Source organism: Nonomuraea guangzhouensis, assembly GCF_019396345.1.
Lineage (GTDB): Bacteria > Actinomycetota > Actinomycetes > Streptosporangiales > Streptosporangiaceae > Nonomuraea > Nonomuraea guangzhouensis.
This window is the reverse complement of sequence record NZ_JAHKRM010000014.1, coordinates 113,787-171,457: the sequence shown is the minus strand read 5'-3', so window position 1 is coordinate 171,457 and position 57,671 is coordinate 113,787. Positions and strand designations below refer to the sequence as shown.

The 57,671-nt window shown below is 69.1% G+C and carries 45 protein-coding genes and 1 pseudogene (2 of these 46 cut by a window edge); 24 read left to right on the top strand and 22 right to left on the bottom strand.

What is annotated here, in order from left to right:
- Positions 1 to 1,016, top strand: the 3' portion of a protein-coding gene (locus tag KME78_RS28565) for an alginate lyase family protein (protein ID WP_219532459.1). It extends 220 nt beyond the left edge of the window; 1,016 of the gene's 1,236 nt are visible here — the last part of the coding sequence; the start codon falls outside the window, past its left edge; its stop codon occupies positions 1,014 to 1,016.
- 273 nt (positions 1,017 to 1,289) lie between these two features.
- On the opposite strand, the gene KME78_RS28560 is transcribed toward KME78_RS28565, so the two are convergent.
- Entirely contained in the window at positions 1,290 to 1,967 is a 678-nt protein-coding gene (locus tag KME78_RS28560; RefSeq protein WP_219532458.1) for a hypothetical protein, read from the bottom strand.
- A 375-nt stretch (positions 1,968 to 2,342) separates the two neighbouring features.
- On the opposite strand from KME78_RS28560, the gene KME78_RS28555 reads away from it, so the two are divergent.
- Positions 2,343 to 2,702 (top strand): hypothetical protein, encoded by a 360-nt coding sequence (locus tag KME78_RS28555; RefSeq protein WP_219532457.1) that lies wholly within the window; start codon positions 2,343 to 2,345, stop codon positions 2,700 to 2,702.
- A complete protein-coding gene (locus KME78_RS28550; RefSeq protein ID WP_219532456.1) occupies positions 2,699 to 5,482 on the top strand; it encodes a tetratricopeptide repeat protein in 2,784 nt (927 codons plus the stop codon). The genes KME78_RS28555 and KME78_RS28550 overlap by 4 nt, the downstream gene beginning before the upstream one ends.
- Before the next feature lie 181 nt (positions 5,483 to 5,663).
- Here the strand turns inward: KME78_RS28550 and KME78_RS28545 are convergent, their stop codons facing one another.
- A complete protein-coding gene (locus KME78_RS28545) occupies positions 5,664 to 7,637 on the bottom strand; it encodes a right-handed parallel beta-helix repeat-containing protein (RefSeq protein WP_219532455.1) in 1,974 nt (657 codons plus the stop codon).
- A 251-nt stretch (positions 7,638 to 7,888) separates the two neighbouring features.
- Here KME78_RS28545 and KME78_RS28540 point away from each other — a divergent pair, with 251 nt between their 5' ends.
- The 5 genes from KME78_RS28540 (at position 7,889) to KME78_RS28520 (ending at position 14,992) form a co-directional block, all read left to right on the top strand.
- The gene (locus KME78_RS28540; RefSeq protein WP_219532454.1) at positions 7,889 to 9,994 is read left to right on the top strand and encodes a WD40 repeat domain-containing protein; all 2,106 of its coding nucleotides are present in this window, start codon (positions 7,889 to 7,891) and stop codon (positions 9,992 to 9,994) included.
- A gap of 114 nt (positions 9,995 to 10,108) precedes the next feature.
- Positions 10,109 to 11,428, top strand: coding sequence for a glycosyl hydrolase family 28-related protein (locus KME78_RS28535; protein WP_219532453.1), 1,320 nt, complete (start codon positions 10,109 to 10,111; stop codon positions 11,426 to 11,428).
- A 781-nt stretch (positions 11,429 to 12,209) separates the two neighbouring features.
- Positions 12,210 to 13,055, top strand: coding sequence for a peptidoglycan-binding domain-containing protein (locus KME78_RS28530; protein WP_219532452.1), 846 nt, complete (start codon positions 12,210 to 12,212; stop codon positions 13,053 to 13,055).
- A 66-nt stretch (positions 13,056 to 13,121) separates the two neighbouring features.
- Complete coding sequence (locus KME78_RS28525) at positions 13,122 to 14,015, top strand: peptidase inhibitor family I36 protein (RefSeq protein ID WP_219532451.1); 894 nt, start codon at positions 13,122 to 13,124, stop codon at positions 14,013 to 14,015.
- Between the two features lie 35 nt (positions 14,016 to 14,050).
- Entirely contained in the window at positions 14,051 to 14,992 is a 942-nt protein-coding gene (locus KME78_RS28520; protein WP_219532450.1) for a SpoIID/LytB domain-containing protein, read from the top strand.
- A 54-nt stretch (positions 14,993 to 15,046) separates the two neighbouring features.
- Here the strand turns inward: KME78_RS28520 and KME78_RS28515 are convergent, their stop codons facing one another.
- Positions 15,047 to 16,027, bottom strand: a complete 981-nt coding sequence (locus tag KME78_RS28515; RefSeq protein ID WP_219532449.1) for an NBR1-Ig-like domain-containing protein — start codon at positions 16,025 to 16,027, stop codon at positions 15,047 to 15,049.
- A gap of 491 nt (positions 16,028 to 16,518) precedes the next feature.
- On the opposite strand from KME78_RS28515, the gene KME78_RS68090 reads away from it, so the two are divergent.
- Both KME78_RS68090 and KME78_RS68085 read left to right on the top strand, forming a co-directional pair.
- Positions 16,519 to 16,725, top strand: coding sequence for a hypothetical protein (locus KME78_RS68090; protein WP_372454959.1), 207 nt, complete (start codon positions 16,519 to 16,521; stop codon positions 16,723 to 16,725).
- Positions 16,726 to 16,822: 97 nt separating this feature from the next.
- Positions 16,823 to 17,116, top strand: a pseudogene (locus KME78_RS68085) (LysR substrate-binding domain-containing protein); the annotation flags it as partial.
- Positions 17,117 to 17,350: 234 nt separating this feature from the next.
- On the opposite strand, the gene KME78_RS28505 reads toward KME78_RS68085, so the two are convergent.
- The 9 genes from KME78_RS28505 to KME78_RS64710 all read right to left on the bottom strand — a co-directional run bounded on the left by KME78_RS28505 (position 17,351) and on the right by KME78_RS64710 (position 27,199).
- Positions 17,351 to 18,112 (bottom strand): ABC transporter permease, encoded by a 762-nt coding sequence (locus tag KME78_RS28505; protein ID WP_219532447.1) that lies wholly within the window; start codon positions 18,110 to 18,112, stop codon positions 17,351 to 17,353.
- Positions 18,109 to 18,897, bottom strand: coding sequence for an ABC transporter ATP-binding protein (locus tag KME78_RS28500; RefSeq protein WP_219532446.1), 789 nt, complete (start codon positions 18,895 to 18,897; stop codon positions 18,109 to 18,111). Before KME78_RS28500 ends, KME78_RS28505 begins: the two co-directional genes overlap by 4 nt.
- Positions 18,897 to 19,310 carry a DUF1048 domain-containing protein gene (locus KME78_RS28495; RefSeq protein ID WP_219532445.1) on the bottom strand — a complete coding sequence of 138 codons (414 nt, stop codon included), beginning with the start codon at positions 19,308 to 19,310 and terminating at the stop codon, positions 18,897 to 18,899. Before KME78_RS28495 ends, KME78_RS28500 begins: the two co-directional genes overlap by 1 nt.
- Before the next feature lie 97 nt (positions 19,311 to 19,407).
- Positions 19,408 to 19,812 (bottom strand): hypothetical protein, encoded by a 405-nt coding sequence (locus tag KME78_RS28490; RefSeq protein WP_219529300.1) that lies wholly within the window; start codon positions 19,810 to 19,812, stop codon positions 19,408 to 19,410.
- 132 nt (positions 19,813 to 19,944) lie between these two features.
- Positions 19,945 to 22,488, bottom strand: coding sequence for a DUF4118 domain-containing protein (locus KME78_RS28485; RefSeq protein ID WP_219532444.1), 2,544 nt, complete (start codon positions 22,486 to 22,488; stop codon positions 19,945 to 19,947).
- Between the two features lies 1 nt (position 22,489).
- Positions 22,490 to 23,332 (bottom strand): potassium-transporting ATPase subunit C, encoded by an 843-nt coding sequence (locus KME78_RS28480; protein ID WP_219532443.1) that lies wholly within the window; start codon positions 23,330 to 23,332, stop codon positions 22,490 to 22,492.
- Entirely contained in the window at positions 23,333 to 25,447 is a 2,115-nt protein-coding gene (gene kdpB / locus KME78_RS28475; RefSeq protein WP_219532442.1) for a potassium-transporting ATPase subunit KdpB, read from the bottom strand.
- A 1-nt stretch (position 25,448) separates the two neighbouring features.
- Positions 25,449 to 27,110, bottom strand: a complete 1,662-nt coding sequence (gene kdpA, locus KME78_RS28470; RefSeq protein WP_219532441.1) for a potassium-transporting ATPase subunit KdpA — start codon at positions 27,108 to 27,110, stop codon at positions 25,449 to 25,451.
- Positions 27,110 to 27,199 carry a potassium-transporting ATPase subunit F gene (locus KME78_RS64710; protein ID WP_219532440.1) on the bottom strand — a complete coding sequence of 30 codons (90 nt, stop codon included), beginning with the start codon at positions 27,197 to 27,199 and terminating at the stop codon, positions 27,110 to 27,112. The genes kdpA and KME78_RS64710 overlap by 1 nt, the downstream gene beginning before the upstream one ends.
- Before the next feature lie 605 nt (positions 27,200 to 27,804).
- Between KME78_RS64710 and KME78_RS28460 the strand changes: the two genes are divergently transcribed.
- On the top strand, positions 27,805 to 28,647 hold the full coding sequence (locus KME78_RS28460) for an acyl-CoA thioester hydrolase/BAAT C-terminal domain-containing protein (protein ID WP_219532439.1): 843 nt from the start codon (positions 27,805 to 27,807) through the stop codon (positions 28,645 to 28,647).
- A 13-nt stretch (positions 28,648 to 28,660) separates the two neighbouring features.
- Here the strand turns inward: KME78_RS28460 and KME78_RS28455 are convergent, their stop codons facing one another.
- The gene (locus tag KME78_RS28455; protein WP_219532438.1) at positions 28,661 to 28,978 is read right to left on the bottom strand and encodes a winged helix-turn-helix transcriptional regulator; all 318 of its coding nucleotides are present in this window, start codon (positions 28,976 to 28,978) and stop codon (positions 28,661 to 28,663) included.
- Between the two features lie 120 nt (positions 28,979 to 29,098).
- Between KME78_RS28455 and KME78_RS28450 the strand changes: the two genes are divergently transcribed.
- Complete coding sequence (locus tag KME78_RS28450; RefSeq protein WP_219532437.1) at positions 29,099 to 29,923, top strand: MBL fold metallo-hydrolase; 825 nt, start codon at positions 29,099 to 29,101, stop codon at positions 29,921 to 29,923.
- A gap of 5 nt (positions 29,924 to 29,928) precedes the next feature.
- Here KME78_RS28450 and KME78_RS28445 read toward each other — a convergent pair whose 3' ends face one another.
- Positions 29,929 to 31,320, bottom strand: coding sequence for a sensor histidine kinase (locus KME78_RS28445; protein ID WP_219532436.1), 1,392 nt, complete (start codon positions 31,318 to 31,320; stop codon positions 29,929 to 29,931).
- Positions 31,317 to 32,048: a response regulator transcription factor gene (locus tag KME78_RS28440; RefSeq protein ID WP_219532435.1), complete on the bottom strand. Its 732-nt coding sequence runs from the start codon at positions 32,046 to 32,048 to the stop codon at positions 31,317 to 31,319. The genes KME78_RS28445 and KME78_RS28440 overlap by 4 nt, the downstream gene beginning before the upstream one ends.
- 137 nt (positions 32,049 to 32,185) lie before the next feature.
- Here KME78_RS28440 and KME78_RS28435 point away from each other — a divergent pair, with 137 nt between their 5' ends.
- The 3 genes from KME78_RS28435 (at position 32,186) to KME78_RS28425 (ending at position 36,507) form a co-directional block, all read left to right on the top strand.
- The gene (locus KME78_RS28435; protein WP_219532434.1) at positions 32,186 to 33,625 is read left to right on the top strand and encodes an alpha/beta hydrolase; all 1,440 of its coding nucleotides are present in this window, start codon (positions 32,186 to 32,188) and stop codon (positions 33,623 to 33,625) included.
- Positions 33,612 to 35,177, top strand: a complete 1,566-nt coding sequence (locus KME78_RS28430) for a hypothetical protein (protein WP_219532433.1) — start codon at positions 33,612 to 33,614, stop codon at positions 35,175 to 35,177. The genes KME78_RS28435 and KME78_RS28430 overlap by 14 nt, the downstream gene beginning before the upstream one ends.
- 106 nt (positions 35,178 to 35,283) lie before the next feature.
- On the top strand, positions 35,284 to 36,507 hold the full coding sequence (locus KME78_RS28425; protein ID WP_219532432.1) for a sensor histidine kinase: 1,224 nt from the start codon (positions 35,284 to 35,286) through the stop codon (positions 36,505 to 36,507).
- A 15-nt stretch (positions 36,508 to 36,522) separates the two neighbouring features.
- On the opposite strand, the gene KME78_RS28420 is transcribed toward KME78_RS28425, so the two are convergent.
- Together KME78_RS28420 and KME78_RS28415 are read right to left on the bottom strand one after the other, a co-directional pair.
- Positions 36,523 to 37,476 carry an aldo/keto reductase gene (locus tag KME78_RS28420; RefSeq protein ID WP_219532431.1) on the bottom strand — a complete coding sequence of 318 codons (954 nt, stop codon included), beginning with the start codon at positions 37,474 to 37,476 and terminating at the stop codon, positions 36,523 to 36,525.
- A 19-nt stretch (positions 37,477 to 37,495) separates the two neighbouring features.
- Positions 37,496 to 38,692 (bottom strand): cytochrome P450, encoded by a 1,197-nt coding sequence (locus tag KME78_RS28415; protein ID WP_219532430.1) that lies wholly within the window; start codon positions 38,690 to 38,692, stop codon positions 37,496 to 37,498.
- A gap of 243 nt (positions 38,693 to 38,935) precedes the next feature.
- On the opposite strand from KME78_RS28415, the gene KME78_RS28410 reads away from it, so the two are divergent.
- The 5 genes from KME78_RS28410 to KME78_RS28390 are packed head-to-tail and all read left to right on the top strand — an operon-like array spanning position 38,936 to position 47,216.
- A complete protein-coding gene (locus KME78_RS28410; RefSeq protein ID WP_219532429.1) occupies positions 38,936 to 40,486 on the top strand; it encodes an FAD-dependent monooxygenase in 1,551 nt (516 codons plus the stop codon).
- Positions 40,479 to 41,312 (top strand): phytanoyl-CoA dioxygenase family protein, encoded by an 834-nt coding sequence (locus tag KME78_RS28405; RefSeq protein ID WP_219532428.1) that lies wholly within the window; start codon positions 40,479 to 40,481, stop codon positions 41,310 to 41,312. Before KME78_RS28410 ends, KME78_RS28405 begins: the two co-directional genes overlap by 8 nt.
- A 9-nt stretch (positions 41,313 to 41,321) precedes the next feature.
- Entirely contained in the window at positions 41,322 to 42,371 is a 1,050-nt protein-coding gene (locus KME78_RS28400; RefSeq protein ID WP_219532427.1) for a ketoacyl-ACP synthase III family protein, read from the top strand.
- Positions 42,372 to 42,402: 31 nt separating this feature from the next.
- Positions 42,403 to 43,461 carry a ketoacyl-ACP synthase III family protein gene (locus tag KME78_RS28395; RefSeq protein WP_219532426.1) on the top strand — a complete coding sequence of 353 codons (1,059 nt, stop codon included), beginning with the start codon at positions 42,403 to 42,405 and terminating at the stop codon, positions 43,459 to 43,461.
- On the top strand, positions 43,461 to 47,216 hold the full coding sequence (locus tag KME78_RS28390) for a type I polyketide synthase (protein WP_246652001.1): 3,756 nt from the start codon (positions 43,461 to 43,463) through the stop codon (positions 47,214 to 47,216). Before KME78_RS28395 ends, KME78_RS28390 begins: the two co-directional genes overlap by 1 nt.
- A gap of 97 nt (positions 47,217 to 47,313) precedes the next feature.
- Here KME78_RS28390 and KME78_RS28385 read toward each other — a convergent pair whose 3' ends face one another.
- Both KME78_RS28385 and KME78_RS28380 read right to left on the bottom strand, forming a co-directional pair.
- Positions 47,314 to 49,110, bottom strand: a complete 1,797-nt coding sequence (locus KME78_RS28385; RefSeq protein ID WP_219532424.1) for a glycoside hydrolase family 2 protein — start codon at positions 49,108 to 49,110, stop codon at positions 47,314 to 47,316.
- 101 nt (positions 49,111 to 49,211) lie between these two features.
- Positions 49,212 to 50,249: a LacI family DNA-binding transcriptional regulator gene (locus KME78_RS28380; protein WP_219532423.1), complete on the bottom strand. Its 1,038-nt coding sequence runs from the start codon at positions 50,247 to 50,249 to the stop codon at positions 49,212 to 49,214.
- 129 nt (positions 50,250 to 50,378) lie between these two features.
- On the opposite strand from KME78_RS28380, the gene KME78_RS28375 reads away from it, so the two are divergent.
- Both KME78_RS28375 and KME78_RS28370 read left to right on the top strand, forming a co-directional pair.
- Positions 50,379 to 50,570, top strand: coding sequence for a hypothetical protein (locus tag KME78_RS28375; protein WP_219532422.1), 192 nt, complete (start codon positions 50,379 to 50,381; stop codon positions 50,568 to 50,570).
- A 14-nt stretch (positions 50,571 to 50,584) separates the two neighbouring features.
- Positions 50,585 to 52,027 carry a sulfatase-like hydrolase/transferase gene (locus KME78_RS28370; protein ID WP_308127168.1) on the top strand — a complete coding sequence of 481 codons (1,443 nt, stop codon included), beginning with the start codon at positions 50,585 to 50,587 and terminating at the stop codon, positions 52,025 to 52,027.
- 46 nt (positions 52,028 to 52,073) lie between these two features.
- Here KME78_RS28370 and KME78_RS28365 read toward each other — a convergent pair whose 3' ends face one another.
- Entirely contained in the window at positions 52,074 to 53,228 is a 1,155-nt protein-coding gene (locus tag KME78_RS28365; RefSeq protein WP_219532420.1) for a sensor histidine kinase, read from the bottom strand.
- A gap of 247 nt (positions 53,229 to 53,475) precedes the next feature.
- On the opposite strand from KME78_RS28365, the gene KME78_RS28360 reads away from it, so the two are divergent.
- Both KME78_RS28360 and KME78_RS28355 read left to right on the top strand, forming a co-directional pair.
- On the top strand, positions 53,476 to 54,336 hold the full coding sequence (locus KME78_RS28360) for a hypothetical protein (protein ID WP_219532419.1): 861 nt from the start codon (positions 53,476 to 53,478) through the stop codon (positions 54,334 to 54,336).
- 264 nt (positions 54,337 to 54,600) lie between these two features.
- Positions 54,601 to 54,990 (top strand): hypothetical protein, encoded by a 390-nt coding sequence (locus tag KME78_RS28355; RefSeq protein WP_219532418.1) that lies wholly within the window; start codon positions 54,601 to 54,603, stop codon positions 54,988 to 54,990.
- Here the strand turns inward: KME78_RS28355 and KME78_RS28350 are convergent.
- Positions 54,980 to 57,100 (bottom strand): beta-galactosidase, encoded by a 2,121-nt coding sequence (locus KME78_RS28350; RefSeq protein WP_219532417.1) that lies wholly within the window; start codon positions 57,098 to 57,100, stop codon positions 54,980 to 54,982. The genes KME78_RS28355 and KME78_RS28350 overlap by 11 nt on opposite strands.
- A 46-nt stretch (positions 57,101 to 57,146) precedes the next feature.
- Positions 57,147 to 57,671, bottom strand: partial view of a LacI family DNA-binding transcriptional regulator gene (locus KME78_RS28345; RefSeq protein ID WP_246652000.1) — the 3' portion only. Its footprint extends 474 nt past the window's final position; only the last 525 of its 999 coding nucleotides appear in the window; the start codon falls outside the window, past its right edge — the gene reads right to left on this strand; its stop codon occupies positions 57,147 to 57,149.

Below are 57,671 nucleotides of genomic sequence, written 5' to 3'. Positions count from 1 at the left end.
ACACGCACGCCCTGCGGTGGTACCTCACCAAGGACTCCCGCTACGCGCAGAAGGCGATCCAGATCATGGACGCCTGGTCGGCCGTGATCACCAAGCACACCGGGAGCAACGCGCCGCTGCAGACCGGCTGGGCGGGCGCTAACTTCTCCCGCGCCGCCGAGCTCATCAAGCACACCTACACCGGATGGACCCAGGCCGGCCGGTTCGCCGGCAAGCTGCGCACCGTGTACCTCCCGCCCCTGATCGCCGGAAGGCCCAACAACAACGGCAACTGGGAACTGATCATGACAGATGCCGCTATCGGCATCGCCGTGCATCTGGACGACCGGGCCTCCTTCGACCGGGCCGTCACGACCTGGCGCGGCAGGCTGCCCGCCTACATCTACCTCGAGACAGACGGCTCGCTGCCCAAGGCGCCGCCGGGTAGCACGTACAACACCAAAGCAGAGATCATCGACTACTGGCACGGGCAGACCAAGTTCGTGGACGGGCTGACCCAGGAGACCTGCCGCGACTTCTGGCACACCGGATGGGGCCTCGCGGCCATCTCCCACGTCGCGGAGACGGCCCACCACCAGGGCGTGGACCTCTACGCCACGGCAAAGCACCGGCTGCGACGCGCTATGGACCTGCACGCCCGTCTGCAACTGGGCGGGACGGTGCCGTCCTGGCTGTGCGGCGGAAAGGTCACCCGCGACCTCGGGGAGCACTTCGAAGTCGGCTTCAACGCGCTGCACAACCGTCTTGGATACGACGACATTCCCTACGCCAAGCAATGGGTCGAGAAGAGCCGCCCCGCCGGGGTGTCACACTTCCTGGGCTGGGAGACCCTCACCCACGCGCAGAACCCGCGCTACGCCGGGATGGGTGGGTCGGCCACACCGGACTTCGACGCCGACGGCGTGGGCGACCTCTTCTCAGCCGCCAAAGGAACGCTGACCATCTGGAACGGCAAAGGCGGCAACAAGTTCGGCCCGACCACCGCGATCGGCCCCGGCTGGTCACCATACTTCTGAGGGCCTCCGGCACAGCGAGGTCCCACACCACCCTACGGCGGCGCGCCGCGCCGCCGTACCCGACGAACACCGACCACCGGCCCTGTGGGTGCCGAGAACTCGGCCGCCCTATGCGACCTGCGCGTATTCGTGGACCAGCCCGCGGCCTGGCCCAGGGAGCGATGTGGACGAGGAGCGCGAGGTGGCGTCTTGAGGATGCGGATGCCCGCGGCCGTGAAGACTGCAACTCCCTCGGCTACAGCTCGTCGGGATCTTCCGGTACTCGAATGGCTTCTAGACGGTGGTACTCATCCTCTCCGTTGCGTCGCCGGGATTCTCGGTGCGGGTTGCGGTAGCAAGGGCCAGGAGCACGCCCCACGCGGCGACCAATATCGCGACCAATGAGTTCCACCAGTTCGGTGTCAGCCAGGGGAAAGAGCCGACGATGAATGCGACTGCGGCAAAGATGCCGACAGCTCGCCCGATCAGTCCGGCGCGTGTTGACCAGCTGAGCGCGACCGCAGCAACGGCGAACCCTAGGAACGCCAGATGCAGGGCGCCGAACGTCGAGCTGACGACCAGTGCTAGAACCTCGGCTGACAGTTGAATCTCGAACACCGGGTAGACCAGACGCCCCACCGCGAGCAGTAGGACGACGAGGGCGACGAGGGCGGCCGTGAGAGCGGTCACTCCCACGTTGATCCGCGCCGACGGTTCGGCCTTGCGCGTGCCGAAGAGGCCGCGGGCACCGGCTCCCCAGCAGATGACCGCGAAGAACAGCAGCTCGTCGCTCCACGACAGTAGCGAGTGACCGCGCTCGACCCACGCCGTCATTGCAACCGCCTCGGAAGGCGCGCTAGGGAGCAGCGACAACAGCAGAAGGGCGACGCCGGTGAGGAGCGCCCCAACGATCATCAGCCAGCGGTGCACCCGTGAGTCAATCGCTTGGCGCGACGTCGCGTCTTGTACCATCGGATCACCTACCGTACCCGTCATCCGTTTACCGTGCCCTCCGCCCCTCTGCCTCCCGCAAACGGGTCGCGTCCTCGGAGCGGTGTGAATTCCTCGACGAGGTAGGTGCCGTGAGCGGATCTTAGGCGGCCTCGGTCACAGATGCCAAGGCCGCGCCGGCCTCGGGCGGCACAGCGTCACGGGGCGAGGGTTGAACGGGGCCGCCTCGTCCTCGTAGCCGGGGGTCGGTCCGGCGCAGCTGCGCGCGGGAGAATCGGGATCCCTTCGGCCCGCGATGCTGTCAGCGTCATGATCGGAGGACCTCGCGGCCGGTAACGTCGGTGGTCGCCGAGCAGATGTCCAGGCAGGCGAGTGTTCCGCGATGGAAGGGATTCTGTGGCCACTGACGACCTGCGTGACGCCCTTTCCCAGATCGAAGAGGCCATGGGAATCGGTCGCCCCATCGGGGGCGCCAAGCTCCCGGACGCGATCCGTTTCTTCCGCGTGCTGACGTTCCTGCGTGACACCCTGTGTCCGCGGCTCAACAACCTGGCCAAGGCCGCGGACGGCAAGAGTGGTGACCTCGTTGTCGTTCTCGCCGACCTCATCGTGGCGGCCGTGGGCAAGGTGCCCGTCCCCGCCGCGACTGTCGCCAGGGCCATCGTCGGGATCGGGGCTGACCGGTTCTGCGCGAACCCGACCGCCCTCGTGGAAGCCGAAGTACTCCCTTCAGACAGTGGCGCTCCCCCGGGGTGACCGGCCTGGACGGCTGGGCTCCGTTCATCGCCGCGATCACGGAGCACCAGAAGCGGTCCGAGCGCGACGGCGCGTTCCTCCGTGCCCATGCGGAGGTCGAACAGAAATTCATCGATCTTGAAGCATTCCATCGAGCGCTGTACGCGGACGAGGTCACCGCGGAGGAGCTGGCCGCGCTCTGTGGGAGGACGGCGGCGGAGATGGAGCAACTGCGCCGGGACCTGGCCCGCGGCCCGATCCGCTTCACCCCCGCAGAGCCCCCGTCCTGCGCCATCCATCTGTCCGGGTCTTTCACGCGCGTGAGCAAGCTCATGGGTCTGGACCGGGCGCACGAGTTCCTGTTCGCCACGGACTACCGCTACCGACCGCACGCCTCGGTGCAGCAGTGGGCCGAGAACCGGTACCTGGTGCTGATGGGCCGCTACGTGGTGGAGGACATGTGGACGCTGTCGCTCATCCTCGCCCAGCTCGTCGTCCTGACGGGCAGAGCGTTTCCCGACCTGGAGGAGCCGTGGGCACACCCGGACTTCCCACAGGCCCTGCTCGACACGGCCCAGGAGAACCCTTACCTCCACCAGCAGATCGCGTACGGCATGTGCGCCGCGGTCGAAGGCGAGCGGTTCAGGACGGCCGTCGGGGTTGCCGACGACGCGATGCTGACCCCGGTGATGTTCGAGATCGCCCGGGGGGCCATGGATTTCGTGGTCGGCCACGAGTTGTCCCACGTCTACCGAGGCCACCTGCACGCGGCCGGCCGGCCCGCCAACGAGTCCCCGTGGTTCGCGGGCGAGGCCTTCGACCAGGTGCGAGAGACTCCCAACGGCGCCGCCGTGATCGAGACCTACCTGCGTGATTACTGGCCGGCACACAGCCTGGAGCTGGAAGCGGACATGTTCGCGATGATGTCGGCCGCCGACATCGGCGCTTCCGTCGCACAGGATCTGCGGCTGGTGGGCATCCAGTTCGCGGTAAGCCTGCTGTCCTTCCTCGACCGGGCCAACTACCTGATCGAGTTCGGGTACGACCCCGCCGAGGCGATCGGCCTGCGGGAGTACAGCCGAGTGCCCGGACTCGTCGACATGATGCTTCCGATGGCGACACATCCCTGGGGCAAGACACGGGCGACCGCGGTGACCTCCGAGGTGCAGCTCGTCTACCGGAGCCTCGTCGACCCGGTCGAACTGCGCCGCAAAGCGCTCCTGATGCAGGCAGTAGGGAATCTCCTCGGATCGATGAGCGGGCCCGCGCTCAACGCGATCCGGTGGATCAACAGCCGGCCCGGTGAGAGTCTGGCCGTCGTCCTGCCGGACGACAAACTGATCACCCATTACTGGCCGCCGGACGCCACCATCGAGGACGACAGACTGGAACAGCTCGAGTCGAGTGCGTCCCGCTTCTACACCGACTTCGCCGACCCCGCGTTGTCAGCGACCGTGCTTCCGGCCAAGCACGCCGCGGAGATGGTACGGCGTGTCGCGGGCCCCGGCCTGCTGGAGGGCGCCGAGGAGCTGTGCCGCAGGCTGGGGTACCTGGCGCCGGCGGTCGAGCAGGCCGCCGCCTACATGAAGCAGAGCCGGGTTTCGGCGGCGACCTATCTGCAGCTGTTGCCTGATCCCGGCTCCGATGAGCAGACCATTGTTCTGACCTGCCGGGTCACTCTCGCTCGGATCCGGGACGAGTGGGGCATCCTGCCCGAGGCCGTCTTCCGGATCATGGCCTGGTACGCCCCGGACGACATCCCGCTCGAGCTGCTCTACAGCCGGGACGTGTTCCCCGCAGACGAGATGGACGCGGCCCTCACCACGCTGGAGGCGTACGCGCTGATCTCCCTGGACGGCGATGCCGTACGCGTCCATCCGCTCGTCCAGGCCGTCGCGCGCGACGCGGACGCGGTGGAGCCGGAACCGGTGTTTCCTCCCAGCGAGACGCGAGACGTCGCCGTGGCGCTCCTCGATGCCGCCGTCCCGGGATGGCAGGATCCCGACGGCTGGCCGACCTGGCGCAGACTCCTCTCGCACATCGACGTCATCGCCGGCCATCTCGCCACCGACGCGGGACAGGACCCGCCGGTGGCGCTCTGGAACGTCACGGCCCAGTACCTGCTGGACCAGGGCATGGTGGAGCGTGCACTCGGCTACTCCCGGCGGGCCCTGTCCGACGGGCAACGGCTCCAAGGCCCAGACCACCCCGACACCCTGGTCCTACGGCACAACCTGGGCCACGCCTATACCGTCGCCGGTGACTACCCTGAGGCGATCTCCGTCTTGGAGCAAACCGTCACCGACCAGGAGCGGCTGATCGGGGCCCGCCATCCGGACACCCTCACCAGCCGCAACAGCCTGGCAGCCGCGTACCTCGCCGCTGGAGACCTCTCGCGCGCGATCCTGCTGCTCGAACGTACGGCGTCCGACCGTCGCCGGGTCCTCGGCCGTGACCATCCCCACACCCTGGCGTCGCAGAGCGACCTGGCCACCGCATACTCCTCGGCCGGGGAGCTTTCCCGGGCGATCCCGCTGCTCAGGAAGGTCGTCGCCCGCAGCCAGCGCATCCAAGGGGCAGATCATCCGGATGTCGTGATCGCCCGCGGAAACCTCGCGTATGCCTACTCTGCCGCCGGGCGCGTCTCCAAGGCGATCCCGCTGCTCGAACAGTCCGTCGCCGACCACGAGCGGGTGTTCGGACCCGACCATCCCAACACGCTGATGTCACGCACGATTCTTGCCGCCGCGTACGAGGGAGCAGGCGAGCAGGCTGCACGACCTGGAGTCACGCCTGGTTGACCCAGCGGAGGATGTGCGGCTGCGGCGGCCGTCTTGAGCTCACCGAGATCGCGCATGGCGTAGAAATGCTGGCGGTACAGGTTGCTGCGGCTGCAACACGGGGTTCCGTGTTGCAGCCGCTCTTTCGCGCGTAGCGTGCCAGGAAGGCGGGCGGAGGGCCGCTGTTCTCCAGGTCCTTTGCTTATGTCCCGGGACGGATCGCCACATCATCGATCTGGAACGCGGGTCCGGCGGTGCTCGCGTTCCAGACAAAGGTCCAGTCGACGCGGGTCGTGCCCGCGGGCGCGGTGAACGTGCCGCCCGCTTTGGTCCAGGCGGTCTTCTGGGCCAGGGAGATGGCGTCGGTACGCAGCACCGTGCCGGACTCGTCGCGCCACCGCACGTTCCACGTGACGGCAGGCATGGTCGCCACGGCCTCCCGGTACCACAGCGACACGTCATAGCTCGTACCGGCGACCACACCGCTGTATCCGGGGAAGTTGTCCAGCGCCACCGCGCTGCCAGACCCCTGGGTGCTGGTCATCTGCAGCGAGCCCGTGCCACCATGCGCGCTGCCGGTCTGGTGCGCCAGGCTGGACCCGTACCACGCGGTGTAGGGCGCGGTCGTCGTGCCGGACTCGAAGTCCTGCTCGGCGATCGCCGGCGGGGCGGGCGTGCCACCGTCGAACGTGCTGCCGGCGTCCTGGCCGTACTGGGGGCCGACCCAAAGCCCGGGCACGATGCGATTGTCCATGTCGGTGACCTTGAACTGCCACGGTCCCGTGTAGGTGTTGTCGTGCCAGGAGTTGTTCGACCCGTGGACGATCGACTGCTGGATCACGGCGCCCTTGTACGGGGACCAGTCCGGGTACGTACCCCAGTTGGACAGCAGGGCCATCTGCCCGCAGTACTGCGTCGGGCAGCCGCCGTTGACGGCACTGGGGTCGAAGGCGAACGTGTTGTGGTGGACGTCGACGTTCTTCGTCCACCAGCGGCAGTTGGTGTAGAGCGGCTCGCTGGCGATGGCGGGAGCCGAGCACTGTGCTTTGTTGGTCGGTCCGACGATCAGCGTGCAGTCGCCGGTCGTCGAGGCTGGGCTGTTGCAGAACCGGTCGGCGTTCGCCCACGCGGTGATCCCGCCCCAGTTGTTCTCGAGCCGGTTGCCGGTGATCTCGATCTTGCTGGTCCGCGCTGCTACGCGGGGCTCACCATCCGCCTCGGACAGGTAGATCGCCGCTTCGGGGAACGGGTCGCCCGTCGTTGCCCGCTTGGCACCGGAGGCCCAGGCGTTGCGGCGGATGGTGTTGTTCCGGATCACGGCGTTGTAGCTGATCTCGTAGAAGATCGCGAGCGACTCGTTGTCCTCGATGAGGTTGTCCTCGATGAGGAAGTCATTGTTGTTGGTGTCCGCCCAGACCCCCGGCCCGTGGTTGCCGTGGACCCAGTTGCCGGTCACGTCGGCACCGTTCACCGCCCAGAACTTCATGCCACCGGTACATCCGCACCCAGGTTCCTGCTGCTCCCAGTCATCGGTGTTGTTGCCGGTGAACTCGTTGTCCGCCACCACCAGGCCGGTAATGGTGTTGCCGGACTTGTACGCGTTCAGGCCGTACTGCCCGTTGTCCTTCAAGCAGTTGCCACGGATCTTGTTCGTGGCCCCGGCCATCAGCCCCGCGCCACCGTTGTCGCGGATCGTGTTGTGCTCCACGACCCAGCCGTCGCCGGAGTCGTGGTTGACCACACCCTGATCCTTCGGCGCGACGAACCCGGTGATGGTCAGGTACCGGATCGTGACGCCGGTCGCCTGCTGAGTGAACGCGAACAGGTTCAGCCGCTGCCCGTCCAGTACCGCGCCGGGCGCGCCGACGAACGTCGAGCCGTTGCCTGGCATGATCTGGGAGTACTTGTCGGTGCCCAGCGTGTGCGTGCCGGTCTCGAAGTAGTACGTGGTGTTCGCCTTGCGCAAGTCCACGCCGCTGTTGTCGCCCTCAGGGACCACGACCGCGCCGGCGGGCGGTGTGGTCGGGCCGTTCAGCGACGAGCTGCCGCAGACCGCTGCCGTTGCCGTCGTCGTCGAATCGGTTGCCAGATCGACCGCGTCGCCACTTGCCGGCGTCGCGCCGCCCATGACAACCGTGGCGAGAGCCACCAGCGCCACTGGCCAGGTTCTTCGCATTCCCGTACTCCTCCAGGTTTGGCCAGCCTTGGCGCTGTAGCCAGAGCTCGCGCCTACCCCAAGATCAAACGCTGAGAGAGTACTGCAGGGCCGATGCCGATGTCCTTTTAATCCGGATGTTCCGGGTTCGAGCCCCGGGCGCCCAATTAGGCGGGCGGTTGCCTGAGCGCTGTCGCGAAACGTCGGTGCCTCCTGCCAGGCTGTGCACTGCCTGTCCCGGTACCGGTCCTGAGCATCACATCGGAGGCCCCATGTCCACCGACCTGTACGGCGCCCGCGTGCTGGACGTGGCCGACGATCGCCGCAGCGTGCGGCTGCGGGTGTTCGTCGTCTACAACGAGCCCTCCATCGACGGGGGGTTCCCGCTGCCCGACGACGCCGTGTTCTTCCTGCGGCTGCTGTGGGATTTCGCGGACGCGGAGTACGGTGCCCCGCGCCCGCTGGCGCGAGCTTTCGGCCACGAGCCGTTGATGGACGAGGCGTGGGTGGCGGTCAACTCCCGGTGGTTCATCGAGGGCGTGGACCGGCTGTCCACCCGCAACCATCCGATGACGGATGAGCAGTGGGACACGCTGGCGATGTTCTACCGCCTCCGCGACGGCGGCTGGCAGGACGAGGATCAGCTTGTCCAGGGTGACTACGTGGTCCGGGTCACCGACCCGCGCTGGATCGACGGATTGGAACTGGGCGACACCTGCTCCACCGTCTGGGGCGTCGGCTTCGGCGCCACCGAGCCGGACGATGCGGCATACGTGCCCGACTTCACCCGGTCAGCGCACCTGATCGAGCCTTTCCGGGCGGGGAAGGCCCGTCAGGCGAGCGAGATAGCCTTCTCCGACGACGGTAACTACCTGGCCCTTCTCAACTGGAGCACGGAGTTGGTCGTCTACGAGACGTCCGGGTGGACCGAGCGGCTGCGCCTCGACCACGGGGTCGGGCTGCCCTCGCTCATGTGGGTGCCCGGCCGCCCCGTCGTGACGGTGAAGTCGTTAATGGACGACGAGCAGTGGGCGTATGACATGGAGGCAGGCGCGGTGACCGAGGTGCCGCACGAGCCGGGGAACGTCCGGTCCCGTACGGGCCGATATCGCGCTCGATACCTCCTCCCTGGGGTCGAGTTCCTTGACGTCTCCGGCGCCCCGGACGACTCGGTGACGCTGCCGGACGACATCGACCCCGGTCGCGTGCGGCAGGTGGCGTTCGACGATGAGGGGTCCCAGATGCTCCTGATCAGCCAGGATCGTCCAGACATCACCGTCGTTGAGACCGAGACCGGCCGCATCCGCAGCCGGATCGCGACGGACTGGGGCTGGGTGAGCGACGTCGCGGTCACCCCCGGCGGCCGGCACGTGCTCATCTCTCAGAGCGCCTTCGCCTCGGACGATCAGCGTGAGCCGAGCGTCTGGCGGATGTCCGACGGTCGTCCCGTCCTGCGCGGCTCGCTGGGGCGCCAGGCGAACCTCGTGGCCTGGTCGCCCGACGGCCGCTGGGTCGTCGTGGAGAGCCGGATCAAGGAGAAGGCGCCCAGCAGGCTCGACGTCTTCCCCGTGGGTCTCCCCGTCGAGCCTCCCGCGGAGTTGCGGGGCGTCCTGACCGAGGGTGGGGAGTCCCATGGCCACGCGCACGACCCGACCGTACGGCCCACCGCACAGCTGATCGCGGACACCAAGGCCCAGACCACCGAGCCCCAGGCCGAGACGGAGAGCCGGACCGCGGCGTCACGTCGAGCCGGGATCGCGCGGCAGACCGCCGATCGGCTGTGCGACGAGAAAGACTGGGCGGGCGCGCTCACCGCATACCAGCGGTCCGTGGACGCGTGGCGGGCGGCGACCGGCGAGGAATACCCGCATCAGGCCCGCTGGGGCCTGCTCTACCTGGCCCAGATGCACGGCATGCTCCACGACTTCGAGAGGTCGCGCCCGCTGCAGCTCAAGCTGCTCGAGATCTTCGCCGAGTCCCAGGACCGCGAGGAGCGGGAGATCGCGGTGATCGCGGCCCTGAGGATGGGCCTGGACTACAAAGAGGAGCGGAAACTCGCTGAGGCCGAGCCCTGGTTCCAGCAGGTGATCGACTCCGGCGACCGCCGCCACATCCCGACAGCCGTGGCCCACCTCGCCGAGCTGCACTACCAGATCGGCGACAAGGAGCGATCCGCCCGGCTCTACGAGAGGGCCCTGGAGATCAGCGACGATCCGGAGTTCGTGGCCGAGGCGGCTTACCGGCTCGGCGAGTATCTCGCGGAAGCCGGCGACCCCGCCGACACGGCGCGGGTAACCGAGCTGATGAAGATCGTGCTGAGCAGTGGTTTCGATGGCTTCGACGACAATGCCCAGCGCCTGCTCGCCCGCATCCGGTAGGGCCTCCGCAGGCAGGTCACGGCCCTGCAGCGATCGGTGACTCTAGGACTGATTTAATCCACAAGTCGATCTCTAGGAGGGGGCTGTAGCGTGACGGAGCCGAAGAGTCCGAGTATGGGGCGTAGGGCGTTGTGGGGCACCGCCGCAGGGCTGGTGGGTGGCGCCATGATCGCGAAGACCCCGTCCGCGGCGGCGGAGACGGCTCCGCTGGACTGGTTCAACGTCAAGAACTACGGGGCGCTCGGCAACGGGGCCGACGACGACACCCCGAAGATCCAGGCCGCGATCGATGCGGCGGTGGCCGCTGGAGGCGGGACCGTTTACTTCCCCGCGGGGGTGTACGCGGTCACCCCGGCGGCCGACGGCCCGGCCTTGTCCATCGGCGGCAACGGAATCCGGCTGGTCGGCGCGAGCAGCAAGGCCGCCACGCTGGTCAAGAAGGCGAACGGCATCCTGTTGCGCATGTCCGGAGCCCCTACCGACACGAGCGGGTCGAAACATCGGCGCTACTGTTCGATCGAAAACCTCGGGTTCAACGGCAATGGCAAGACCGGGTTACTGCTCGAGCTTTACTACAACGACAACTCCTATTTTCGCGATGTTTTCATGTCGAGCAACAACGACCTGTGCATCGACGCCGTCGAGCTCTGGGACTCCAGGTTCTACAATCTGGTGATCGAGGAGAGCACCGGCACGGCCAACAGCACTACTCAGCCCAACGTGTGGCTCCGAAACTCCTCGGCCACGACCGGCTGGGGATACAGTGCCGACAACGTCAACCAGATCCATTTCATCGGATGCCGCATGGAGGCATTCGGCACCGGCGCCCTGTGGATCACCCAGGGCACCGCGAAGAACAACAATCCCAACGGGATCTATCTGACGGACTGCAAATTCGAAACCTCCAGGATGCAGGGCGGCCCTCATCTGAAGGTCGACGCGTCCTGCAGGCACGTCTACGCGTCCAATATCTATGCTTACGCGGGTGGTTTCGCCACCGGCTATTCCACTGCGCAGAACATCATCGCCTGGGCGGGAAGCGTCGGCGCCCTGGAGAACGTGCTGATCGCCAACGGCTCGTCGGCGACGGTCAACTCCGGGATCGATCTCTACTCCGGGTCCGGCTCGACCGCCGTCCTGCGTAACGTCGTGGGGCGCTACTCCACGAAGCCCACCGGCAGCCACATTTACTACGAAGCTTCAAGCACCGGCGATTTCCGGGTGGAGAACTGCTACTCGAACATCGGAGTGCAGTCCGGCGGCACCATCCCGACCAAGAACCAGCCGAACCCGCCGCTGCGGATGGTCGCGGGCGCGGTCAGCGACGCCTCGTTCACGCACACCCCGGTCGACGGGACACTCGCGGTCGACTCGACCAACAGACGCCTCTACGTACGAGTAGGCGGCAAGTGGCTGTCGACGGCGCTGAGTTAGCGGCGGCCGGTCGGGGACCCCACGCCGCGTGTGCCTGCCTTCGTGAGAGCGCCGGCCTCCAGGAGGGTGTGGAGGTTCAGCGTGGACGGCGGCCCAGCTCAAGGCGGACATGACGGCCTGGCAGCGCTCCATCGCCCAGACCGTCAAGAACAACTACGTCAACGGCACGATCCCGGCGGTCCGGTAGCCGGGGAAGCCGCCCCAGGGCAACCCCCAGAACACGGCCGGCCCGCCGAGCCCACCCACGTCACCACTCGCACCCACAGCGCCGGACGGATCGCCCGGTCAGAGCGACGCGAGGGTAGGTCAGTGGCCGTGCGCAGCCCGTAGCGCACGATGGCCACGGTGAGCGCGGCGCTGGGCCGCCCAGCCGACGGCCGGCCAGGCGAGTCGTACGCGTGACTTCATGACGCTGAAGACAGGTCGCCCGCCCTTCCTTGGAGGGTGAGTCTGGTCCCCGGCATTGGGGAGGTCGATCCGCGCGACGCGATCTGCGACCGATCCGAGCCGCATCGCTTCCGGCGTCACGCGGCGTACAACGTGATGACCGCGGGTGTCGTACACCCGGGGTTATCGACTTCTTGGACAGCCCGGTGGTCCCCCGTACGACCTCGGCGGGCTGTGTGTCTCGCTCGCCATCAGATCGCCTGTCAACTGGGCGTACGCCTGTCCGAGGGCACTGTCGGACAGGCTGACAACACCGATCTTCTTGCGGACATGTGAGCAACCCGAAAAGTTGGTTTCCGCCGCACAGGAATCGCCCCCTGCCCCTGGAGACACGATGAAGTTGCCCGCATACGCCGCTGCACTCATGCCGGCCGTCCTGTTCGCCTCGCTGGCTGGAATGTCCGGGGCGGCGGCGGCACAGGCGGCCGGCGCTGGGGCCCTTCCGAGCGTGAACATGGAAGCCACGGTCAAGGCGGCCCAGATCGACCCGCGACGGCCCGACAGCACGCTGACCCCGGGTTCCAAGGCCAGTGTGCTCCTCGTTGAGGAGGCGCTGCGTGACCGGCAGCTCCTCGACGCGAAGTGGGTCGACGGTTACTTCGGCTCCACGACGGTCACCGCCTATGCGAAGTATCAGAAGTCGCTCGGCCTCACCGGTCTCGACGCCAACGGCCTGCCGGGCAAGGGGTCGCTCGCCAAGCTCGGAGCCGGCCGCTTCACCGTCACCAGCAGCATCGACCCGGGCGCCCGGGTGTCCGTCGGCACCGCCGTCATCAACACCCGCACCCGGAACATGCTGGCCGAGGCGAAGCGCCTGCTCGGCCGCGATCTCGCGCTGGATCAGGGTTCGTACAACCCCGGCGGCGACCCGACGTCCGTGGGCACCCACGATGGCGGCGGCGTCATCGACGTCTCGGTAAAGGGGATGACCGCCGCCACCCGCACCGCGGTCTGCCGCGCGTTGCGCCGTGTCGGCTTCGCGGCCTGGGTGCGCAGCCCCCAGCAAGGCGACTGGCCGTGGCACATCCACGCCGCCGCCATCAACGACACCAGCCTCTCCAGCCAGGCCCAGCACCAGATCGGTGACTACTACCTGGGCCAGAACGGGCTCGCCGGCCGTGGGCCGGACGACGGCCCGAAGGTGACCATCCGCACCTGGGAGGAGTACCAGCGCCGCTGAGCCCTCCGAAACCAAGCTCCGCTGACCATCCGAGTCCTAGAAGCACCGCAGACAAAGGAGAACACCATGCGTACTTTCACCAGGATCCTCACCGCGACGACCGCCGCGATGGCGCTCGGCGGGACGGTACTGGCCACCGCGGCGCCCGCCTCGGCGGCCAGCCGGGACGGCGTCTGTGACAGCGGCGAGTTCTGCTACTACTTCAACAGCAACCAGCAGGGCTCGGTCTCCGACTTCACCACATCGGTCTCCGACTACGACACCACGCAGCCCACCTGCTACGACTTCAAGGGCCCCGGCGAGGGCAAGGGCAAGTGCATCAAGAACGCCGCCGCCTCCGCCTGGAACCGCAGCAGCAAGAAGGTCCGTGTCTACTTCAACTCCGGCAATACCGGCACCTATCAGGACTTCGCCCCTGGCGCCAAGGCCAACCTGATCCCCGCCCTCAAGAACCAGAACGCCTCGCACGAGTTCAACCCGTCGTCGACGACGCGCACCAACATGTCGTACGCGCTGTACGCGAGCTCCGGCGGCGGGATCAGCTGTGGCTTCGACGGTTACACCTCCACCTCCGGACGGCATGAGGGCATCGACATCGCCCGCGGCATCGGCTCGGATGTTCACAACCTGGTGGCGGGCACGATCACCAATGTCCAGTTCGGCTCCACCGGCCGGGCCGGACTGTCCACGATCGCCGTCTACAACTCCGCGGCGAACAAGACAGTGATCTACCTGCACTCCGCTCCGCGGTCCTCCCTGCGGGTGGGCCAGACGGTCAGCCGCGGCCAGATCATCGCTGACGAGTCGTGGCACGGGGTTTCGAGCAGTGGGTCCGCGCACACCCACGTCGAGATGCGCCCTGGACGCCAGACGCGGGCGTCCAAGAGCGTCGGCGACCCGAACCTGGAGAACCCGAACCCGACCTCGTTCTGGAACTCCCAGGGCTACAACGTCCGATAACGCACCCTGACCGCTGACAAAAGAGGAAGACACCTGTGCCTTCACGAACTGTACGGCTGATCTCGGGGCTCACCGCGACGATGGCGCTCGGCGGAACCATGCTGGCCACCGCGACGCCCGCCTCGGCCGCGAGCCGCGACGGCGTCTGCGACACCGGCGAGTTCTGCTACTACTTCAACAGCAACAACCAGGGCTCGGTCTCCGACTTCACCACATCGATCCCCGACTACTCCACTACGCAGCCCAGCTGCTACGACTTCAAGGGGCCCGGCGAGGGCAAGGGCAAGTGCATCAAGAACGAAGCCGCCTCCGTCTGGAACCGCAGCAGCAAGAAGGTCCGCGTCTACTTCAACACCGGACTCACCGGCACGTACCAGGACTTCGCTCCAGGTGCCAAAGCCAACCTGAACGCCACCCTCAAGAACCAGAACGCCTCGCACGAGTTCCTGGGTAGTACCTTGCCGCCGACCCAATGCAAGACCGACGGCACGGACAGCAAGCTGCCCACGACGATCCTCGTGTACCGCGAGTCCCTCAATCGCGTGGAGCGCGTGGACTTCAAGACCTACGTCAAGAACGTCCTGCCCAACGAGTGGGTGACGTCCTGGCCGAGCGAGTCCCTCAAGGCCGGGGCGATGGCCGTGAAGAACTTCGGCTGGTACTGGGCGCTGCACTCCGCCAGCAAGACGCCGAGCGGCCAGTGCTTCGACGTCTATGACCACACCTCGAGCCAGGTGTACAAGCCCGGCTCGGCGAAGGCGGTGACGAACGCCGCGGTGGACGCGACGTGGGGCACCCGGCTGACTCGCAACGGGAAGATCTTCCGAGCCCAATACTGCTCCACGACGACGGCGTGCGGCAACTGGGTCAACGGCGACTGGATGTCGCAGTACGGCTCTCGCGACAAGGCCAGAGCGGGCTGGACTTACTCCAGGATCCTCAAGAACTACTACACGGGGATCGTCATCGGCTCCTGATCCCTCTGAGCTCGTCCGACTCTGGTTCCCCGCCGTATCCTGCGCGGCGGGGAACTAGCGTGCGTCGACGATGATCTGGAAGTTGACCGGCCGGCTTCCGGGGAACACCACCATTCCCGCGGCGTCCACCATCTTGAATCCCACGTAGCACAAGCCCGGCTGCCTCGGCGTCGTGATGTCGGTCCGGATGTCGACCATCTCGCCGGGCTGCGTGTCCTTGATCGGAACATCGGGAATGGTCTGGCAATGGTCGGCCTGCTGCTTGCGGTCGAGACGCCGCAGCGAATATCCCTTCCATGGCACGGTCCCGGCGTTCTTGAGCCGCCATATCTTGGTCACGGTCTTGCCGGGGCTCACGGGCGTGCAGTCGGGGAGCGTGACGTCCGCGATGAACACGGCCGCGTCGCCTTTGTACAACGGCAGGGCCGGCGGCGGGTTGGTCGAACGCACCGGGCAACCGTCTGAGGCCAGCGCGATCGACGGACTGCTGGACGACGGGGTCAGGCTGGCTTGGTCGGGCGCGGAGGCGCGATTGATGGTGGCCACGATGAAGACCGCAGCCCCCACAGCGACGGCCGCCGTCGCGAACACGACCGGGCGGATCAGCCGTAATCGCCCGCTGTTCCGACGCGCGGGGAGCAGAGGCTGGAGGTCGTCCGCGATGGCCAGGTGCACGGTACGGAGTTCCGTGACGCCTGTGGCGGCGGTTACGAGTCCACCGGACGGATGCTCCACCAAGGCGTCCGCGCGGATTGCGGCATCCCCGGCGCTCACCGATCTGACCGCCAGGTTCGCTCTCTCCCACTCTTCGCGGTACGCGGCCGGGTCCGCGTTACATGCCTTGACGAACTCGACCGTGGTCTCCCAACTAGGGAGCCGGTTACCCTTCGTGGCTTCATGCAACGTCGTGTGAGAAATTGCCCCTGAACGGCCGGACATCTCACGGAAAGGTGGGTTACCGACTACGTTACGCAATTCTCGCAGAGTCGCGGCAAAGCCCTCGATCGTCGCTGCGCGTGCACGCTTGTCGTCCACCGTGTGAAGGTAACAGCACTCCGGCCTCCCCTCAACCCGAACCGGAATCTACGCGAAGCCAGGCGAGATGCGGCTCCATCCCGGATTCACGCGTTTCCGAATGATCATCACAGCGGCCGCACCAAACTCCTCCCTGCCCGAAAATCTGATACGGCATAATTCCGTGCGGCATTCTTGGACATTTCACGCGCGGGCCACACATGACGCTGCTCCACAATGCGGCATTTAACCCTGATACAAGGGCCAGTGCCGCCGTATCGGAGAAGGCAGGCCCCAACGGGACATTAGGGGATCTCTCGGACGATGCGCTATAAATAGCGCGCTACATCGAGCGGCCGGGTCGTGCGGCCCCTCCGGTTGGAGGTTCCGGGCTGATGATGGAGATCAGGCAACCGCGTTCGTTCATCGCGATGATCGAGGACGGCCAGTTCAGCCGTGCGGCGGCGCGCCCGAAGGTCGCACAGTGAACGGTAAGTGAACAGGTATAAGCCCTGGAGGATGCGCTCGGGGCGGAGTTGTTCATGCGGACCAGCAGGTCGGTCGCGTTGACCCCGGCGGGCGAGACGTTTCTTGAAGCTGCTGACCGGCCTGGAGACGCGATCCAGAACCATGCCCGCAGGGGGAGCGGCCATCTGCGTCTCCCGGCCGTCGGCCCGCACTCTTCCGGGCGGTGCCCACGATCCTGCGGCAGTTGCTGAAAAACGCGCCGGGCATGGAAATAGGCCTGCATCACATGACGACCGAAGATCAGATAGTGAACCTGCTCGCCGGTGAAATGGACACGGGGTTCGTCACCGGCCGGGAATCCGCCTCGAGTCCCTGTTGGACGAATCATTGTGGGCCGTACTGCCCGCCGATCACCCATTGGCTCGGGAGAGGTCCATCGCGCTGGCGGAGCTCAACGGTGCGGAATTTGTTTTCTGGCCGCGTTCGTCGAATGCGAACTTGTTCGACCACGGAGCCGGGCTCGGGGTGTCCGTGCAGCCCCAGTCCTTCGTGGACGCCGCACGGGACGACCCTCGCCTTCGTGCCCTTGCGAGGCGCGGTCCGCCAGGTCTCGCTCCAACTGGCTGGCGTCAACGCCAGTAAGTGACAGCGGCGTTACCGGGAGAGATCATGGGCGCATAATTCGAGGTCGCGGCCGATGGTGTCGCTTTCACCGAGGGGCCCGACGGGGATATCTATGTCGCGCGGAATGGCGGCCGGTTTCCGGCTGGCCCAGGCACTGGTGGATGCCAGGTGCCCGCCGCCATGCCTGCGCGGGTCGAGCAGGTCGTCGGTGGGGTTCGCGTGGTCGGCAGCCCCCGACTCGATGACACGGCCCTAGGAGATCTTGCGGCGGTAGGTGTTCATGGCGAAGGCGTAGGTGACGATGAGGATGCCGACGCACCAGGCCAGGGCGATCCAGATGTCGGTGCCGACCGGCTGCTGGGTGAACAGGGCGCGGATGGCGTTGACGATGGAGGTCACCGGCTGGTGTTCGGCGAAGGCGCGTACCGGGCCGGGCATGGTGGCGGTGGGGACGAAGGCCGAGCTGAGGAAGGGCAGGAAGATGAGCGGGTAGGAGAAGGCGCTGGCGCCTTCCACGGATTTTGCCGACAGGCCGGGGATGACGGCGAGCCAGGTCAAGGCCAGGGTGAACAGGATCAGGATGCCGGCGACGGCGAGCCAGGCCGGTAGTCCGGCTGTGGTGCGGAAGCCCATGAGCAGGGCGACGAGGACGACGACGACGAGGGAGATCAGGTTGGCGATCACGGAGGTCAGCACGTGTGCCCACAGCACGGACGAGCGGGCGATGGGCATGGATTGGAAGCGTTCGAAGATGCCGCTCTTCATGTCCATGAACAGGCGGAAGGCGGTGTAGGCGATGCCTGAGGCGACGGTGATGAGCAGGATGCCGGGCAGCAGGTAGGTGACATACGACTTGGATCCGGTGTTGATCGCGCCGCCGAAGACGTAGACGAACATCAGCATCATGGCGATCGGCATGATCGTGGTGGTGATGATGGTGTCGGCGCTGCGGGTGATGTGGCGCAGGGATCGTCCCAGCAGGGTGGCGGTGTCGCCGAGGAAGTGCTTGGTCATCGGGGTTCCCCTGACGCGTTGGTGCTGTCGGTGCCGACGAGGGTGAGGAAGACGTCTTCGAGGGTCGGCTGCTTTTCGACGTATTCGACCTGGGCGGGTGGCAGGAGCTGCTTGAGTTCGTCCAGGGTGCCGTTGACGATGATCCGGCCCTGGTGCAGGATCGCGATCCGGTCGGCGAGTTGTTCGGCCTCGTCCAGGTATTGGGTGGTGAGCAGGACGGTGGTGCCTTGGCGGGCGAGTTCCTTGACGGCCTGCCAGACCTCGATGCGGGCTTGGGGGTCGAGGCCGGTGGTGGGTTCGTCGAGGAAGATGATCGGTGGGTCGCCGATGAGGCTCATCGCGATGTCGAGGCGGCGGCGCATGCCGCCCGAGTACGTGGCGGCCTTGCGTGCTCCCGCGTCGGTGAGGGAGAACCGTTCGAGCAGGTCATCGGCGATCGTGCCGGGGTTGTTGAGGTGTCGTAGCCGGGCGACGAGCACGAGGTTCTCCCGTCCGCTGAGGATCTCGTCGACGGCGGCGAACTGCCCGGTCAGGCTGATGGACTCCCGCACGTTCGCCGGTCGCGTGGCGACGTCGAAGCCGTGCACGCGGGCGGTGCCGGCGTCGGCCTTGAGCAGCGTGGACAGGATCTTCACCACGGTGGTCTTGCCCGCCCCGTTCGAGCCGAGCAGGGCGAAGATGCTGCCCCGCGCCACGTCGAAGTCCACCCCACGCAGCACCTGCAGCTCTTTGTACGATTTCTCCAGGCCTTGCACATGGATCGCCTGGGCTTGCTGTGTCGTCATCAGACCGTCCTGTCGTCTTTTACGGTGTTTTCTCCGGCGGCGCGGTCGATGGCGCTGGTGAATCGTTCCTGCTCACGGCTGATCCACCGCCCCACCGAGTAGTTCTGCACGAACGCCTCGACGAACTCCACGGGGTCTTCCCCGAAGATCTCGCGGATCGGAGTGCCGTCCGCCGCGCTCTGCTCGAACAGATCGGCGAGGTCCTCGAACATCGAAGCCGCGTCGGCGCCGTCCCCCGGCCCGAAGTGCATCAGGTACCGCTCCATCGCTTCGACTGCCGTGCGGTAGTTCTCGGGAAGCTCTTTGATGCGCGCCTTGTACTGGCGCCAGCGCTTCTTCTCCTCGAGCGAACCGGTGACCACCTCCAGGTACTGCCGGTAGCGGCTCTTCGGCTCGCTCGACCCTGTGGCCATGTCTACTTACCTCCTTGGCGGAGCCAGCTACTCAGTGCTGCCGACTACCAGTACAAAGTAACACTGACTACCAGTACTTAGCAACGCCAGATAGTGGTCAAGCAGCGTCGAGGGCTGCGGTGATCTTGCGGGCCATCTCGGCCAGGGTGGGGCTGGGCTCGCCCTGATGGGTCTGGGCGGCTGCGTCGATGGCGACGATGACGGTGCCACGGAAGTTGTCGGCCTCTGCCGGATCCTGCTCGTTCAGCAGGACCATGGCCGCCGTCAGAGCCGGCAGCACCTGATCGGCCAGCTCAGCCACGGACTTGCCGTACTTCACGCCCTTGGGCGCCTTGGTGACCACATGCCCGACCAAACCGGTCGCCGACGTCAGCGCGATCGAGCCGTGCGTGGCGACCTTGTGGGCCGAGCCCGCGGCACCAGCGGCCGACATCAACGAGACGGCACCCCACGCGGCGACCCGCAGAGTGAGCTTGTCCTGGTCGGAAAGGGTGACAGACATGGCGGTGTGCTCCTTCGCATCAGATGGACGGCTGAACCGTTCATGCGTCAACCATCGCCGACCGCTCTGATACCGGACCGTCGCTGCACTGACACGGCCGCTGACACGACACACCGCATGGCGGATGCGGGGTTATGCCGTCACCGACCTGCTGGAAACAGGCAGGGTGACGGTCATGGTGAGGCCTCCCCCTGGTGTCTCCTCAGGTACGAGGGTGCCGCCCATCGCCTCGGTCAGGCCGCGCGAGAGGGCCAGCCCGAGGCCGACGCCGGAGTGGTTGTCGCGGTCGCCGAGCCGCTGGAACGGCTGGAAGACGTGGTCGTGCGCCTCGGGCGGCAGGCCGGGGCCGCGATCGATGACGCGGATCTGCACGTGGTCGCCGTGCCGGCTCGCGGTGATCAGTACGGTCTTGTCCGGCGGGCTGTAGCGGACGGCGTTGGACATGAGGTTGACCAGCACCCGCTCCAGCAGGGCCGCGTCCGCGAGGATCTCGGGCAGGTCGATGGAGATGTCGCCCTCGACCCGGTCACGCAACGGGCCGAGATCGTCGATGGCGCGCGGCACGATCTCCTCCAGGGCCAGCGGCTGCGGGGTCACCCCCAGCACCCCGGCCTGCAGGCGGCTCATGTCGAGCAGGTTCGCCACCAGCCGATCGAGCTTGTCCAGCGACTCCTCGGCGGTGGCGAACAGCTCGGCGCGGTCCTGTTCCGACCAGGCGACGTCGGTGTTGTGCAGGCTCTCCACCGCCGCCTTCGCCGAGGCCAGCGGCGTACGCAGGTCGTGGCTGACGGCGGCGAGCAGGGCGGTGCGCATCTTGTCGGCCTCGGCCAGCGGCCGGGCCTGCTCGGCCTCCTGCTGGAGGCGTTCCTGGCGGAGCGCTACAGCGACCTCGGCGGCGAACGCCTCCAGCACCGTCCGGTCGGCGGCGTCCAACGGCCCGCCTCGGGCGGCCAGGATCATGTCGTCGTCGATGACCACGTCGGTGTCGGATTGGCCGGGGCAGGTGGACGGGGCGCCGCCGAAGGTGGCCGCGATCCGCCACGCGTCCGGATCCGACTGGTCGTCGGGGGTGCGGGCGGCCTCGGGCCGCCGTTCGAGCAGGGTGACCGAGGTCAGGCCGAACGTCTCGCGCATCCGCTCCAGCAGGGACGGCACGGCGGCCTGGCCGCGCAGCACGTGCCCGGCCAGGGTGGACAGCAGCTCGGCGTCCGCGCTCGCGCGGGCGGCCTGCCTGGTGCGCCGGGCCGCGATGTCCACGATGGTGCTGACGGCGACGGCCACCAGGACGAACACGACCAGGGCGAAGAGATTCTCCGGGTCGCTGATGGTGAACTGGCCGATCGGCGGCGTGAAGAACCAGTTGAGCAGCAGTGACCCACCGACGGCCGCGGTGATGGCCGGCCACATGCCGCCGGCCAGCGCCACCCCGACGGTCAGGCAGAGGAAGAACAGGATCTCACTCGGCAGCGACAGTACGTCCCTGAACGGCGACAGCGCGGCCGTCAGCGCGGGCATCCCGGCCAGCGCCAGCACCCAGCCGATGGACCGGCGCGTACGGGTGAGCGCGGCACGGGAGCGGACCGGCCGCCGACGGCCCTTCTTGGCCTCGGCATGGGTGATCATGTGGACGTCGATGGAGCCCGATAGGGCGGTGGTCTCCACGCCGACGCCTCGGGAGAAGATCTGGGCGAACCGCCCCCTTCTGGAAGCGCCGAGCACGAGCTGGGTGGCGTTGACGCCGCGGGCGAAGTCCAGCAGGGCGCGCGGGATGTCGTCGCCGACGACCTGGTGGTAGGTGCCGCCCATGTCCTCGACCAGCGATCTCTGGCGGGCCAGGCTGGCCGGATCGGCTCCGGCCAGCCCGTCGGCGCTGGTCACGTGCACGGCGAGCAGGTCGGCGCCCTTGGTGCGGGCGGCGATGCGGGCCGCCCGGCGTACCAGCGTGTCGCCTTCGGGGCCGCCGGTCAGGGCGACCACCACGCGCTCGCGCGCCTCCCACGTGCTGGCGATGCCATGCTCGGCGCGGTAGCGATCGAGCTGGTCATCGACTTTTCCAGCGACCCACAGCAGGGCCAGCTCACGTAGCGCGGTGAGGTTGCCGACGCGGAAGTAGTTCGACAGGGCCGCGTCGACCTTCTCCGGGGCGTACACGTTGCCGTGCGCCATCCTGCGGCGCAGCGCCTCCGGCGACATGTCGACGAGCTCGATCTGGTCGGCCCGCCGCACCACCTCGTCCGGCACGGTCTCGCGCTGCGGTACGCCGGTGATCTCCTGGACGACGTCGTTGACCGACTCCAGGTGCTGGATGTTGACCGTGGAGATCACATCGATCCCGGCGTCCAGGATGTCGTCGATGTCCTGCCAGCGCTTGACGTTGCGTGAGCCGGGCACATTGGTGTGCGCCAGCTCGTCGATCAGCGCCACCGTGGGCGCGCGGGCGATCACCGCCTCCGTGTCCAGCTCGGTGAACGTCGCGCCTCTGTGCGTCATGGTCTTGCGCGGAAGCACCTCCATGCCGTCCAGCAGGGCGGCGGTACGGGCGCGGTCGTGGGTCTCGACGAAGCCCACGACCACGTCCCGGCCGCGCTCCAGCGCTCTGCGGCCTTCGCAGAGCATCGCGTACGTCTTGCCCACCCCGGGGGCCGCCCCGAGGTAGACCCGCAGCCGCCCCCTCATGTCACACCTTGTCCAGGGCCAGGTTGAGTTCGAGCACGTTCACCGCGGGCTCGCCCATGAAGCCGATCGTACGACCGGTGGTGTTCGCGTCGATGAGCCGCTTGACCTGGTCGAGCGTGATCCCGCGCGCCTTGGCCACGCGTGGCGCCTGGAGCTCGGCGTAGGCGGGCGAGATGTGCGGGTCGAGCCCGGAGCCGCCGGCCGTCACCGCGTCGGCGGGCACTCGCACGGCACCCGCATCGCCGCGGATCGGTACGGTCCGCCCGGCCGCGTAGTCCGCGCCCGGCTTCGCGCACTCCACCGTCAGTCCCTGGTAGGTGGCGATGAAGGGGGTGGCGGGGCAGGCCTGGTTGACGCTGACAGCATGGTCGGGGAAGACCTTCAGCACCGCGCCCACGCCGTCCGGTGTGCAGTACGGGCGGGCGCCGCTGACGCCCTCCAGCTCGCCGATCGCCTTGGAGCGGGCGCAGACCTGGGTGAGCAGCGACCGCTTGCCCTCGTCCTCGGCCCCGGGCACCGGCAGCGTGTCCACGATGTCCTCAGGGCCCAGGTTGCTGGCGCCGGTCGAGGTCGGGTCGTAGCCGTCGCCGGCGGCCGACGGACGGGACTGGAAGTACTTCTTGACCGGGTTGCCGTCTTTGTCGGTGAAGTTCTGGCCGATGACCGCACTGCCGACGTCCTTGCCGCCGGCCTGGACGATCGAGCCGTTGGCCTTGCCGTTGAACAGGGCTTGCGCGACCCCGGTGGTGACCAGTGGATAGACCACACCGAGCAGCACGGTCAGCACGACGACCGCCCGGATCGCGGCGAGATGCCGGCGCAGCCAGCTAGGTAGACGTTCCATTTACGACATCCCCGGAAGGAACTGGATGAGCAGGTCGATGATCTTGATGCCGATGAACGGCGCGATGATGCCGCCCAGGCCGTACAGGTAGAGGTTGCGGGACAGCAGCTTGGCCGCGCTGGACGGCTTGTAGCGCACGCCGCGCAGCGACAGCGGGATCAGCGCGATGATCACCAGGGCATTGAAGACGACCGCCGCCAGGATGGCCGACTGCGGGCTGGCCAGGCGCATGATGTTGAGCGCGTCCAGGCCCGGGTAGACCGCCGCGAACATCGCCGGGATGATCGCGAAGTACTTGGCGATGTCGTTGGCGATCGAGAACGTGGTCAGCGCGCCGCGCGTGATGAGCAGTTGCTTGCCGATCTCGACGATCTCGATGAGCTTGGTCGGGTTGGAGTCGAGGTCGACCATGTTGCCCGCCTCTTTGGCGGCCGACGTGCCGGTGTTCATCGCCACGCCGACGTCGGCCTGGGCGAGCGCCGGGGCGTCGTTGGTGCCGTCGCCGGTCATCGCGACCAGCCGGCCGCCCTCCTGCTCCTTCCTGATCAGCGTCAGCTTGTCCTCGGGCGTGGCCTCGGCCAGGAAGTCGTCCACCCCGGCCTCGTCCGCGATGGCCTTGGCGGTCAGCGGGTTGTCCCCGGTGATCATCACGGTCCGGATGCCCATCCGGCGCATCTCGTCGAACCGCTCGCGCATGCCCTGTTTGACCACGTCCTTGAGGTGGATGACACCGAGCACCCGGCCCTTCTCGGCCACCACCAGCGGCGTGCCACCGGAGCCGGAGATGCCGTCCACCAGGTGGCCGACCTCGTCGGTCGGGTGCCCGCCCTGGTCGCGTACCCACTTCATCACGGCGGTCGCCGCGCCCTTGCGCACCTGGCGGTCGCCCAGGTCGACGCCGCTCATCCTGGTCTGCGCGGTGAACTGGACCCATTTCGCGCCGTGGATCTCCCGCTCGCGCAGGCCGTAGCGCTGCTTGGCGAACACCACGATCGAGCGGCCCTCGGGCGTCTCGTCGGCGAGGCTGGACAGCTGCGCCGCCTCGGCCAGCTCTGCTTCGGTGACGCCCGCGACCGGGACGAAGTCCGACGCCTGCCGGTTGCCCAGCGTGATGGTGCCGGTCTTGTCCAGCAGCAGCGTGGAGACGTCGCCCGCGGCCTCGACCGCGCGGCCGGACATGGCCAGCACGTTGCGCTGGACGAGGCGGTCCATCCCGGCGATGCCGATCGCCGACAGCAGCGCGCCGATCGTGGTCGGAATCAGGCACACCAGCAGCGACACCAGCACCACGCCGGTAACGCCGTTCGCGTTCAGGGCGAGCGAGTCGGGTACGCCCGGGTTGATGGACTTCGAGTAGATGGCCAGCGGCTGCATGGTGGCGGTGGCGACCAGGAAGATGATCGTCAGCGCGGCCAGCAGGATGTTCAGCGCGATCTCGTTCGGCGTCTTCTGCCGGTCCGCGCCCTCCACAAGGGCGATCATGCGGTCGATGAAGCTCTCGCCGGGCTTCTGGGTGATCTCGACGACGATCCGGTCCGACAGCACCTTCGTGCCGCCGGTCACCGCCGAGCGGTCCCCGCCCGACTCGCGGATGACCGGCGCGGACTCGCCCGTGATGGCCGACTCGTCCACCGACGCGATGCCCTCGACCACGTCGCCGTCGCCTGGGATGATCTCCCCCGCCTCCACCACCACGAAGTCGCCCTGCCTGAGCTCCGGCGCGCCGACCACGTCCCATTCCTGGGAGGTGCGGTTCTTCAGGCGGCGGGCCGTGGTGTCCCGCTTGGCCGCGCGCAAGGTGGCGGCCTGCGCCTTGCCCCGGCCCTCGGCCACGGCCTCGGCCAGGTTCGCGAAGATCACGGTCAGCCACAGCCACACCACGATGGCCCAGGCGAAGAACGACGGGTCGAGCACCGCCAGCACAGTGGTGAACACCGCGCCGATCTCGACGATGAACATGACGGGGTTGCGCCACAGCGTGGCCGGGTTGAGCTTCTTCACCGCGTCCGGCAGCGAGGTCAGGAGTTGCCTGGGGTCGAGCAGGCCGCCGCCGACCCGGCCGTTCCGCTGGGGGCCGGGCGCCTTGCCCGGCGCTTCGAGCACTGGGGTTGACATGTCAGGACAGTCCTTCTGCGATGGGGCCGAGCGCGAGGGCCGGGAGGAAGGTGAGGGCGACCAGGATGACCGTGACGCCGACGACCATGCCGACGAACAGCGGCCGGTGGGTCGGCAGCGTGCCGGCGCCCGCGGGCACGGGCGCCTGCTGGGCCAGCGACCCGGCCAGCGCCAGCACCAGCACGATCGGCAGGAACCGGCCGAACACCATGCACAGGCCGAGCGCCACGTCGTACCACGGCGTGTTGACCGTTATGCCGGCGAACGCCGAGCCGTTGTTGTTGGAGGCGCTGGTGAAGGCGTAAAGGACCTCGGACAAGCCGTGCGGCCCCGAGTTGAGCATGCTCGCGCGCTGCTCGGCCGAGCCCATCGCGAAGGCCGTGCCGATCAGCACGAGGACCGGGGTGACCAGGAAGTACAGGGAGGCGAGTTTGATCTCCCTGGCGCCGATCTTCTTGCCCAGATACTCCGGGGTACGGCCGACCATCAGCCCGGCCACGAACACCGTGATCACGGCCAGGATCAGCATGCCGTACAGGCCGGAGCCGACGCCGCCGGGCGCGACCTCGCCGAGCATCATGTTGAACATCGTCATCATGCCGCCGAACGGCGTGAACGAGTCGTGAAAGGAGTTCACCGCACCGGTGCTCGTGAGCGTGGTGGAGGCGGCGAAGGTGGCCGAGTCGGAGATGCCGAACCTGACTTCCTTGCCCTCCATCGCCGCGCCGACGGCCTGCGGCACGGTGGCGTGGCCACCCAGCTCGAACAGGTTGGTGAGCAGCACGCTGGTCAGCGCGATGACGCCCATCACGGCGAGAATGGCGTAGCCCTGCTTGACCTGGCCGATGAGCTTGCCGAAGGTACGCGGCAGCGCGAACGGGATCACCAGGAGGAAGAAGATCTCCAGCCAGTTGGTCCAGTTGGTGGTGTTCTCGAAGGGGTGGGCGGAGTTGGCGTTGTAGAAGCCGCCGCCGTTGGTGCCCAGTTCCTTGATGGCCTCCTGTGAGGCGACCGGGCCGCCGGTGATCCCTTGGGTGCCGCCGGTCAGCGTGGTGACCTCGTGCACGCCGGAGAAGTTCTGGATCACCCCGCCGGCCACCAGCACCAGCGCGCCGACGAAGGCGATGGGCAGCAGGATGTGGAGTGAGCCGCGTACCAGGTCCACCCAGAAGTTGCCGATCGTCTCCGACCTGCGGCGGGCGAAGCCGCGCACCAGCGCGATCGCCACCGCCATGCCCACGGCCGCGGACACGAAGTTCTGCACCGCCAGGGCCGTCATCTGGGTCAGGTAACCCATCGTGGACTCGCCCGAGTAGGCCTGCCAGTTGGTGTTGGTGACGAAGCTGACGGCCGTGTTCCAGGCGATGTGGTCGGTGACCGGCTTCATGCCCAGGCTCAGCGGGAGCTTGTCCTGCAGGCGCTGCATGCCGTACACGACCAGGATGGAGACCACCGAGAACGCCAGCAGGCTGCGCGCGTAGACGCCCCAACTCTGCTCGGCATCGGCCCGCACGCCGAGCAGCCGATAGACGCCCCGCTCGACGACGTTGTGCTTGGTGCTCGTGTAGACCCGGTAGATGTAGTCGCCCAGTGGCCGGTGCGCCAGGCCCAGCGCGACGATCAGGGAGCTGATGAAGATCATCCCCGCGGCGGTCGTGCTCATCAGAAACGCTCCGGGAACAGCAGCGCCGCGACCATGAAGACGACCAGCGCGGCGACCACGATCAGGCCTGCGGCGTTGATCGCGCTCACAGGCGCTCCACCGCCTTCACGACGAGCCCGAACACCACGAAGATCGCGATCGTCAGGGCGACGAAGATGACGTCTGCCATCCCCAACTCCTCAACTTTGGAACACCATGCCTACCGCCCGGGATGAGCGGTTCATGGCCCAGCAAAACCCCGAAATAGGCCCGTTTTGCTGTTCTTGACGGCATCCATACGGCCGTGGCGCGATTCTTGACGCGATCAGTACGCGGCACGTCGCACGACCGGATCGCCCTCGGTCCAGTCTGCGGGGCCCTACCGGTGCGATGGGCGGCGTCTCGTGTGACGCAGGATGCCGGTCACCTACGGGCCCGAGTACTCCCCCCCCCGACCTGCCGGTCCCGCTCGTGCCGCTGCCCGGAGTGCCCGTGGCGGTCCGCCGTGTTCTGGGTAGCACGACGCCCCACGAACGGCGCCTGGAGCGCAGGGGACGGCGTCTTTGAGCGCGACGGGAAGGGCGATCGCCAGCCGGGCACAGCGCAGAACGGTCAATAGGTCGCGAATCACTACGCTCCCATCGGCAGACGCTGAGCGCATGATGACATGGCGCCGAGCTACGGTAAATACGGTTGCCGGCAGGTGGGGGTGAACATGGATGAGCGGGAACTGACCGAGCCGTGGGAAGGCGTCCTGATCACTCCTGCCTCCATCAGTCACACAGGCGTTCTCGTTCTGGCGGGGTCGAGTGGTCGGATCGAACGGGACCGGGCTCGCATCCTTGCTCAGGAGGGGATGACCGCGATGTCGATCCGCTGGTTCGGCGGTCCTGGGCAGTCACCGGGCATCTGCGAGATTCCGCTGGAGACGTTCGTGTCCGCCGTCGATCTGCTCGAATCCACCGGAGTGCGGCGCATTTGCCTGCTGGGGTCGTCCAAAGGAGCGGAGGCCGCTCTCACCGCCGTTCATGACCCGCGTGTCGACGGCGTCGTGGCGGTGTCGCCTACCTCGGTGGTGTGGGGCAATGTCGGCCCAGGGCGCGACGGGCGGCAACGCCCTTACCGGTCGTCCTGGACATGGAAGGGGCAGCCGCTGCCTTTCGTCCCCTACGACGACGGCTGGACGGCTGCTGAAGCAGCGGATGGTCCGGTCGCTGTTCGTGGCTGGTACGAGCGGAGCGAACGGACGTTCGCCGACCTGGTGCCCGCCGCCGAGATCCCCATCGAGGAGACCGGTGCCGACGTGCTGCTGGTGGCGGGAGGGGACGATGCGATGTGGCCGTCCCTCCCGTTCGCCGAGCGGCTTGCCGGCCGTCGCCGCACCGCTGGTCGGACGGCTCGGCTGATCAGCCGGGCCGAAGCCGGTCATCGGCCGCGGCTTCCGGGGGAAGGTCCCGCTTCCGTGTCGCCGCACTTCCGCTACGGCGGTGACGCTGTCGCCGACGCCGAGCTCGGAGCCGCCGCCTGGCCGCACATCCTCGATCTGCTCCCCGGCTGACCCGAACGGGCGCTCAGGCGCGGACCTGGGTCTGCTCCTGCGCCCAGGCGCAGATGGCGGCCAAGGGCTCCTTCAGCGAGGCGCCCAGCTCGGTGAGCGCGTACTCCACGTGCTGGGGAGCGCTCTGCTTGACGATCTGGCGGCTCACCAGGCCGTCGGCCTCCATCCCGCGCAGCGTCTCGGTCAGCACCTTCTGCGTGATGCCGGGCAGGCGGTGGCGGAGCCGGGCGTGGCGCTGGGGGCCGTCGAGGAGGGCGTAGATCAGCAGGATCCGCCACTTCGCCGCGAGCCGTTCCAGGGCCTGGCGGGTGGCGCACGATTCCTCAAACACGTCAGGGATCATCAATGCCATCCACGCCTCCCAACCGAGAAGGGCACTTGAAAGTGCCTTCTGTCCCGCCGGTGGCCTCGCGGCCTACGTTCGGGATCAACAGTAACCGGAAGGGACATCATGACCGACTTTCGTGTGCACACCTACAGCGCGGCCGAGACGGGCATCTTCGTCAACAGCTACCTGGTCGAGACGGCCGAAGGGGTCGTGCTGGTGGACGCGAGCCTGCTGGTGTCGGACGCCAGGGCACTGGCCGCCCGGCTGGCCGCGTTACGCAAGCCTCTGCTGGCGGCGTTCGTGACGCACCCCCATCCCGACCACTTCAACGGGCTGCCGTACGTGGTGCCCGACGAGGTGCCCGTCTACGCCACCGCCTCGGTGGCGAAGGTGATCCAGGACAGCGCCGTGGCGAAGCGGGAACAGTGGCAGCCGATGTACGGCGAGGAATGGCCGGACCGGTTCCGCGTGCCCGACGAACTGCTGGAGAGCGGTGGCCGGGTGGAGATCGGCGGGGTGCGGCTGACGGTGACCGACGCCGGCCCCGCCGAGAGCCACGCCGACTCCTACATCGTCGCCGAGGCCGGCGGACAGCGCGTCGCGTTCATCGGTGACCTGGCCTTCGCCGGGACGCATTCCTACCTGTCCGACGGTCACACCGGGACGTGGCTGGCCGCGCTGGACCGGCTCGGCGGCGACTTGGCGGGCATACCGCTGTATCCGGGGCACGGGCCCGCGGGCGGGGTCGGTCTGTTCGACGACCAGCGCAAGTACCTGCTGATGTACCGGGAGGCCGTTGCTCGCCTGGCCGCTGGGGAGAGCTCCCTCAGCGAGGAGCGGAAGCGGGAGCTGACCGGCCTCATGGTGCGATACGCCCCGGACGCGCCGCTGGACTGGTTGTTGAGCCTCGGCGCCGACCCGGTCGCCGCGGAGCTGGCCGCCTCCTGACGGTCTCAGGCCGAGCCGGCGTTCGCAGGGAGGGTGACGACGAACTCGCTGCCCGTGCGCAGTTCGATGGTTCCCTGGTGTGCCTCGGCGATCGCGCGGGCGATGGAGAGGCCGAGCCCGCTGCCCTGTCGGCGTACCGGATCGCCCTGAGAGAACCGCTCGAAGAGGTGCGGGCGCAGGCTGGGGGCGATTCCGGGGCCCTCGTCGGCCACCACGAGTCGCACGCGGGGGACGGCGTCGTCGTCGGACGGTGCGAACAGCCCGACGCGGATCGCCGTACCGGATGGGGTGTGCTGGAGCGCGTTGCCGAGGAGGTTGCGGACGAGCCGGCGCAGCCGCTCGACGTCGCCGATGATGACCAGGGGATCGTCGGCGGGCGCCGACAGGGTGATGGGGCGATCGGGATCGATCAGCCGGGCGTCGGAGACGATCGCCTCGACCAGGTCGACGAGGCTGAGGGGCGCCGTCTCCAGCGGCCGTTGCTGGTCGAGGCGGGCCAGGAGGAGCAGTTCTTCCACCAGGTTGCGCATGCTCGCGGCCTCCTCGGCGATCCGGCTCATCGCGGTCGTCACGGTCTGCGCGGGCAGGTCGTTGTGGAAGTACAGTTCGGCCCAGCCGCCGATGGTGGTGAGGGGCGTACGCAGTTCGTGGGAGACGTCGGCGACGAAACGGCGCAGTCGTTCCTCGGCCTGATGTTGTTCGTCGAACGCGTGGTTCAGCGCGGTCGCGAGCCGGCCGGTCTCTGTGCGCGGGACACCGGCGGGGATCCGCCGGGTCCGGTCTCCCTGGGCGATGGCGGTCGCGGTGACGGCCATGCTCTCCAGCGGCCTGAGCCCCACGCGGAGCACGGCGACGGCGAGGCCGACGAGGGCGAGCAGGGCGACCGAGGTCACGACCACCTCGTAACGAGCGAGCCGGTCAAGGGTGTCCTCGTCGTTGCGCAGGGAGAGGGCGATGACGACACCTTCAACGGGGAGCCCGTCCGTCGTGTCCAAGCGGTGGTAGCGGGCACGATAGGGATTCCCCGCCGCTTCGAGCCGCATGATCTTCTCTGGGGAGCCGCGCAGCCGGGCGATCGTCGCGGCGTCCAGCACGCGGACGAAGGCGTCGCTACTTTGCCGCACGGCTACCTTGCCGCCGGTGTCCAAGAACTCCGCCTCGACACGGTCTCCGTCGAGCAGATGCAGCGCCCGCTCGACGCCCCGCAGGTCCCGTTGGCGGGACAGGCTCTGGTCCACGCGCGCGGCGATGGCGGTCAGCTGCCGTGCGGCCCGGGATTCGAAGAAGGAGCTCAGCATCGCGTACGCGGCGAGCGCGGAACCGGCGAGCCCGAGCGACACCAGCAGAGTGATGCCGGTCAGCAGCCGGCCGCGCAGAGTACGTGGGATCAGGTTCACCCGGCGGCGGCCTCGTCGTCCGGCGGCAGCCTGAGCGCGTAGCCGAACGCGCGGATCGTGTGCAGCAATGGCTGTTCGCCGAGGTCGATCTTGCGGCGGAGGTTGGAGACGAACTTCTCCACCACCCCGGCGTCACCGCCGAAGTCGTACTGCCACACCTGGTCCAGGATCTGCGCCTTGGACACCACCCGGCCGGCGTTGATCAGCAGGTAGCGCAGCAGCCGGTATTCAGTGGGCGAGAGCTCGACCAGGCGTTCGCCGCGCCGGACCCGGTGGGCGTCCTGGTCCATCTCCAGATCGGCGTAGCGGAGCACGGACCGCTCGTCCGCGCCCCGCCCGCGCCGGAGCACCGCGTGCAGCCTAGCCAGGACCTCGCCGATGCTGAACGGCTTGGTGATGTAGTCATCGCCACCGAGGTTGAGTCCTTCGATCTTGTTCTCGGTCCCGTCGCGAGCGGTCAGGAAGAGCACCGCGAAGGTGTGGCCGCCACGTCGCAGGCGGCGGATGACGTCGAAGCCGTCGATGTCGGGCAGCATCACGTCGAGGATGGCGACCGCCGGCCGGAAGGCGACCGCCGCCTCCAGGGCCTGTGCTCCGCAGGCGGCCGAGGCGACCTGGAAGCCCGCGAGGCGCAGGGTGGTGACGAGCAGTTCGGCGATGTGCGGATCATCGTCGATGACCAGCACCCGAGCGCCGGTCGCGTCCCCTGTTGAATCGCGCGTGCCCATGCGGTCCCCTCTATGCCTTCGCCCTCCGCATGCTAACGATGGGCTTCCCACCCCTCGTATCGATCCTCTGAAGCCGTCAGGGAACCGTCAGGAAAGCATCCGGGGAACGGCGGAATCGCCGGGGAGCATGACGTTTCATGATTCCTCTATACCTGGTGGGCTGGTCCCGAGCCGCAGCCGCGGCGCTGGCCGTACTCCTCGGCACGGGCCTCGCCGCACCTGCTCCCGCATCAGCCGAAACCCCCTGGCCGGTCTGCGTCGAGCGCGCCACACCCATCCGGCTGGGCGCCAGCCAGGTCGGCCGGTCGGCTGACGGGCGCCTGGTCACCTACACCCTGCGTTCCCGGGCCATGCGGGGCGAGCAGCGCGTCGACGTGCTGCTCCCCGATGGTTTCGACGCCTCGGGGCGGACTCACTATCCGACCCTCTACCTGCTGCACGGCGCGGGCGGTGACCGTACGAACTGGATCGACCGCGACCAGGTCGACACCATCGTCGGCGACCTGCCCATCATCGTGGTCATGCCGGACGGCTCCGACCAGGGACCGGACGGCAAGAACCGCAACGGCGGCTACACCGACTGGTTCGGCCTCACCCAGGGGACTTCCGGCCCGGTGCCGGCCTGGGAGAGCTACCACGTTCGCGAGCTCGTCCCGTTCATCGACAGGACCCTGCCGACTCAGGCGAACGCCGCCGGCCGCGCCATCGCCGGCATCTCGATGGGCGGTGGCGGTGCGGTCAAGTACGCCGCGGCATTCCCCGGGACGTTCGGCTACGCCGGATCGTTCTCCGGTGCGCTGGACATCAGGTCCGATCCGCGCGGGCAGCAGAACTGCGTCCGGGGCAATCCCGCAGAGCAGGAGGTGGTGTGGCGCGACAACAATCCCACCGACCTCGCCGGGAATCTGCGGGGAACGCACCTGTTCGTCCGCTCCGGCACCGGCGAGCCCGGCCCCTATGACGCGCAGAAGCCGCCGACCGATCCGGTCGAGCGCCGGCAGTGGCAGACCCGCTTGCTGATCGAGGCGGGGGCCTGTCAGATGGCGCGGAACTTCGTGGCGGCGCTGGAGAAGGCCGGCATCCGGGACGCGGACGCACGTTTCCTGCCGGGCTCGCACTCCGCGCCGTACTGGCAGCGGGACCTGCGGGAGTTCGTCTCCTGGCTCAAGCCGCTGCTGCGACCACGCGTGAGCGCGCCGTCGGCCCTCCCGGTCTCCACCGCGCGCGCGTCCTTCACGGCCTGGGGATGGATGTTCCAGGCGCAGCGGAAGGTCCGCGAATTCGCCTATCTGACCGTACGCCGCAACGCCCTCACCGCCACCGGCAGCGGCCGTCTCGACGTGGTGACACCGCCGAATCGCCAGTCGGGCAGGAGATACCCGATCAAGATCGGAGACAGGACCCGGGTGGTGACGGCCGATCGGCATGGGCGCCTGGCGTTCTCGATCGATCTCGGCCCGAGCCACACCGTACAGCAGACCGACTTCGGCCCGGACGCGACGAAGGGGTGGCGCTCGGTCTCCGTCAAGATCGGGGCGACCTGCCCCCGGACGGGGTGCGACGATGCCCGTGCGTAGCCTCACCACGCTCGGCACGGCGCTGACGATGATGTTCTGGGGCGTGCTCCCCGGCGGGCAGGTTCCCCCTCCCAAGCCGGAGCGGGTCGTGTCGACGATCGTTCCGTTGCCCGCCTCGGTGACCAGTGTCCGCTTCCCCGGCTACACCGCGGACGGCTCACGCGTCCTCGCGGCGGCGACGTCCACCGGCTTCCGGGGCACCCAGCTCGTGTCCTTCACCGAGGACGGCACCGGGCTGCGCTGCCTGACGTGCCAGGCGTGGAACGGCCCCGAACTGCTCAAGCCGATCGCGTTCCCCGACGGCCGGCGGGTGCTGGTCCGCATCGGATCCCAAACGCCCGACGCGCCGGCGGATCACGGCGTCGTGGAATGCGTTCCATCGGTGATCGACTGCCGCCGGGCGACCGTCGTGCCCATCGTGCCCCCGGCCGCCGGGGATCCGAACGTCGAGCAGGACCAGCGGGAGTTCCGGCTGGCGCCGGACGGCCGGCACGTAGCGCTCAGCCAGGTCCGCCGTACAGCGTCGGGACGGCCCACCGGAGTGGGCATCGTCGGCAGGCTGGCTCGTCACGGCGACGCCTACCAGGTGGAGGACGCCCGGGTGGTCGCGACGGACGGCGAGCTCAAGGGCTTCACCCCCGACGGGCAGGCCGTGACGTTCGCGCGATTCCTCAACGCGTTCGAGGCGGGCAATCCAGACGTCGTGGAAGTCGACCTGCGCTCCGGGCGCGAGAGCCGGTTGACCTCGGCGTTGGACTGGGATGAGGATGTCGACTTCGCACCCGGCCGCCACAAGGGACGGCGATGGATGGTCGTCGGCAGCGCCCGCACCACCGGGTTGCTCGAGACCTTCTCGCAGATTCGCCGGCCGGCGTTCATCGAAGAGGGCGTCCCCGCGCTGCCGTTCGCGGCGTTCACCGCCCGCAACCCGGAGATCGCCGAACCATGGCTCGTCGACGAGCACGACACCCGCGGCTCGTACACCGGACAGCCGCTCGCCCCCGGCGCGATCGCCGCAGGCTGGGACTCCAAGCCCAACTTCAGGTGGAGGCCCGACGGCACGGCCGTGCTGTTCTGGCAGCAACAGGTGCGTGGCACGCGGACCAGGGTCGTCGTCGCCCACCTTCCGGAACGCACGCCCGCCCGGCGCGGGCCCGCCCGCCCGGCACCCACGCCGTCCTGGGCGCCACCGGTCGCCGGCCACGTCCCGCCCGACCTCCGGCCCGTGGCACACCATGCCGGGAAGATCTCCGGGAGCATCGACATCACGCGCCGGCCCTCGCCGCTGCCACCATTCGCGTATCTGCTGGAGGTGACCTACACGAACTACGCCGACGAACCGGGATTCGTGCTCAACGGCATCGAGCGGAGCTATTACGGTAAGCCGGGCCTCTACGGGGCACCCTCCCGCTACAGCGCCGACCTCGCGGTATCCGGACGACACAGCGGATATCTCACGGCGAACAACGTGCTGATCCAGCCCAATGCCATCTCCGGCACCATCGAATCCGAGCTCGACGGCCGGCATCTCAGTCTCGGCCCTCTCCCCTGACCAGCTCGTTCAACCGGCTGCGGTATGGCCGCCCGCGTGTATACCGCGGATGGCATAGGCCCTGCGGTGGATGAGGATCCTTGGTGATCGCGGTTAGCATGCGCTGATGCGGGCAAAGGTGCTGTCGTCCCTCAAACGGCTCGCCGTGGCGAACCCTTTCCTCACCGACCTGGTGTTCGGCCTCGTCATCGCCGGCATCACGCTGGGGTTCGGGTTCGCCGTGGGCGGCAGCTCGGCCGATCAGGGTTACGCGCAGCGCCCCCTGGACGTCTGGGGCGTCGGGCTGACCCTGACGGCCAACCTGGCGCTGGCCTGGCGGCGGCGTGCGCCGCTCATCGTGCTGGGGGTCTGCTGCGTCACCGCGATCATCCTGCACGCGGCCGGCTACGACACCAGGATCAACCTGGCCTCGACCCTGCTGGCGCTCTACACCGTGGCCGGCCGGCTGCCGCCGGCCGTGTCCGTCCCGTGCGTGCTGCCCGTCGCCGTCTCCTGGTGGCAGTCGGCGTTCCTGGCCCCGCACGAATTCACCGGCCTCAACATCCTGCAGGCCAGCATCATGATGGCCGTCGCCTGGACGTTCGGCAACGGCACCAGGCTGCTGGTCGAGCGCAACAGGCGGCTCGCCCACCTCACCGAGCGACTCCGTCGCGAGCAGGACGACAACGCGCGCCGCGCCGTCACGGAGGAGCGGGTGCGCATCGCCCGCGAACTGCACGACGTGGTCGCCCACCACATGTCGGTCATCATCATCCAGGCGGGGCTCGCCCGCTATGTCTTCGATTCCGACCCCGGCACCGCGCGGGGCGCGCTGACCACCATCGCCGACACCGGCAGCGAGGCCATGGGCGAGATGAAACGGCTGCTGTCCGTCCTGCGCATCGACGTCGACGACGAGAACGACGGCTACGATCCGGCGCCCGGCCTGCAGCGGCTCGGACCACTGGTGGAACGGGTGCGCTCGGCAGGCGTGCCGGTGCACGTGACGGTCACCGGCGCCGCGCGCCCGCTGCCACCCGGAATCGACCTGTGCACCTACCGGGTCATCCAAGAATGCCTCACCAACATCCTCAAACACGCCGGTCCCGCCACGGCGTGGGTCACGGTCACGTTCCACAGCACCACGCTGGTGCTGCGCGTCACCGACGACGGGCGCGGGGTGACGGCGGCCCCCAAGGAGGACGGTCATGGCTTGATCGGCATGCGCGAACGCGTCAAGCTCTACAAGGGAACGGTCACGGCCCAAGCGAAGCCGTCAGGCGGTTTCGAGGTCGTGGTCACGCTGCCCCTGCCGCCCACGAAACCGGACGCTCCTCAGCCACAGGGGTGAGTGGACGGCGGGCGTTCAGGAGAGCGGCATCAGCTCAGTGATCTCGGCCAGTTCCGCGGCGGTCGGTTCCCAGTCGCCGGCCGCCGCGTTGGCCCGGATCTGCTCCGGGCCGGTCGCACCGGCGATCACCGAACCGCAGCCGGGCAGTGCGGCCAGCGCGCCGATGGCCACGTCCAGGAGGGACCGGTCGTGCTTGTCGGCCCAGGTGCTCAGCACCTCCACCCGGTCCAGCTTGTCCGGTGTGACGAGGTGCGGACGCGCCGCGAGCCGGGTCCCGGCCGGTGGCTCCTGCCCGCGTCGTACCTTCCCCGTCAGCAGCCCGTGGGCCAGCGGGAAGTACGGCAGCATACCGACCTTGTAGTGCAGGGCCGCCGGCACCACCTCGCGCTCCGCGCCGCGCTCCAGCAACGACCAGTGGTTCTGCGCCGACACGAACGACGCGCATCCTCTCTCGCGGGACATGTGCGCGGCCTCGGCGATCTGCCAGCCGGCGAAGTTGGAGCTGCCGATGTACCGGACCTTGCCCTCACGCACCAGCTCGGTCAGGGCGTCCAGCGTCTCCTCGATCGGGGTGACGCCGTCGGGGAAGTGGTACTGGTAAAGGTCGATGTAGTCGGTACGCAGGCGGCGCAGCGACCCCTCCACCGCGCGCCGGATGTACGACCGGCCGCCCAGCGTTCCGCGTGCCTCACCCTGCTCGTCGTCGGGGCGGTCGCCGGGTCTGCCGAACTTGGTGGCCAGGACCACCTGGTGCCGCCGACCGGCCAGCACCTCGCCGAGGATCTCCTCGGAGGCGCCGTGCACCGCGCCGTACACCTCGGCGGTGTCGAAGAGGGTCACGCCCTCCTCGATCGCCGCGTCCACCACCTCCCTGGTGCGGGCGGCGTCGATACGCGAACCGATGTTGTTGCAGCCCAGCCCGATCACCGACACCCGGAGGCCCGAGTCGCCCAAGGTCCTGTAACGCATGATCCAAAGCTACCTTCCACTAGAACGCGACCGGCAGCCGGTCCACTCCGTACACCGCCATGCGGTCACGGGTCGGCACCTCGGCCGCCGGAACGGCCAGCCGCAGGTCGGGGAAGCGCTCGAAGAGCGCGGTCAGTGCGATCCGGAGCTCGGCCCGCGCGAGGTGCTGCCCGAGACACTGGTGGATGCCGTGCCCGAACGCCAGGTGCCCGGTCGCCGACCGGTCCACGTCCAGCCGGTCCGGGTCGGGGAAGTGTTCCGGGTCGCGGTTCGCGACCGGCAGGGCCAGCACCACGGTCTCGCCGGCCGCGATGACCTGGCCACCGATCTCGACGTCGGCCAGCGCGGTGCGTCGTACGTCGAACTGGAGGATCGACAGGTAGCGCAGCAGCTCCTCGACCGCCGGTCCGGCGAGTGCCGGGTCCGTGGTCAGACGGGCCCGCTGGGCCGGGTCGGTCAGCAGCGCGAACGTCCCGAGCGCGAGCATGCTCGACGTGGGCAGATGGCCGGTGGCCAGCAGCACCATCCCGAGGTTGGTGAGTTCGTCGTCGGTCAGGTCACCGGTCGCCACGGCGTGAGCGAGCAGCCCGTCGTCCGATGGACCGGATCCGGCGCGCAGACGAGCGAGGAGGCCGCGTACCGTCTCGGTGATCGACAGCACGGCACCGACGGTCTGTTCGGGTGTGGAGTCCAGGTTGTTCATCACCCCGGTCGCCGCCTGGATCAGGTGCCGATCCTGTGCGGGGACGCCGAGCAACTCGCAGATGACCAGCGCCGGAATGGGCATGGCGAACGACGTCACGAGGTCGGTGGGCGATCCACCGTCCGCCATCGCGTCGAGCACCTGCGCGGTGTAGCGCCGGATCGCGGGCGTCAGCTCGGTGACGCGACGAGGCCCGAAGTGGCTGCTCAGCAGGCGGCGGTATCGGGTGTGGTCGGGCGGGTCCATGTGCGGGAAGATGCCCGGCTCCGCGGGGGTCGGCCGCTGGTGCGCGCGCTCGCCGCCGACCGGCTGGTGCAGCAGCTCACGCCGGGTGCTGAAACGTGGATCCGCCAGGATGGCGCGAGTGACGGTGTAGCCGGTCGCCACCCAGCCGAGGTGCCCGTCGGGATAGGCGAGGCGGCTGAGCAGCGGTCGATTCCGCAGCTCAATGGGTGGGTCGAAGGGGGTGGGCCGGTCGGTCTCCAATGGCTGGGCCTGGCGGCCATCACTCATCCGCTGCCTTCCGCCTGGGGCACCGGAGCAGGCCCCGGCACGCCGTTGATCATCAGCGTTGAAGATTATGCATGGTTAGTCCGAAAAATGACACCACTAGTTATATATGGACCCGCCGATTAGCATCGGCGCTGACCACCTGGACACTCTGTCAACTCTCAGGTTGCGAGACCGCACCGTACGTATCTCCGGTCTGTGATGGGCAACCCGACGGCTCTTCTCTCTCCCCCAGCAGAGGTGTTAATGGCGCACGTGGAGGCACAGGTCGCGATCGTCGGCGGGGGCCCCGTGGGGCTCATACTCGCGTGCGAGTTGGCTCTCCACGGCGTCCCGGTGGTGGTGCTCGAACGATTACCCGCGATCGAATGGCGCCCGAAGGCGGAAGGCATCACCGGACGGGCGATCGACATCATGGACCGTCGCGGTCTCATGATCGGGGTCACCGAAGCTCCTGCCACGCCACCGACGGCCGAGCAGCAGGCGCGCATCGCGGCGGGTGAGCAACGGCCGGACAGCCTGCTGCCCAAGGCGTTCCCCGGCGCGCGGCACTTCGCCAGCATGTTCCTGCTCCGGCCGGAGTCCCCCGACCTGCTGGTGCCCCAGCAGCTGCTGGAGGAGGACCTGGCGCGGCGCGCGGCGGAGCTCGGCATCGAGGTACGGCGCGGCCATACTGTAATCGGTTTCACCCAGGACGACGACCGGGTCCGTCTCGAGGTCGAGGGGCCGGACGGGCCGTACCTGATGGAGGCGGAATGGCTCGCCGGCTGCGACGGCGGCCGGAGCCTGATCCGGAAGCTGTCCGGCATCGCCTTTCCCGGAACGGACGGCATCACGACCGGCTACCGGGCCTTCGCCGAGATCGACGACCCCGAATTCCATCTCCCCGGCTGGTTCCGCAAGGACGGCGGGCTGCTCGTGTACGAGGAGGGCCCGCCCCGGTTCATCACGTTGGAGTTCGACGGCGCACCGCCGAACCGGGACGCGGCGATCACGCTGGAGGAGTTCCAGGAGGCACTGCGCCGGCTCAGCGGCACCAAGGTGACGGTCACCGAGGTCAAGAAGATCACCCGGTTCACCGACAACGCGCGGCAGGCCGAGACGTACCGCAGCGGGCGGGTGCTGCTCGTCGGCGACGCGGCGCACGTCCACTCGCATTGGAGCGGCCCGGGACTACGACTCGGGATGGGCGACGCGCTCAACGTCGGCTGGAAGCTCGCCGCGGTCGCACGTGGTTGGTGCGGCGAAGAACTGCTCGACACCTACACCTCCGAGCGGCACCCGATCGGCGAGCAGACGCTGGAGGTCCAGCGGGCCTCGATCGCGTTGATGCGGCCCGGACAGCACGTCGACGCGTTGCGCCGGCTGCTCACCGAGCTGCTGCTGCGCGACGAGGCGAACCGGCAGCTCACCGCCCTGATCGACGACCTGCACATCAGCTACGACATGGGCGACCCGTCGCTGACCGGTCCGCTGGTCGGGCGCTACAGCCCGGACCTGCGGTTACGGTGCGCCGACGGCACCGTACGGGTCGCGGAGCTGCAGCGCACCGGGCGGCCGCTGCTGCTCGACCTCGCCGCCGATCCTGAGCTGCGGGCGCTCGCCGAACCCTGGGCCGACCGGGTCGACGTGGTCACGGCCGAATGCGCCGAGGCCCCGGCGGACGCCCTGCTGATTCGGCCGGACGGTTTCGTCGCCTGGAGCACACCCGCCGACCCGGCGTCGCTGCGGGCCGCCCTCACCCGATGGTTCGGCCCAGCCGGACCGCTGACCGCCTCCGGAGGCCGGAATGAGTGATCGCAAGCTGACCACACTGCCCGCGTCGGCCAAGGTCGACGAGGCGATCGAGGTGGTCGAGCGTGACGGAACAGTGATCATCGAGGACTTCATCGACGCCGGTACGCTCCGCGGCCTGTGGGACGACCTGGGCCCGGACCTGGAACGCCAGGAGGACGGCGACGGCCGGCTGGTCGGGGTGAAGACCCGGATCCTGCCCGGGCTGGTCCGCCGGAGCGAGCACTCGATCACCATCATGCGGCAGCCGCACTTCCTGGGCAGCGCGCGGCACTTCCTGCAACGTCCGGTGCGGGCCTGGCTCGGCGAGCAGCGGGTGGAGCTGGTCCCGACGATCCAGCTCGGCATCTCGCGGGCCATCCAGATCCGGCCCGGTGTGCCGATCCAAGGGCTGCACCGGGACGACACAGCCCACCTCCGTTCCCACCCGGGTCCGGAGAGCCGGGTGCAGGTCATGGTCGCCGCGAGTGAGTTCACCGCGCGCAACGGCGCCACCCGCCTGATCCCGGGCAGCCACCGGTGGGACGACGAGCGGGCGCCCCGGGATGACGAGGCGATCCCCGCCGAGATGCGGGCCGGTTCCGCGTTGCTGTGGCTCGGCAGCACGTACCACGGCGCCGGTGTCAACGCCTCCGACGCGCCGCGTACCGGCCTGTCGTACGCCTACGACCTCGGCAACCTCCGGCAGGAGGAGAACCACTACCTGTCGCTGCCGCTGGACACGGTCCGCGGCTACCCCGAGGACATCCAGCGGCTCCTCGGCTACGAGGCCTGCCCGCCCATGTGCGGCCTGTACGAGCTGAGCGACCCGATGCTGCTGCTTCAGTAAGGAGGACGGTTGCGCACACCCGACATTTACCTGCGCAGTATCGGCGTCCATCTGCCGCCGGTGGTCAGCATCGAGACGGCCGTCGCCGAGGGCCGCTATCCGGCCGAGGAGATGGAGTACTTCCGCCTCGGCGGCGCGGCGATAGCCGGCGACGTACCGGCTCCGGAGCTCGCCCTCCGCGCGGCCCGGCACGCGTTCGAGCGCTCCGGCGGGATGTCACCGCGCGACCTGGACCTCATGCTGTACGCCGACGTCTGGCACCAGGGGCCGGAGGGCTGGCAACCGCAGTACTACCTGCAGCAGCACCTGGTCGGCGGCGACGTCCTGGGTGTCGAGGTGCGGCACGGGTGCTGCGGGCTGTTCAGCGCGCTGCAGCTCGCCGCCGGCTACCTGCGGCCGGGCGGCACGGCGCTGCTGGTCGGCGCCGACAACCACGGCACGCCGCTGGTCGACCGGTGGCGCATGATCGAGGGCAACGTCATGGGCGACGCCGGGTGCGCGCTGCTGCTCACCACGGACACCGGCTTCGCGCAGCTGCGGTCGGTCAACGTGGTCGTGCTGCCGGAGGCCGAGTCGGTCAACGACGGCGGTGTGCCGATGTTCCCGCCGGACGCGACCGTGGGCCGGCCGCTCGACTTCGCCGCCCGCAACCGTGAGTTCCGCAAGCGGCTCTTCGACCGCGACGGATCCGACATCATGCGGGCGATCCAGACGACACTGATGGAGCTGGTCGACCGTACGCTCAAGGAGGCGGGGATCACGCTCGACGAGGTGGCGCGCGTCGCCTTCCCGCACGGGCGCTGGGACGACCTGGAGCACCGGGGGGTGAACTGGTTCGGGCTGACCTTGGCCGACACCACCTGGGAGTACGGCGCCGGCATCGGACACCTCGGGGTCAGCGACCAGTTCGTCGCCCTCGACCACCTGCTGGCCGGCGGGGCGCTCGCCCGCGGCGACTACGTGCTGCTCATCGGGCTGGGCGCCGGCACCACCATGGCCTGCGCCGTCCTGCGGATCCTCGACATCCCCCAGGAGTACGCCTCCGACGGGCCCGGCTGAGCAGGCATCGACGATCGACTGTGGAGGCGACATGGAGACGGCGGACATGTACATCAGCGGAGTCGGGTCGTACATCCCCGACACGGTGAGCGTGGAACACGCCGTGGCGGCGGGCTGGTACTCCGCCGAGGAGGTCGAGCTGCACCGGCTCGCCGCGGTCGCGGTGGCCGGTGACATCCCGCCGCCGGAGATGGCGTTGCGCGCGGCGCGGAGCGCGGTGGCCCGCAGCGGGCGCTCCCCCACCGATCTCGACCTGCTGTTGTACGTCTCGACCTGGCATCAGGGTCCGGAGGGCTGGCCTCCGCAGGCGTACGTGCAGCGCCATCTGGTCGGCGACGGTGTCCTGTCGACCCAGCTCAAACAGGGCTGCAACGGCATGTTCACCGCCCTGGAGCTGGCCGCGAGCTACCTGCGCGGGCCCGGCCGCCAGGCGGCGCTGCTGGTCGCCGCCGACAACTACGGCACCCCGCTCGTCGACCGGTGGCGGATGCTGCCCGGGGCCGTCGCCGGTGACGCGGGCAGCGCCCTCGTGCTCGACACCGAACCGGGGTTCGCCCGGCTGGCGTCGGTGTGCACGATGTCGGTGTCGCAGGCCGAGGAGATGCACCGCTGCGCCGAGCCGTTGTTCCCGCCCGGCGTCACCGAGGGTCGCACGGTGGACTTCGCGGCGCACAACGACGTGTTCCGGCGGCGCGCGGTGGTCGAAGGCGACGGGACCAAGGTGCTGGCGACGCTGGACGAGCGGATGGTCGAGGTGATCGACCAAGCCCTGTCGGAGGCCGGGATCAAGGCCGACGACGTGACCCGGGTGGCGTGCATGAACACCTCCCAGGAGATCGCCGACCAGATCTGCGAACACCGGCTGGGCATTCCCGCGTCCCGGTCGGTCTGGGACTTCGGCCGGACGATCGGCCACTGCGGGGCCAGTGACCAGATTCTCGCGCTGGAGCACCTGATCCGCGGCGCGGCTCTGGGACCCGGCGACCACCTGCTGATGTTCGGCTTCGGACCCGGCGTGACCATCTCGGCCGCCGTGGTGGAGATTCTCGAGTCGCCCGTGTGGGCGCGGATACGGGGAGGCGATGTGTGATGGATCGACCGAACGAGATGATCGCGCTGATCGGGATCGGCTGCCGCCTGCCTGGCGGCGTCGGCTCGGCGGACGATTACTGGAACCTACTGTGCGAAGGCCGGGACGCCAGCGGACCGGCGCCCGCCGACCGCTGGAGCGACTACGCCGACCGCGGCCCTTCGTACGCGGCGGCGTTACGCCGCGCCGTTCCGTACGGGAGCTACCTGGACGGGGCGGCGGACTTCGACGCGGAGTTCTTCGGGCTCTCACCGCGCGAGGCGGAGCTGATGGACCCGCAGCAGCGCCTCGTGATGGAGACCGCGTGGGAGGCGCTGGAACACGCCGGGGTGTCGCCGGACGCGCTGGCAGGCACGGACGCGGGCGTGTACGTGGGCGTCTGCACCGGCGACTACGGGCACCGGCTGCTGGAGGACCTGCCTGACATCGAGGCGTGGACCGGGATCGGCGCCGCCGCCTGCGCGGTCGCCAACCGGGTGTCCTACGCGCTCGACCTGCGCGGCCCGAGCCTGGCGGTGGACACGGCCTGCTCGGCGTCGCTGGTCGCCGTCCACCTGGCCGTGCAGGCCCTGCGCACCGGCGAGACCGACGTGGCGCTGGCCGGCGGGGTCAACCTCATCCTGTCTCCCGGCGAGACGCTGACCCTGGACGCCGCGGGCACGCTGGCGCCGGACGGGCGGAGCAAGTCGTTCGACGCCGCCGCCGACGGGTACGGGCGGGGCGAGGGCGCGGCGGTCGTGGTGCTCAAGCGGCTCTCCGACGCCGTACGGGACGGGGACCGGATCCTCGCCACCATCCGCGGCAGCGCGGTCAACCAGGACGGCCGCACCGCGGGCATCATGGCGCCGTGCGGCCAGGCGCAGGAGCATGTCATGCGGCGCGCGCTGCGGCAGGCGGGCGTCGAGCCGGGCACGGTCGGTTACGTCGAGGCGCACGGCACCGGCACTGCGGTCGGCGACCCCCTCGAAGCCGACGCGCTGGGCGCCGTGTACGGCGCGGACCGGCCGGCGGAGGAGCCGTGCCTGATCGGGTCGGCCAAGTCCAACATCGGGCACCTCGAAGGTGCCGCCGGCATCGCCGGGCTGGTCAAGGCCGTGCTGGCGCTCGAACGCGGTGAGCTCCCGCCGAGCCGGCTCGACACCCCCACTCCGGCCATCGACTGGAAGGGCACCGGGCTGCGGGTGGTCGACGCGCCGAGGCCGTGGCCCGCCTCCGCGCATCCGCGCCGGGCCGCGGTCTCCGCCTTCGGCTACGGCGGCACCGTCGCCCACGTCGTCCTGGAACAGGCGCCGCCGGCCGAGGGGCAGCCGCATCCGGCGTCCGACAAGGAAACCGCGCGTCGGCTGTATCCGGTGTCCGCCGCGTCGCGGGCGGCGTTGCGGCAGGCCGCCGGGAACCTCGCCGGCGTCGTCGGCGATCTGCCCGCGGCCGACGCCGGGCACACGCTCGCGCTGCGCCGAGCCCACCTGCCGCACCGGGCGGTGGTGGCGGCGGAGAGCCCGGCCGCGCTGGCCGACCGGTTGCGCGCCCTGTCTACCGGTGCCCCGCACGACGCGGTGACCACCGGGCAGGTGCTCGTCGATCCCGGTCCCGGCCCGGTGTTCGTGTTCTCCGGGCACGGCTCGCAGTGGGCCGGCATGGGCCGGGAGCTGCTGGCGACCGAGCCGGCGTTCGCCGCGGTGATCGACGAGCTGGAGCCGGTGTTCGCCGCCGAGATCGGCTTCTCGCCCCGGGAGGTGCTCACCGAGGACGAGCTGACCGAGGTGGACCGGATCCAGACCATGATCTTCGCGATGCAGCTCGGCCTGGTCGAGCTGTGGCGCGCGTACGGGGTCCGTCCGCACGCGGTCATCGGCCATTCGGTCGGCGAGATCGCCGCCGCCGTGACGGCCGGGGCGCTGAGCCGTCTGGACGGGGCCAGATTGATCTGCCGCAGGTCCCGGCTGCTGCGCCGGGTCGCCGGCCACGGTGCGATGGCCATGGTGCAGCTGCCGTTCGCCGAGGCGGCGCGGCTGCTGGGGGACCGTACCGACGTGGTCGCCGCGATCGCGTCGTCGCCCGGCTCGACGGTCGTCTCCGGCGATCCGGACGCCGTGGCCGACGTGCTGACCGGCTGGATCGAGGAGGGCATCCCGGCCCGCCGGGTCGCCTCGGACGTGGCGTTCCACGGGCCGCAGATGGATCCGCTCCTGGCCGACCTGACCGCCGCCGCGGCCGACCTCAAGGTTGATGTCCCCGGCATCCGCGTCTACTCGACGGCGCTGGACGACCCACGGGCGAGCCCCGGCTTCGACGGCGCGTACTGGGCGGTCAACCTGCGCCGGCCGGTACGCCTGGCCGACGCGATCGCGGCGGCCGCGGCCGACGGATACCGCGCGTTCATCGAGCTCGCCCCGCACCCGGTGGTCACCCACTCGGTGCTGGAGACGCTGAGCACGGGCGGGCACGAGGAGATCTTCGTCGGCGCGTCGTTGCGGCGGAACCGTCCCACGCGGGCCGCCCTGCTGACCAGTGTGGCCGCCGCGCACTGCGCCGGTGTCGAGGTGGACTGGCATCGGCTGCAGCCGGTCGGCGGGCCGGTCGTGCTCCCCTCCTACCCGTGGCAGCACCGCAGGCACTGGCGTACGCCGTCCGCCCCGGACACCGCCGGTCGCGGCCACGATCCCGACACGCACACGCTGCTCGGCGACGGCCTCGATCTGGCGGGCACCGACGTACGGCTCTGGCGGACCGGCGTGGACGACCAGACCCGGCCCTATCCCGGCAGCCATGCCATCGAGGGCGTGGAGATCGTACCGGCCGCGGTGCTCGCGGCGACCTTCTTCGCCGCGGCCGGAGGTCAGGTGCTCGGCGAGGTGACGATGTCGGCGCCGCTGCTGACCGCCGACCGCCGCGAGGTCCAGGTCGTACGGCAGGGAACCGGGCTGCGGCTGGCCGCTCGTCCTGCGGGCGAACCGGACGCCGCCTGGCAGATCATCGCCACCGCCACGGCGCTCACCGAACCGGGCGAGGCGCCGGCTTCCCCAGCGCCGCCGCTCACGTCGGCGGACCCGGGCCTGATCATGCAGCGGCTCGCCGCCGTCGGCGTACCCGAAACCGGGTTCGACTGGACGGTCAAGGAACTGCTGTACGGCGACGGCGCACTGCGCGCCCGGGTACGGTGCGGGCCGGCCGCCACCTGGGCACCCGTGCTGGACGCGGCGATGTCGGTGGCGCCGAGCGCGTTCCCCGGCGACCCGCTGCTCCGCATGGTGACGCACGTCGACCGGCTGGTCACGGTCGGAGAGGCACCGGACACGGTGGACATCGAGGTGTGGCTCGACCCCGAACACGCCGACACGGTGCAGGTACGGGTGACCGACGACGCCGGCGCCGTGGTCGGCTGGCTGTCGGGACTGCGGTACCCGGTGATCGACGTGCCGACCCCCGCGGAGAACGGCGCCGAAGGTGTACGGCCCGCCGAATCGATCGCCGACCTGGGGCCTGCGGAGCTGCGGGCGTTCCTGCTGGAGGAGGTCAGCGCCCAGATCGCCCAGGAGATGCGGCTGGCCCCCGCCGACCTGTCGCCGCACCGGCCGCTGGTCGAGCAGGGGCTGGACTCGGTGCTGACGGTGGTCGTCCGGCGGCGGCTGGAGAAACGGTTCCGCTGCTCGCTGCCGACGACCCTGCTGTGGCGGCAGCCGACCGTCGCGGCGGTCTCCGACTTCATCGCCGGTCTGGTGTCCACCTCGAACAGTAATGGTGAGGCGAGCTAAGGGAATGGCGGCCTCAAGGCGAACACCACCGGCATGAGGTCGGCGGGCGGGGCCGCGGCGGTCACCACCGCCGCGGCTCCGTCCGCCTTACCCTTCATCAGCGAGGCGTCTCGATGGCGGCCGGACGTAGTTGGGCCGCACGGATCCGCGAGACGTCCAGCTTGCTCGTACGGTCGAAGCGATAGATGCCGTTCTGTTCCTGGAAGACGTCGGTGAGCTGTGTGTAGCAGTAGCCGAACATCCGGGGGTCGTTCAGCAGGACTCCGACCAGCCCGGCGAACCTCTGCTGGAGCTCCTCCTCGCTCGCCGGACGTTCGCCGTATCCCCAGGAGCTCTCCTCGGGGCGTACGTCCGGATTCCACCAGATGCCGCCGAACTCGCTGCAGAAATACGGCTGGCCCTGGTACGGCACCGACCATGGCGTGCCGTCGGGGTCGGCGTTGACGTACGGCGTCCCGTCGGCCAGGCCCGCCATCAGCTTGCCGAACGCCTCCGGATCCTGCTCGTAGTTGTGTGAGTCGTAGACGTCGGCGCCCGGCACCCGATGCGCGTAGCCGGACGCGTCGATCACCGGGCGGGTGCGGTCGGCCGCCTTCGTGGCCAGGTACATGCCCCAGGTGACGTCGTCGAGCACGGTGATCTGGTCGGTCAGCCGCTGCCAGGTCTCGTTGAGCGGGCACCAGCCGACGATGGACGGGTGGGAGTAGTCGCGCTCGACCGCCTCCAGCCACTGGGTCACGAACGACGCGTCCGGTCGCTGGTTGTCACCGGGAGGCCCCGCGGTGTTGGCTCCCCAGTCCCCGAACTCGCCCCAGACCAGGAAACCCGCCCGGTCGGCGTGGTACAGATACCGCTCCTCGAACACCTTCTGGTGCAACCGGGCGCCGTTGAACCCCGCGGCCACGGCCAGCTCGATGTCTTTGCGCAGCGCCTCGTCCGTGGGCGCGGTCATCAGGCCGTCGGGGTAGTAGCCCTGGTCGAGCACGAGCCGCTGGAAGCGGACCTCGCCGTTGAGCAGGACGGCCTGCCCGTCGATGGTGACAGAGCGGAGCCCGGCGTAGCTCGTGGCGGTGTCGACCACGGCGCCGTCGCCGTCGAGCAGGTCGATGCGCAGGTCGTACAGGTGCGGGTCCTCGGGGGACCACAGCCGTACCCGGTCGTCCGGCAGCGGCAGCCACACTTCGGGGGCGAGGTCGAGGTCGGCGCGCGCCTGCGACCGCACGACCTCACCGCTCTGGTCCGACACCGTCACCCGGACCTGGTGCCCCGGGCGGTTGGCCGACACCGGCACGGTGACGCGGAACGCGGACGCGGCGACGTTCGGCGTGATCTTCGGCCGGCCGAGGTGCGCGTCGGGCACGGGCTCGCACCACACCGTCTGCCAGATTCCGGTGGTACGTCCGTAGAGCGCGCCATGCCCCTCGTACGTGGTCGCCTGCTTGCCGCGTGCCTGGGGCCCGGTGCGCGGATCCCTGGCACGCACGACCACGGTGTAGGTGTGCCCCGGGTCGGCCGAGCCGGTCAGATCGCAGGCGAACGGGGTGAACCCACCCCGGTGCCGGCCGGCTTCGGCACCGTCCACCCACACCGTGGTGTCATGGTCCACCGCCTGGAAGTGCAGCAGCACCCGTTGCCCGGCCCACTCCTGCGGCACCTGGACGGTGCGGCGGTACCAGACGGCCAGATGGAAGTCTGGGTCCCCAATGCCGGACAATTCGGACTCCGGGCAGAACGGCACGACGATCTCACCGGTCAGGTCCCGGTCGACCAGGCCACGCTCAAGCCCGGAGTCGCCGGGATCCCGCTCGAACTGCCAGGCTCCGTTCAGGCACTGCCATGCGGCGCGGACGAACTGCGGACGCGGGTACTCCGGGCGGGGAATGACGGTCTGCACAAAACACTCGCTTTCTCAGGAAATTTCAGGACTTGACGGCACGGTCAGGGACAACCAGATGTACAGAGTGGTGCGGGAACGGGCGGAGGGGATCGCGACCGTCATCCGCCAGCTCCGGCGACACCCGTGGTGCTCTCGTCGACCATCAGCCGCCACGGCGCCTCAAGCTGGACGGCCGGGCTCTTGTCACCCTCGACCCGCTCCAGCAGCCGGGTCACGGCGAGCTCGGCGATCCGCTCCTTGTCGGGCACGATCGTGGTCAGCGGCGGAGTGGCGAACCGCCCCTCGTCGATGCCGTCGAACCCGACGATCGCCACGTCCTGCGGCACCCGTAGCCCTCGGGCCAGCACCGCCCGCATCGCTCCGAGCGCGAGCAGGTCGTTGTAGCAGAACACCGCGTCCGGCGGCTCGGCCAGATCGAGCAGGCGCTCCATCGCGAGCCGACCGTCCTGGCGCTGGTAGCGCCGCACCGGTACGGCGAGGTCGGGCAGGATGGGCAGGCCCGCCTCGGTCAGCGCCTCCTCGTATCCCGCCGATCGATGCGCCGCGGTCTGCCTCGCGGGCCGACTGGACGACTTCTTCGGTACGTGGGGAACGCCGATGGCGGCGATCCGGGTCCGGCCCAGCGAGATCAGATGCTCAGTGGCGGCCTTGGCGGCGGCGGTGTCGTCGATCGCGACGTGGTCCACGCCGTCCACCCGCATCTCGCCCAGCATCACCGTCGGGCAGTTGCCCGCCCAGTTACGCAGCTCGTCCTCGGTCAGACCGAGCGGGCTGAAGATGAACCCGTCGAAGAGGGCCGACCGGTCCCGCCGCATGACGATCTGCCGCTCGCGTTCCGCCGCGCCCTCGGTGCGGTCGATGAGCACCGTGTATCCGCGCTCCTCGGCCCGGTCCACCACGTGAGCGGCCAGTTCGGTGAAGTACGGCACGTCCAGCGGCAGGACGAGGGCCAGCAGGTTGGACCGCCCCCGGTTCAGGCTGCGCGCCGCGATGTTGGGCCGGTAGTCGAGCTCGTCCAGGGCCTGTTGCACCTGGGCTCGGGTCTCCTCGGCCACGTAGGCGAAGTTGTTCACGACGTTGGAGACGGTCCGCACCGAGACTCCCGCCCGCCGCGCCACGTCACGTTGCGTCACCACGGTCGTTCACCCTCCTTGGTTGCTGAGTAGAGTCTTGCCGCGCGGCATGCCGCGTGGCAAGAATGAATTTGCCACGCGGCAACATTGCTTCACGAGACCTTCACGGCCGCGGGGGTGGAAGGCAGGACCATGAACGCGATGACTCGGCGGGGATTCCTCGCCGCGGCGGCTTGCGATGGAGGCGGTGGTGCCGGTGCCGGCCTCTGGTTGTCGATCGCGGCGGCCAAGAGCAAGGGCGCGCAGGTCAGCCTGGACGACTACGCCTTCCCGAACTGGAAGCCGCGGGCGGACTACCTCAAGCCGATGTACGCGAAGCGCTAGCGGAGACCTCACCTGTGAACCGACCGAACATCGTGCTGATCATGACCGATCAGCAGCGAGCCGGCTGGACGGCCGCGAGCGGCTTCCCCCTGGACACCATGCCCTTCCTCGACGGGCTGATGAGCACCGGCGCCCAGTTCGAGCGGGCATACACCACGTCGCCGGCCTGCGTGCCCGCCCGGGTCAGCCTGCTCACCGCACGGTATCCGTCCGCGCACCGGGTCCGGCAGAACAGCGCCGCGGAGCACGTGCTGCGCGGCGCCGACCTGGTGGACGTGTTGCGTGACGCCGGCTACGCGCTGCACCTGGCGGGCAAGACGCATTTCTACCGGCAGCCCGCCGACTTCGACACGTTCGCCGCACCGTACTGGCACAATCGCGGCCCGGCCGGGACGCCTGAGCAGGCATCGTTCGAGCAGTGGCTCAGCGCGCTCGACCACTCGGTCAGCCATGAGCCGACGCCGTTTCCGCTGGAGTGCCAGTTTCCGTACCGGATCGTCGACGGCGCGATCAGCGCGATCGACCGGACGCCTGCCGACCGGCCGTTCTTCACCTGGCTGTCGTTCCCCGAACCGCACAACCCCTACCAGGTCCCGGAGCCGTACTTCAGCCTCTTCTCCCCGGACGAGGTGCCCGAGCGGCTGGTCGGGCCCGAGGGCGCCGAGCGCAAGGGCGGCACGTACACCTGGCTGCGCGAGCTGATCGAGGAGAAACGGCCCGGCTACGACGCCGAGTGGCGGCGATACCGCGCCAACTACTGCGGGATGCTCCGGCTCATCGACGACCAACTACGCCGCTTCTTCACGCACTTGGGCGAACGGGACACGCTGGTGTTCTTCGTCGCCGACCACGGTGACTACGCCGGCGACTACGGCCTGCAACGCAAGGGCGCGGGCATGTCCGAGAGCCTGATGCGCATCCCGTTCGCCGTGGCCGGACCAGGCGTGCGGCCGATGATCAACGGCACCGACTTCGTCTCGCTCGCCGACCTGTTCCCGACGATCTGCGACGCGCTCGGCGTCGAGATCCCGGTCGGCGTCCAGGGCCGCAGCCTGTGGCCCATGCTCACCGGGGCGCCGTATCCGGCCGGGGAGTTCGCCAGCGGGTACGGCGAACGCGGGTTCGGCGGGCTGTCCTACGACGTCGACGAGCGTCCCCCGTTGCACTTCCCGTACGAAGGCCGCACCTTCGACGAGCTCAACACCGTCACCCAGTCCGGCACGACGGTGATGCTCCGGCGCGGACAGTGGAAGCTGCTCCTGGACGAGCGCGGCACCGGCGAACTCTACGACCTGGACGCCGACCCCGCGGAACTGGACAACCGGTACGACGATCCCGGGCTCGCCGAGATCCGCGCCGCCCTCACCACCGACCTGGCCCGCTGGATGATCCGCGTCCGGGACGACCTGCCGGAGGCGGCCTATACCCTCAAACGCGCACCACACAACTGGCACTAGCCTCCACGAGGGGTCCGAGAGGACCGAGGTTCGTCACCACCGGCATTCACGACGGGCTGCCCGCGGGGATGCGGGCCCGCACGACGAAGCCGCCGCCCGCCTGCCGGTCCGCGCTGAAGTCGCCGCCCAGGGCGTCGACCCGGTCGCGGAGCCCGGCCAGGCCCCGCCCGCTCCCGCCGGGCGAGCCGGCCCGCGAGCCGGAATCATCGGTGCTGACCTCCGTGGTGATCTCCTTCTCGCTGTAGCGCACGCGGACCAGGGTGCGGCTGCCGTGGGCGTATTTGAGGGCGTTGGTCAGGGCTTCCTGCACGACTCGATAGGCGACGAACTCGGCGCTGCCGGCTGACCGCGCCGGCTCGCCTTCCTGGGTGAACTCCACCGGCTGCCCGGCCTGGCGGGTCTGCTCCACAAGGGTGTGCAGTTCGCCGACGGACGGCGTGCCGACCTCAGTGTCGTGGCCGGGGTTGAGCAGGTCGAGCAGGTGCCGCAGGTCGGTGATGGCCCGCCGGCCGCTGTCGGTGACCGCGCTCAGGGTCTGGTCGAGGCGATCGGGCGCGGCGGTCAGGTAGCGGGCCGCCTCGGCCTGTACGACCATCGCCGTCACGTGGTGGGTGACGACGTCGTGGAGTTCGCGGGCGATACGGGTACGTTCGGCGGCGCGGGTGGCCTCGGCGACGTGGCGGCGGCGTTCGGCCTCGGCGGCCCGGGTGGAACGCAGCCAGGTCCCGATGCCCCACGCAAGCACCAGCGCCAGGTAGAACAGCGCGATATCGGCCGGCCTCTCGGTCGAGCCGAGCCGGTCGAGCGCGAGCATCAGCGGCAGGTACGCGGCGGACAGGGCGATCACGATGACGCGCCGGTGGCGTTCCATATGGGCACCCGCACTGATGAGTGCGATGGGCAGCGCGGTGCCCGCCAACGCGTGATAGGCCAGGAACTGGTCGAGGGTGAACCCGCACACCACCAGGACGAGACCGGCGGCCGGCCACCTCCGGCGCACGGTGAGCGGGAGGCACTCGAGAGCGATCACCACGATGGCCAGTGCGTCGTAGGGACGAGTCGGCAGGTTGCCGATCTGCGTCCCGTTGCCTTGGAACCCCGGCAGGAGTGACACGACGGTCAGCAGCAGCGCGAACGGAAAGTCCCGTACCGTGACGTCACACCGCCGCCACACGTCCTGGGCCCGACGGAGATCGACCATCGGGCGAGCCTAGCGGTCTCGCCGGACCGGGCGCCGCGCCGACGAGGGCCCAGATTGCCGCGTCGGCGCGACCGGTGCTTACAGGCCGTCGTGTTCACGCGCGTCCGCGCGGGGGGCGAAAAGCCCGAATTGCGAGGTTCTTGACACGAAGTTGTAGCGATCATGGTGACGGTTAGTCAACTCTGCCTCATTCTCTGTTATGGTCGCGTCTTGTTCGAAATTGGGACAACCTTTACCTAGGAGAATCATGAGGAGCACCTCGAAGATCGCCGCACTTGCCACGGCTCTGGCGGTGGTCACTGCTCCCCTGCTGACTGTCGCGTCCCCCGCGAACGCCGAACAATCCACCAAGAACGTCCAGAAGCTGCCGCTGGAGTGGCTCTCCCTCCAGGGACTCAGTGCCACCGCCCAGCAGCAGCGCGTCAAGCAACTACTGAATGCGGGCTACGTTCCGTCGGCCCTGAGCGTGACCAACGCCGCCAACCCGCAGTACGCCTCCGTATGGGTCAAGGACGCCGCCCGCAAGGTGACCGTTCTGCAGGGCCTGTCGGCCACCGACCTGTCGAAGCGCACCACCGAGCAGCTCAAGGCAGGCTTCCAGCCCACCCTGATCAGCGGTACCGGCTCGGGTGCCGGTGCCATCTTCGCGGCGGTCTTCGAGAAGACCACCGACAAGGTCCAGTCCAAGATCGACATGACCAAGGACACCTTCACGACCGTCGACGCCCAGCTCACCGCCGCCGGTCTCAGCATCGCCTCGCTGGACGTGTACGGCACGGCGGAGAAGCCGCTCTACGCGGCCGTCTGGGTCGCCGGGGCCGCCACGGGAGCCGTCAAGGTCAGCATCGGCCAGACCGTGGACCAGCGCGGCAAGGAGCTCCTGGCGCAGGCGAAGCAGGGCCTGCGTCCCGTTCTCATGGCCGTCGAGCCTGGCAAGCTCTACACCACCGTGTGGAGCAAGGGCAGCTCGACCGGCCTGAAGGAGTACCTGCAGCTGTCCCGCGTGACGTACAAGCTCAAGAACACCGAGTTGAAGGTTCTGGGATACCGGCCCACGATTCTGGACACCGACGGCGACCTCTTCGCGGCGATCTGGAGCAAGAGCTAAGAGCCAGTGGTCGTCGGGCGATCCGTCCGCCGCCGTTGCCGCAGGAGTGCACACGCCGCCCGTCCCGGGTTCCGGGACGGGCGGCGTCCGCGTCTGAGCGGCTTTGAGACGTGGCTTCCCTGAACAGATGTCCGGCCAATGTCCGCTCAATTACCTGGCCAGGCGCCACTCAAGGGCCCAGGATCTTACGAGCGCGGATGACATACGCCTGGGACGGCTTGTTTCCCGCTCGACTTCCTCAACCACGAAATCAGGAGAAATTTTATGCGGAAGGCCCTTCTTGCACTGCTCGGCGTGGCCATGACGGCCAGTGCGCTGGCCGTCGCGAGCCCGCCCGCGGCTGCGGCGGGCAGGTGGTGCAACGCCAGCACCTGCATCAAGACCTACGACTCCGGCACGTTTCACCGCAATGTCGAAGTCCAGATCATGGTCAGCGCCAACATGACAGTGCATGGGCGGGTCTGGAACTCCGCCACCGGCTGGGCGGTGAACACACAGGTCGAGAGCTTCAGCGGCATCCGCACCTACATCGGCTACACCTTCCCCAACCGGAATTTCCCCGTCGGCTCGAAGCTCTGCGCCCAGGGATACCAGCACCTGGGCGGCAACAATTACCGAACCCTCGGTCTGCCCTGCGTGACCATCACGAGGTGACCTTCCCAACCCTCGCCTCATCAGGCTCATAGGCGCGGAGCACCGAGACGCCGAAGGGGGGCAGTGTGGCCGTGCGGACGGTCTCGCCCGACGGGTCGAGGGCGTCTGCCCACTCGCCGGTGAGGGTGATGTCGTGCTTGTCGCCGGTGTGGTTCAGCAGGATCAGGAAGCGGCGGCCGGGTCCGGTGCGGAGGCTCGCCTGGGTCCCGGACGGCAGGCTCTCGACGACGGGGGTCACCCCCGCCTCGGCGAGCGCGAGGCCGAGGACCGCCCGCATGCCGGCCGGGTCGAGGCGGGTCGAGAGGTAGCGGGCCGTACCCTGGCCGAACTCGTGCCTGGTCACGGCCGGACGGCCGGCCCAGTCGTGGGCGTCGAAGGCGACCTCGGCCTCGGCACCGACGAGTCGCAGGTCCTCTCGCCAAAGGTCGGCGACTCCTTCGAGGTCCGAAAGCGCCCCGCGGCCACGGACGGGGAACCTCTCGTGCTCCGACGCCGGGCAGAACTCCTCCACCCGCACCCCGAGCACCTCGCGCAGCGGCGCGGGATAGCCGCCCAGGTGGACCCGGTCGTGCTCGTCCACGATCCCACTGAAGAAGGAGACGACCAGCGCGCCGCCTCCGGAGACGTACGCCGAGACGCGCCGCGCGTCCTCGCTCGACAGGAGATACAGGTTCGGTACGACGACAAGGGCGTAGCCGGTCAGATCGGCCGAGGGCGGCACCACGTCCACGCCAACCCCGAGGTCGAACAGCGGGCCGTAGTGGTCCAGCAGACGGTCCTGCTGGCGTACGCCGTCCGAGGGATGGGAGTCGAGCTCCAGGGCCCACCAGCTGTTCCAGTCGAGCAGGATCGCCACCTGGTTACGCACCCGCGTGCCGGCCAGGTCGGGCACCGAGGCGAGTTCCCTGCCGAGCGCCGCGACCTCGCGGAAGACCCTGCTGTCGGGCCCCGCGTGCGGCACCATGCCCGAGTGGAACTTCTCCGCGCCGCCTCGTGACTGCCGCCACTGGAAGTACAGGATCGCGTCGGCGCCGTGCGCGACCGCCTGCCAGCTCCACAGCCGCATCTGGCCGGGCTGCTTGATCGGGTTCCTGGACCGCCAGTTCACCGCGCTCGGCGCCTGCTCCATCAGGATCCAGGGATCCCCGCCCTTGGCGCCGCGCATCGTGTCGTACACCAGGCCGGGGGCCAGATACGGCTGCTCGTCCTGGGGGTCGGGGTAGGAGTCGACCGCCGCGATGTCCAGCCTCGGCGCCCAGTCGAAGACGTCCACGGCTTTCAGGCCACCGAGGAAGTTCGTGGTGACGGGCACCTCGGGAGTGACCCGCCGCAGGATGCCGGCCTCCAGGTCGTAGCAGTCGCGCAGCGCCTCGTTGCTGAAGCGCGTGTAGTCGAGCTGCTGGGCCGGGTTGGGGTACGTGGGAGCCACGCGGGGCGGCCGGATGTGGTCGAAGGAGGCGTAGCGCTGCGACCAGAAGTCCGTCGACCAGGCGTCGTTCAACGCCTCGACGTCGTCCGCGTACCGCTCCCGGAGCCAGCGGCGGAAGTCGTCCGCCGACACCTCGCAGTAGCAGGCCGCGATGTGGCAGCCGTACTCGTTGCCGACGTGCCACAGCCCGAGGGCCGGATGGTCGCGGTAGTGCGTGGCCAGCCGTTCCACCAGCAGCGCGGCCCGTTCGCGGTAGACCGGGCTGGACGGGCAGAAGTGCTGCCGCCCGCCGGGTCCCAGTACGGTCCCGTCCGCGGTGACCGGCAGGATCTCCGGGTGCTCGTGGACCAGCCACGGCGGCGGCGACGCCGTCATGGTGGCGAGGTCGGCGGTGATGCCGTGCGCGTGCAGGTCATCGAGGACCTGGTCGAAGAACGAGAAGTCGTACGCTCCGCGCGCGGGCTCCACCCGGGCCCAGGCGAACACCCCGACGGTCACGAGGTTCACCCGGGCTTCGGCCATGAGCCGCAGGTCTTCCGCCCTGGTCTCGGCCGGCCACTGCTCCGGGTTGTAGTCACCGCCGAAGGCCACGCCGCCGAGCCGGCGCCAGAACCGGTCGCCCGGGGACGGGGCGCCGGCGGTCCCGGAGACCGGCATGACATCGCGAGGTTCGGCGTTCATTGTCGGCGCGGCGGCCTCGGCTGGCGAGGGCGCCGCTCCTCCCTTCTCATGGTGTTGGTGACTTCGGCGGCGGCGCGCCGGTGCTCTCCCTGACGATCAGCTCAGGGGTGATGAAAGAAGTGGCGGAAGGGGCCGTCCCGGTCTCGATCTGGCCGATCATGAGCGAGACGATCCGCTCCGCCACCACGTCGAAGTCCTGGCGGACGGTGGTGAGCGGCGGGGAGAGGTACTCCGCCTCGTCGATGTCGTCGAAGCCGGCGATGCTGACGTCCTCGGGGATGCGCCGTCCCGCCTTGATCATCGCGCGCATCACCCCGAGTGCCATCTGGTCGTTGGCGGCGAAGACGGCCGTCACGCCGGGCCGCTCGGCCAGGACGCGGCCCGCCGCGTATCCGCTGGCCGCGCTCCAGTCGCCGAACAGGACCTGGGGAACCGCGGCCTTCGCCTCCTTGAGCGTCGTGTGCCAGGCCTCGGCCCGGCGCCGCGCGGCGTAGGAGTCCTCGGGCCCGGCGACGTGCCAGACCGTTTCGTGGCCGAGGCCGAGCAGGTGACGGGTGATGAGCTTGGCGCC

Bases quoted from the DNA above. Each gene is read 5' to 3' on its own strand.
- KME78_RS28500 (WP_219532446.1), bottom strand. From the start codon at position 18,897: ATGACGACACAGCAAGCCCAGGCGATCCATGTGCAAGGCCTGGAGAAA.
- KME78_RS28425 (WP_219532432.1), top strand. From the start codon at position 35,284: ATGCGGGCAAAGGTGCTGTCGTCCCTCAAACGGCTCGCCGTGGCGAAC.
- KME78_RS28360 (WP_219532419.1), top strand. From the start codon at position 53,476: ATGAGGAGCACCTCGAAGATCGCCGCACTTGCCACGGCTCTGGCGGTG.
- KME78_RS28560 (WP_219532458.1), bottom strand. From the start codon at position 1,967: ATGGTACAAGACGCGACGTCGCGCCAAGCGATTGACTCACGGGTGCAC.
- kdpA (WP_219532441.1), bottom strand. From the start codon at position 27,110: ATGAGCACGACCGCCGCGGGGATGATCTTCATCAGCTCCCTGATCGTC.
- KME78_RS28545 (WP_219532455.1), bottom strand. From the start codon at position 7,637: ATGCGAAGAACCTGGCCAGTGGCGCTGGTGGCTCTCGCCACGGTTGTC.
- KME78_RS28415 (WP_219532430.1), bottom strand. From the start codon at position 38,692: ATGAGTGATGGCCGCCAGGCCCAGCCATTGGAGACCGACCGGCCCACC.
- KME78_RS28485 (WP_219532444.1), bottom strand. From the start codon at position 22,488: ATGAGGGGGCGGCTGCGGGTCTACCTCGGGGCGGCCCCCGGGGTGGGC.
- KME78_RS28410 (WP_219532429.1), top strand. From the start codon at position 38,936: ATGGCGCACGTGGAGGCACAGGTCGCGATCGTCGGCGGGGGCCCCGTG.
- KME78_RS28440 (WP_219532435.1), bottom strand. From the start codon at position 32,048: ATGGGCACGCGCGATTCAACAGGGGACGCGACCGGCGCTCGGGTGCTG.
- KME78_RS28530 (WP_219532452.1), top strand. From the start codon at position 12,210: ATGAAGTTGCCCGCATACGCCGCTGCACTCATGCCGGCCGTCCTGTTC.
- KME78_RS28390 (WP_246652001.1), top strand. From the start codon at position 43,461: ATGGATCGACCGAACGAGATGATCGCGCTGATCGGGATCGGCTGCCGC.
- KME78_RS28435 (WP_219532434.1), top strand. From the start codon at position 32,186: ATGATTCCTCTATACCTGGTGGGCTGGTCCCGAGCCGCAGCCGCGGCG.
- KME78_RS28405 (WP_219532428.1), top strand. From the start codon at position 40,479: ATGAGTGATCGCAAGCTGACCACACTGCCCGCGTCGGCCAAGGTCGAC.
- KME78_RS28505 (WP_219532447.1), bottom strand. From the start codon at position 18,112: ATGACCAAGCACTTCCTCGGCGACACCGCCACCCTGCTGGGACGATCC.
- KME78_RS28525 (WP_219532451.1), top strand. From the start codon at position 13,122: ATGCGTACTTTCACCAGGATCCTCACCGCGACGACCGCCGCGATGGCG.
- KME78_RS28365 (WP_219532420.1), bottom strand. From the start codon at position 53,228: ATGGTCGATCTCCGTCGGGCCCAGGACGTGTGGCGGCGGTGTGACGTC.
- KME78_RS28540 (WP_219532454.1), top strand. From the start codon at position 7,889: ATGTCCACCGACCTGTACGGCGCCCGCGTGCTGGACGTGGCCGACGAT.
- KME78_RS28490 (WP_219529300.1), bottom strand. From the start codon at position 19,812: ATGTCTGTCACCCTTTCCGACCAGGACAAGCTCACTCTGCGGGTCGCC.
- KME78_RS28460 (WP_219532439.1), top strand. From the start codon at position 27,805: ATGGATGAGCGGGAACTGACCGAGCCGTGGGAAGGCGTCCTGATCACT.
- kdpB (WP_219532442.1), bottom strand. From the start codon at position 25,447: ATGTCAACCCCAGTGCTCGAAGCGCCGGGCAAGGCGCCCGGCCCCCAG.
- KME78_RS28350 (WP_219532417.1), bottom strand. From the start codon at position 57,100: ATGAACGCCGAACCTCGCGATGTCATGCCGGTCTCCGGGACCGCCGGC.
- KME78_RS28480 (WP_219532443.1), bottom strand. From the start codon at position 23,332: ATGGAACGTCTACCTAGCTGGCTGCGCCGGCATCTCGCCGCGATCCGG.
- KME78_RS28535 (WP_219532453.1), top strand. From the start codon at position 10,109: ATGGGGCGTAGGGCGTTGTGGGGCACCGCCGCAGGGCTGGTGGGTGGC.
- KME78_RS28420 (WP_219532431.1), bottom strand. From the start codon at position 37,476: ATGCGTTACAGGACCTTGGGCGACTCGGGCCTCCGGGTGTCGGTGATC.
- KME78_RS28355 (WP_219532418.1), top strand. From the start codon at position 54,601: ATGCGGAAGGCCCTTCTTGCACTGCTCGGCGTGGCCATGACGGCCAGT.
- KME78_RS28430 (WP_219532433.1), top strand. From the start codon at position 33,612: ATGCCCGTGCGTAGCCTCACCACGCTCGGCACGGCGCTGACGATGATG.
- KME78_RS28450 (WP_219532437.1), top strand. From the start codon at position 29,099: ATGACCGACTTTCGTGTGCACACCTACAGCGCGGCCGAGACGGGCATC.
- KME78_RS28395 (WP_219532426.1), top strand. From the start codon at position 42,403: ATGGAGACGGCGGACATGTACATCAGCGGAGTCGGGTCGTACATCCCC.
- KME78_RS28375 (WP_219532422.1), top strand. From the start codon at position 50,379: ATGAACGCGATGACTCGGCGGGGATTCCTCGCCGCGGCGGCTTGCGAT.
- KME78_RS28495 (WP_219532445.1), bottom strand. From the start codon at position 19,310: ATGGCCACAGGGTCGAGCGAGCCGAAGAGCCGCTACCGGCAGTACCTG.